Source organism: Agrobacterium tumefaciens, from assembly GCA_025560025.1.
Taxonomy (GTDB): domain Bacteria; phylum Pseudomonadota; class Alphaproteobacteria; order Rhizobiales; family Rhizobiaceae; genus Agrobacterium.
Map to the genome: position 1 here is coordinate 691,340 of CP048486.1, position 57,671 is coordinate 749,010.

Sequence of the window (57,671 nt, forward strand, 5' to 3'; positions counted from 1 at the left end):
GTCTCGCAAAGACTTTGGCAGTCGCTACCGGTATGGCGGCAAGTATCGCAACAACGGCACCGGCCGTTCCGCTTGGCGGCCTCGCGAAGAATCCCGTCGTATCGCGGCCCGGCCAGTTCATGACAACGAGCCGTCCGACCATCGCGCCAATCGCCTTTGCGAAATTCTGTGATAATGCCGCCGACCAATGTGTGCGGATTGGCGATCGCGACACGGTCGAGCTGACGAAACAGAAGCGTGCGGAGCTTCAGAGTATCAACTCCCAGATCAATAGCTCGATAATCTATGTCAGCGAATCGGCCGGACAGGACGAATGGAAGCTGAACCCGGCGAGCGGCGACTGCGACGACTACGCGGTGACCAAGCGGCAGCGGCTCCTGCGCGCTGGTTGGCCCTCGGGCGCCCTGCGCATTGCCACCGCCCGCACCACTGATGGCATAGGCCACGCAGTTCTCGTCGTCAGCACAAGCCAGGGCGACCTGGTGCTGGACAACCGCACCAATGTCGTCAAACCGTGGAAATCCGTGGACTTGAAATGGATCAAGATTCAGTCGCACGAAAACCCGCGTGTCTGGCTGAAACTCTAGGTTCCGATTTCACGGGACCATATCTTTCAAACAGGACGGAGGGGACTTTGGCCCCCTTCAATTGCGCCGCTGAAAATTGTGAAAAATCGGCGCTGGCTCTGGTTATCGATACTATCGGAACCAGTATCCATCCTCCCAGAACCGTGTCCTTCAGCAAGGTTTTGGCGAAAGCCCACATGCCTTCCAGCGGTCGGCTTTACCGGGCGAGAAGCATCCGCCTTGAACGCTCTTGACCCGGTGCCTGAGAGACAGTATCGCCAGCTATGCCCAAGGTGCTAAACTGGATTCGCGGTCGTAAACAGCCTGCCCTCCGCGACGACCGGAGGCGGCGCAGAATAGACCTTGGCGACAGGCCGGTATCCTTTCCGATCTACGCCATTGGCGATGTGCACGGCAGCCTGGATCTGCTCCTGCATGCGGAACGGAAAATCCTTGCGGACATGGCTGGCAACCCGTCTCCTGCTCTGGTCGTTCTCCTGGGTGACTACGTCGATCGCGGGCGCGATTCCTGCGGCGTTCTGGAACACCTGTTGCGACCACCACAGGCGCCGCTGCGTCGCATCGCGCTTTGCGGCAATCACGAGCAGCTCTTCAGCGATTTTCTCGAAAATCCGCAAGACAACATGCACTGGCTGGATTTCGGCGGTCGCCAAACGCTTTTGTCCTATGGCGTCGACATAGACTATTTCCTGCACAAGGGCCGTCTTCGGCTTCAGCCATTCAAGGATGCGCTGATCGGCGCCATTCCCCAGACCCACCGTCAGCTTTTGTCCAGCCTGCCAATCTATGCCCGCATCGGGCCTTACATCTTTGTGCATGCCGGTTTCAGACCTGGCACGCCGCTTGAGGCACAGACCGATGAGGATATGCTGTGGATCAGGGAACCCTTCCTTTCGGAAGGCGCGGGCCTAGAGCTTCTCGTCATCCACGGGCACACCCCGGTCGCGGAACCAGAGAGCGGCCCGCAACGTATCGGCATCGACACCGGCGCTTTTACGACGGGCAGGCTTACCGTTCTGAAACTCTCGGATGCCGGGCTGCACCTGATTTCCTGACGGCGTGCGCCTACCGTTCGTGAGCCCGTCGAACGCTTCCGTTCAAACGGGGCGTGCTCCGGCACCAAGGCGGTCAGGATTCACCTGAAATCCGGATTACTGACCGCTGAGGATGTTGCCAAGCGCCGTCATTTGCTGACGGTTCCATTCGACTGCATCTTCGAAGGCCTTGTTTCCGAGCGCCTCGCGCTGATCGCGGCTGGAGGAGATTTGTAGGATAGCATCGGCAAAAGCCTGATGGTCACTGTCTTCCACAACGACCACGCCGCGGCGATAGCGCTCCGGCAACCCCCTTACGCCAGTTCGGCTGGTGATCGTCGGGATACCGGCCGCCAGGGCATCGAGCAGTTTTATATTGATGCCCGTGCCGAGTGCGATGGGGTTTATCGAGAGCGGCGCGCGCGTAAACGCATCCTTCAAGCGGTCCACACGGCCGAGTTTGACAACCCCTTCCCGGTCTTCGATCTTGCCGCATACGCTGCCGGCCACGACCAGACGAATATCCGGGCGTGCCGCCCTGACGAGAGGCAGGACGTTATCAAGGAATGCATTCAGGGAAATAATATTGGCATCATTGCCTGAGCCAAGGAACAGGAAGTCACTCGAGGTGAGGTCTTCCACCCTTCCGTCAAGGTCGAGAATATGACTGACAGTTGCGACGGCCGGTGTCTCTTTGCCCAGCCGCTGCCTGAAGGTGCGCTCCTCTTCCTCCTGTATGGCGACAACCACATCGGCGCGGCGGAACGCTTTACATTCCACCTGCGGGGGTACCGAGAACCAATAGCCGTATTTATTGGCAGTGTTGATGAATGCCTTATGACGGTCGGCAAAGGAATCATGGGTATCGAGGATGCGACGCACATCGTCAGGCAAGCCCAGAAAAGCCCTGGAATGAAAAGCATATTCCACGATAACGGCGTCAATTCCCAGCCGGCGCTGAATATCGCGGACCTGCCGGCCTATTTCAGGGTAATAAAACTCGTCGAGGTAATTGTAGAAACCACTGTCGTGACCGAGAAGCCGGTGAACCTTGCGGACGCCACGGAAAGCCTTGTGGCTGAACTTGAAACCGAAATCTTCGATGAAGCGGGTTTTCCAGTCTTCGCGGCGACGGGTTATCTTATGGAAGTACCCGATCGAAAACTCGGTGGCGTGGGCCTCTTCCTCAAAATCCAGCACCATCGGCGTGTCGACATAAACGAAATGAACCTCGTGACCAAGCGCCCGCACGGCGCGGGTCAATTGCAGTATTCTGCTGCGATTCCCCTCGCTGGCAGGCACGGCTGGTATGGCTGAGATAAAAGCGATTTTCATACTATCGATCAACACTCTTGGAAAAAGTTTCGAATAATTGAAAATTGTTTTTTGACAGGCCAAGTACCTCCGGCAATTTCTGCCTCACGCGTTCACGAATGTCGTCAGCCTGATCGACGAATTGCAGCAGGGCATCCTTGAGGCCCTGATCCGTATAAAAAGCGGATGGCGACAGCAATTCGGATGCGGCTAAACCAAAATGCTGATAGAGCCCCTCGAACTTGCCTTGATAAGCGACGCATGTGACGGGAACGCCTTTGCCAAGCCCGGCTATGGCAAGATGCATTCGGCCGCTGACAATTCCGTCAAGCTTGCCGGCGATGCCCTTGAGGACCGGGGCCGACCATTGGCCATCCAGATATCGAACCCGATCAGCCAGTGAAGCGGGCACGAGCCCAGAAATGGCCTGAAGGCAGAACTGGTCGCCAAAACCCTCCCGGTAGTCATGCGGAATAAGCAGCCAGCATACCGGCCGTTCATCAGCCACAAACCGCAACGCTTCAGCGCCGCGCGCGATGATCGTGTCAATCTGGTTGCGATCCGCATCCTTGAACAGCATCGGGTGCAGGTTGAACCCCATAACCCTGTAGCCCTCTGCACGTTTTTGCGCGATCCAGGCGCTCGTGTCCTCGTCAGGCTCCGAAGAAACGAGGCTGAAGGCTGAATCGGCCACCAGCGCCGCATGTGTCCTGGCGAAGGATTTAAGCCGGCCAAGGGACACCGGGTCACGTACATTAATCGCGACGTCAGGATGAAGCGCGCTATAAAACATCGAAAGAGCGGGGTGAGGCGTTTCGTTGAAACTGAAGCCCAGGATGACGTTTTTTATTCCTGCCGCTGCCGCCAAATCCGCGGCAGCCAGCAGTTTCGCACTCACCAGGGCATTGTAATAGCCGTCCATGACGTCAGCGCCGACGACAACCACACAATCATATTTTCTTGTCTTGAATTGCTGCTGCAGGGCACCGACGAAATCAGGCCTTCCGAAAATATCGACTGGAACAAAACCACGTGCGCTTAGAACATCGGCACATTCCAATCCGTTGACGACGACATCGACTTCGACGCGATCATTTATGGCCCGCGCGTGTTGCACCACCGCAGTGATCATCGCATCATCGCCGATGGAACCGAAGACGGTTCTGGGATCGCAGGCCACGATCAAAAGGCGCTTCAGAACGGTGCTCGCAGGGCGTGCAAACCGCAGCTTACGCTTCTCTTTCTGCAGGGCCTTGAAGAACTCGTCTATAGTCGGCTCCCTGTTGCGGCGTTCGTTGTACTTGACCCATTCACGGTGCAGCGGTGCGGGGAGGATCTTTTTTACGAGTTTACGCATGCGCTTCCTTCCGTGAGAGCACCTTGCTCATGACGAACATCAGCGCCGATCGCGCCTGTGTGCGGGCAACCGTCGCCATGAGCAGGAAATAAGTGACGACGAACGTGGATCCGAGCAGGATGCCGGACAGAAAATCGCCAAGGCCCAGCCCGGCGATTTCAGGTCGCATCCACTGAACCAGCGCAAAGCACAGACCGCTGGAGGCAAAACTCGGCAGCAATACAAGAGCGATGCGCCGGAGCGGGACATTCAGTTCGCGCGAGACAAAAAAGAAAGTGAAGGGCGTGGAGGCGAGTTGCCCAAAAACATAGACGATGACGAGTTCACCGATACTGTCTGTCGGTATCAGCAGGATCATGAGAATTGTCGCGACCGACTTGACGGTACCGGCAATCAGCACCTTGTTCGGACTTCCGCGCGCGGAGAGAAACGGGCCGTTCTGAAACTGCACACATTGCAAGGCACCAAGAAGAAGCAGGGGCCGTGCGATCTGATCCGCGCCCTGCCATTGCGCCCCGAACAGGACACGGCAGATCTCCGGTGCCAATGCGGCGAAAAGCACGAAGGCCGGTGTCGAGACGATTGCAGATATGGCAATCAGCTGCTTGTAAAGCTCCGCCATTCGCTCCCGCTCGTGCGATACACGGGAAAGCACCGTCAGGGACACGTCATAAAGCGCCGACTGAAGCAATTGCATCATAAGTTGATAGAGGCGGCTGCCAACGGTGTAGAGCCCGAAGGCCGCCACGCCGTATCGTCCGAGAATGAGAAAGTCGATCAGGCGCGTCGACCCGAACTCCACGATGCGCAAGCCGAGCGCCGACGAACCGAAACGAAGCAACCCGATGAAAGTATCCGGCTTGAGGGTAACACCCGGAACCCAGTAGGGTTTTCGCCAGAGCCAGACGAGGTTAACGACAGTCGCGACATATCCTTGAACGACAAGGCTCCAGACGCCGAGGCCGGTAATTGCGAAAATAATCGCAAAAGCACCGCCAATAATATTCGATATGAAGGTTCTGATCGCCAGCGGTTTGAAGGCGAGCGCACGCCGATAGTTCACCTCCTGAAAAAGGGAGGCTGTATTCAGCGGCAGCAATATGCAGATCGCCACGATGATTGGCGCCAATCCATCCACCTCGAACCAGCTTTCCAGCTCAGGCGAGAACACGCAAACAGTAGCGGCCAGCAGCGTCGCAACCGCGACCGAAACATAGAACGGCAGATTGACGTCACTGGGCTCCAGATCGCGTTTCTGCACAATCGCATCCGCAAATCCGAATTCCGACAGCATCTGGATCAGCATCAGAACCAGACCGGCCGTGGCGACCATGCCGTAATCCGTGGGGCTGAGGAAACGGGCGAGAACGATGAAGAGGATGGAGGTGAAAAGCTTTCCACCCCAGTTCTGGACAATGGACCAGAAAACTCCTGTCACGGCAGCATTGCCTATCGAGTCTGAGCTTGCCATCAATTCACCGCCGGTCTTCCTCGGTCGCGGCATGTCATGCCGGACCTGCCCAAATCCATTCCCGATTTTGTGAAACCATGGCTTCGGCCTTGCGGGATACAGGACGCACCTTTTTCGGCAGGAGAACGACGGAAATCCGGCATCAGAAAATGGACTTTACCGGCCTTGCCTTCTGCCATGTGTCATTTCCTTCCAAGAAATCCGGTCAGGGAAAAGCCCGAACTCGCCTACGATGCGCGCAACGTCCTGTTCTCACTCTGCTTTGCCAAAACGTCCTCGTAGAGCTTCACGTAGTTCTCGCCGACACGGCGCGAGGTGGATTCCTCGACGATGTTTCCGAAATCGGCCTCCGTCGGCAATTCCTCGCGTGAAAGCGTCAAAACCCGACGAATGCGCGCGGCAAGGTCGGTGGCGTTGCCCGGTTCGAACAGCCAGTCGTGATTGGTCTCGCCGATAAGTTCAGGAATACCGCCGGAGGCTGCGCCGATGACCGGCACGCCCATGGCATAAGCCTCGTAGATCGTGCGTGGCGAAGGCTCGGCCCAGAAGGATGGGACGATAAGAACATCGATCTCTTCGAAAAATTCCTTCGGCTTCGCCCAGCCGATGAACTCGATCGGCAGATCACCGGCCTGAGCCTTGAACCGCTCGATGGAATCGTCCATCGCCTGGCCGGCAACCAGACAGCGCCAGTTGCCGTGGCCGACTTGCCTGAAAGCATCGACCATGTTGCCGACGCCCTTTTCCGTATTGATGCGGCCAATATAGCCGAAGGTCAGCGGCCGGTCGGCCCGGTCGATCTGCCGGCGCGCTACAGGATCGCCCTCCGGAACCGTGCAGGAATAAAAGATGACGCGGCGCAGGCTTTCCGGAATGTGATGGAACAACCCGTGATTGACGTGCGTCTTGAGGATTTCCGTACCGACGCTTGCAACCGCGCCAATATAACGCTGCGTGAATTTCTTGGTGAAATTCACCACCTGACAGCCAAGATGAATGTGCTCGCACGGCTTGCCGCCCTTGAACATCGCAGCGTTGCCACACAGAAGGTCATATTCGCAGATCGTGTGAACGATCGGAATGCCGCGCTTATGAGCCGCCCGCCATACCAGTGTCGTGACGTCAAGCAAGGAATGGGTGTTGAGAACATCGGGCCTGAAATCGTCGAGTACAGCCTCAAACTGCTTCTCGACATCGAAATTCCATTGCTGCTTGAGCTTCTGCATCCGCCTTTGCTGCGGCGAATATTGCGGCCAGTCCTCAAGCCAGAAATCGTTGTTGTGGAACATCCGATAAACGCTGACGCCGTTGCGCACGGTTTTTGGTTCGGCCTGCCGCTCTATGCAGGCGGCACCGACCTCATGTCCCATGGAGACGAGTTCCTCGGCCAGATGTTCGACCGAGCGTTCGCATCCACCAACAATATGCGGCGGATAAAGGCTGCTGAGATGGAGAATTCGCATGCGGATACGCTCTATTTTCCTTCATCGAAAATTTATGTATCCACCCCGGCCTCGCCCATATACCCGAACTTTCGAGAACAAACGGGCATGTAGAAAAACAAAAAGCCGGAACGGATCTAACGTCTGAAAATATGAATAACCAAAAATCTGCTTTTAAAGAGCACGGTAATCGACGCCATTTCAAGTCATTTTTTTCGCGGCGCGGCAAAAGCCATCCCGTGTTGCGAAAAGAACAGGTCTCGTGTTAGCTTCTTTTTATGAGAGACGTTCAGGCATAGGCGGGAAACTTTCGCCGTGCCAGATTTTGATACTACTGCTTTTTATATTTATTTCATTTCAGAACCATGGATTTGATTGCGACGGAAAATGCCAAAAGCTTCCAGGACATTCTGACATTTTGACAGGCTTTGCTGCCATTTAAGCCAGCGTCGCCCCGCCCTATGGCGGCTACGCTAGACTTTCGCCCGGATTGCCAGGAGACGCAGATGAACGGAAAACTGCCGGTTGCCATGGGCCGCCTGACACGGCGTGGTCTTCTTTCCGTCGCACCTGCGGCATTGGTCGCGGCTGCGGGCCTGCGTTCCACAACCGCGCAGGCTCAGCCCGTCGTTTCTGCCGACACGGAAGCATTTCTGGACAGTGTAGGCGTGTGTGGCCATTTTGCCCGTACGAAGGGCGTCTATCCGGAACGTTTCGAACATATCCTGCCGGAAATGGAAGCCCTTGGAGTGCGCCACCTGCGTGACGAGGGCCTGATAACCGCTTCAGACCGCCGCAACAGCCCCGCATTCCAGCGCCTGCGCCAGATCGTGGCGGCGGATATTCGTCTCACCATCATCTGTTACGATGATCTCAATCCTTACGTCTCCACGCCGCTAGACAGGATCGCGGATTTCTACGACTGGTGCGATGGCGGCGTCGAACTTTTCGAGGGCAGCAACGAACCTGTTTTAACGAAGGATCCCCAGAATGCGCCACGCCGCTCGGCGCAGCATCAGGCAGCACTTTACGAAACGGCCCGCTCCAATCCGCGCCTGAGCGCCATCGGCATTGTCGCACCGAGCTATATCCAGACGAACATACCGCTGGCGCTCAATCTTGAGGAGACGTGCGATTTCGGCAATATTCACCCCTATGCCGGCATGGAGCATCCCGAAACAACCGGGCCAGGGCAGCTTTCAAAATTCGTGACGGCGTCGGCACCCATAGCGGCACGCCGGCCGATACTGGCCACGGAGATCGGATACCACACCTCGCTGAAGACCAAGAGCTTCCATTTCCCTGTCACCGAAGGCATCAAGGCGCGTTATATGCCGCGCACGCTCTTATGGTGTTTCATCAGCGGTATCCGCCGGTCCTATATTTACGAGATGGTCTCCAGTTTCGCTGACGATGAGACCAACCCCGAAACATCGTTTGGCCTGTTACGGCATGACCTGAGCCGTACGCCGGCTTACGAGGCCGTCCGTGCCCTGCTTTCGCTTTGCAGGGCAAAGCGGCAGACGGCACCGGCTGAACGCCGCATCGATTTCCTCCAGAGCGATACCCAAAGAGTATCGCTGCGGCTGGCGAGACCAGATGGCGCTTTACTCGTGCCGGTGTGGCTTGCTGTCCGGGGCTGGCAATGGCCGGCGCGGATTGAGAATCCGCCTGTTGAACGTCCCACGGCTTTTTCGGTAACAGGCACACATAGCCAGGTCATCGCACACCGGTTCCACGATGATGGGTCCGTTAGCCAGCACGCCATTGTGCAGGAAGGGGGGCAATATAAGCTTCCCGCTAGCGATCAGCTCACGGTTCTGGAAGTGTTTTGAGTGATATAAAACCGGAATTCCACCCCTCGGTTTTATGCATTGCCTCGGTCGGCTGCATGCTGTGAAATGCGGAAATACAGACTGCACGAACGAGCGGCCAGATATTATTAAATATATTTTTTGTAGATGGAAATGATAGCGCAAACATCAAAAAAACCGCCAGCCATCGGTTCACAACGTCTGGACGTGCTTCAGATCCTGCGCGCAGCAGCAGCAGCGATGATTGTTGCGCTACACGCCCATGCCAATTGGGAATTTTCTCTTTTTCCCCTCCCCACCACGAAACTCGGGGCTGGCGTCGATCTGTTCTTCGTTATTTCCGGCTTCGTCATCGTTTATGCCTCAAGACCCTATTTCGCCACGCCCGGCGGACGATCGGCCTTTTTCCTGCGAAGGCTTATCCGCATTCTTCCCCTTTACTGGTTCGCGCTCACGCTGCGGCTGGTGGCGCTGGCAGCGGCGGCCTTTCTCGGCGTCAAGGCGTTCCCGTCATTGCAGGCAATCCTCACGTCCTATTTCTTCATTCCGCATGACAGCATGGGTTACGGTGACGCCTATCCATTCCCAATTCTGGATCTTGGCTGGACGCTGAACTACGAGATGTTTTTTTATGTCGTGTTCGCATTCTTCATTGTCCTGCCGCTGGAACGCGCCGTTTGGGCGACAGCCGGCACCCTTTCCGCCGGCGTCCTGATCGGCGCCGTTTTTGATTTAGCCCTGCCTTTCAGTTTTTGGCTTCAGCCTATCGTTCTCGAATTCGTCGCGGGAATGGTGCTGGCCGTGTTGTTCCTGCGCGGCCTGCGCTTGCCGGCTGTGATTGGTTTTGCGGCAGCTATGTCCGGCCTGGCGATCTGGGCATTCGTAGACCTGAGCATGTTCGAATCCTACGGTAATCCGGGCTTCTATTCATTTCCCAGGCTGTTCGTTCTGGGCGGCGGCGCTATTCTGCTTATGGTCGCCGCCACCCTGACGAGGGGGATCACTCTGCCGCGCGTCGCGCAGCCTTTTGCAGCGCTCGGAGATTCCTCCTATGCGCTTTACCTGCTGCACCCATTCATTTTTCTCGGGTTCAAGGGGGCTTTGGGAGCCTTGGCACTCCCGCAGGCGTGGAACAATGGCGTCTACCTTGCCGTTGTCGTCAGCACAATCGCGATCGCCCACGCCTTTCACCGCTTCGTCGAAATGCCGACGACAGCATGGCTTCGTGACAGGATCATAGCACCTCGAACGAAGATCGCCGTATCATAAGCCCTTCAAACGAAATCAAAGCTACCTGGTCATTAAGGATAGCTACAGCTTGCCATCCAGCGCGCATTTTAACACTTGATCGTTTGCTTGGGCTGTGCGATTTAAGAAGAAATTTTAAATGTTGGATAACTCTGTTCAACATTGCGCATACTTAAGTTCGTATTTTAAAAATTTGGAGAGTTGGAATGTCTCGCCTTCGTAACGGCTCGACGCTCGCTGGTGCGATATTGGTTACCAGCATCGGCCTTTTTTCTGCATCTGCCAATGCCCAGACGGTCGAAACCGCGCCTCCGGCTGCTCAGCAGCAGACGCCACCGGTTGAAAGCGCAGCGACAGGCGCTCCCGTCAAAGCCGCAGATGAAACCAACGCCGCATTTCTGACACGTGTTCATAGCACCAATCCCGGTACCGTCGCTGTTTCCGCCGCAGAATTGTTCAAGCAGTCTCCCGCGCCCGGAACGATCAAAGATCTCATCACCATCGCATCCAGCACCGATGCGGCGACCGCCGACGTGGCAGGAGAGGTGACGAGCGGGTTTCCCATCATCGCCGTTTCCACCAGCGCCGCACAATTCTCCGAACAGCTTTCTGCGCTGGTTCTGAGTGATTCCAGTCAGTTGCCCACCATCGTTGCGCTGGCCCAGAAGGTCGCCAACAAGGACTTCTCCGAAGTTGTCGGCGAAGGTCTCGCACTCGCTTATTCCACAGCGATGCAAAGGGGCGACACGATACTTGCCGCCGCCATACAGTTGCAGACGAAGGGCACCGGCGTGCCCCCCGATCTTCTGATCGCCTTTAGCGAAAACGTTCAGGGAACGGCCGCCGGCCCGGCTGCACCCGCAGCTGCCGCCGCAGCCGCTTCCCCGATTGGCGGCGCCGGTTCCTCACCTGCAAGCGCCAACAGCATTGGTGGCTCAGGGGATACGGGTGCCGATGGCGGGACGATCCAGGCGGGCGGTGGAGCAGCCCCCGTCGGCGGTGGCGGAAGCGGAACAACAACGACCGGTGGCACGAGCACTCTGCTGTCCATAACGGTTTCAACCGGCAGCACCAGCACGCCAACGAGCACAAGTCCCGTTTGAGCCTGGCTTTGCCGCCCTTTCCTTCGGAGATGGCGGCCGCCTGTTCCACGATGCAACCGAGACTTGGCGGGCGCTGCGCCCGCCATAAAGAGCGAGGCTGACAGTTGTTGCAAAGGCACGATCCCCTGACGATGACCGATTACGATAAAAGCGGACTTACAGCCGACTTTATCGATATCGACGCCGCCCTTGCGATGATCCGTCGGCAATGGCGCATCGTCCTTGCCGCGATCGTCGTTGCCGGGGCAATTGGTCTCGCCTTTGCCGCAACGGCCGTTCCAATCTATTCCGCCACGGCAACTCTCCTGATTGACCGCAACAACAGTCAGATCGTCGAGCAGCTTTCGACAATCGGCGGCGTCATCGAGGACGAAGCGTCGATTCTCAGCCAGGTCGAAGTCCTGCAATCGGAAACCATCGGTCTCGCTGTCGTCGACAGTCTCAACCTGACGGAAAACCAGGAATTCAGGGCAACACGTGCATCGCTTCTGAGCTCGATATTCAGCACCGTCCGTTCGCTGGTCAACGTGTCGCAATGGTTCTCACCCGTCAAGAAAGAGACGGTGATTGACGATGGAACCCTGAAAAGATCGCTGTCTGACAGGCTGCTTCAGGGCCTCAGTGTCAAACGCATTGGCCGAACCTACGCACTGGAACTGACCTACAATTCAACCTCGCCGGTTCTCGCCGCACAGATCGTCAACGCGGTGGCGTCGGCCTATCTGGTCGACAAGCTAAACTCCAAATATGAGGCGACGAAGCGGGCCAGCGACTGGTTGTCCGATCGCATCGCCGAGTTGCGCCAGCGCGCCCTTGAAACCGATCTGGCCGTGCAGAAATTTCGCGCCGAACACAACCTGATCGAGACCGGCACCAGCGGCCTGCTCTCTGATCAACAACTGGCGGCGTCCAACAGCGCGCTGATACTGGCGCAGTCGGATACGGCGCGGGCGCGGGCGCGGGTGCAACGTATCGAATATATCCTCGCCACCGATGATGTTGATGCGGTCGTCACCGATATTCTCGACAGCGCGGTTGCAAACGACCTGCGCAAAAAATATCTCGAATCCTCAAAGCTTGAAGCGGAAATCACCAGCCGGCTCGGCAGCAACCATGTTCAGGCGGTGCGCCTGCGCAACGAGATGCAGGAATATCGCCGGCTGATGTTCCAGGAAATCAGCCGAATCGCGCAGAGTTACAAAAGCGATCTCGAGGTCTCGGAAGCGCGGGAAAAATCTCTCGCGGAAAGTGTTGCCAAGGCAACCAATGTCAGCACCTCCGCCAGCCAGACCCAGGTTCAGCTTCGCGAATTGCAGCGTGAGGCGGAAACCTACAAGAACATGTATCAGACTTTCCTGCAGCGTTATCAGGAAGCGATGCAGCAACAGTCCTTCCCCGTGACGGAAGCACGCGTTATTTCCAAGGCCATGCCGCCTTATACGCCGAGCAAGCCGAACAAAACCATGATTCTGGCGCTGTTCATGATCATGGGGGCTGCAGCCGGCGGCGGTATCGCTGTGTTCCGCGAATTCCGCGACCGCTTCTTCCGCACGGGAGAGCAGGTTCGCGACGTTCTCGGTCTGGAGTTCCTCGGCAACACGCCGCTCGTCCAGGGCAAGCCGGGCGCGGATACCCTGAAGGATCAGGGTGATGCATCCAGCGCCACACGCCCCTCAAGCGTCGCCCGCTACGCTGTCGACCACCCGCTTTCATCTTTCGCCGAAACGCTGCGCAGCACGCGGCTTGCCATGGATCTCGGCATTGCCTCGAAACACGGCGCAAGGGTGGTCGGCGTCGTATCGGCTTTGCCCAGCGAGGGGAAATCGACGATCTCCATCAATCTGGCGCAGCTTCTGGCTGGCCAAGGTGCGCGGGTTCTGCTGCTGGATGCCGATATTCGTAATCCGGGCGCCACACGTGCCCTGGCGCGTCACGCCACCGAAGGCCTGCTCGAAGTGCTGCTGGAAGGCCGCAATATTCGCGATGTCCTTCTACACGACGAAAAAACCCGGCTCGCTTTCCTCCCGACCGTCGTCAAGCAACGCGTACCGCATTCTTCCGAGCTGCTGACATCGCCACAAATGCACAAATTACTAGCCGAGGCCGGCAGCGTCTTCGATTACATCATTGTCGATCTGCCGCCGCTCGGGCCGGTTGTCGACGCCCGCGCGATGGCCAGCCGGATAGACGGCTTCGTTTTTGTTACCGAATGGGGCAAGACCGCCCGCAGGGCGGTCCGTAATACCATCGAAAACGAAGTCCATATCCGCAAGAAATGCCTCGGCGTCATTCTCAACAAGGTCGACACTGAAAAGCTGAAGCTCTACCGGGCGTATGGTTCGAGCGAATATTATCATTCGCGCTACACCAGATATTACCATGACTAGGCGGGACGGCCTGATGCGCCTACCCAATATCTTGGTAGTTGTGCCGGTCCTCATCATTTCCGTTTTCGTTTTGTCGGTTGCGGCACAGGCGTTTTCCGAAGCACGGCGCTTTTCCGATATCGTCGCCATGGCGAGAATTGCTGACGACAGAAACGGCCTGGCACCCGATCTACTCGCCACGGCCGTCGACGGACTTCGCCCCGTCGTTGCAGAGAGAATCTGCCGTTCAGATATCATCAAAGCCGGGCTGCGGCTGGTTCTGGCCGATCTCGACGCAAATGGCAAAGACGTGACGTCTAAGACCGGCGCTGAGCGCCTTGGGTTTGCCGAGACCTATATTCGTCATGCCCTATTTTGTTTTCCGGCAAATGGCGATGTTTGGCTGCGTCTGGCCATGGTTCGTTCGCTGCGCAACGCCTCGCCCCTGGAAATCGCCGTGCTGATGAATTTTTCCCATCTCTACGGGCCGGCCGACGCCAATCTGATACGCGGACGCTTCGTGATGTGGCAGCAATTTCCGAAAGAAACGCTACCACAGGCCGAAGCGGCCAGGGAGGCGGATACAGCAGTCGTCTGTGGCAAGGAAGGTGAAATTCTGCGCTGGACCTTGCGGGATGCCTGTCCCCAGGAGCCGGCAAGCGGCACGAAACGGCCCAAGCCGGCGCCATGAGGTAAAATCCGCGAAATAGCGCGAAATGCCTATTCGCTCCTGACACTGTCACAGCAAACGTCTTACAAAGCCGAAAACCATGCCGCCATTCGAAGCCCAACCAGAACCGCTGTCCCTCTCACCGTCCCGACCGGTCGCGTTTCAGGACTATTTCCGGATGGCCGCAATGGTAACATTCTGGGCAATATTCCTTCTCGCTCTTCTCAACCGCGGCGCGACCGAAATCGAAAGCCGCATCGTCGTCACCATAGCAATTTATGTACTGCTGGTGCCTTCCATTCTGGTGTTCGGGCCGCCTCAAGGCGGTTCCGGCAAAGCGCTGGTCGCCGCCTGCTTTTTGCTGGCGGCGCTCATCATCCAGACCCTGCTGCAAACATCGCCTTTACCGGGCATCGCACCCCCTAACCCGGCCTGGGCCACCGCCGCGATGTTCGCGCAGGCCGTGCCCGCCGCCACGATCTCTCTCACCCCGGCGGATGATCAGCTCGGACTTTTGAGCGCTGCCCTGCCCTTCGGGGCTTTCATGGCCGGCCTTGTGATTTTCGATAGCGATGAGCGCGCAGCAAAAGCGCTACGATGGTTTGCAATAGCCGGCGGCTGGTTGGCGCTATGGGCGATCCTGCAATTTCTGCTTTTCCCGGACATGCTCGGCTTTATTCAGAAACGCTTTTATCTTGGCAGCCTGACGGGTCTTTTCGTCAATCGCAACACCGCCGCAACCTTCTTTGGCCTCATCCTTCTCACCCTCGTCGTACTGCTGCACAAAAGGCTCGTGGCGCCTGACTGGAGGATGATCCGAGCACTTGTGGCAAACCGCCTGACGGTGCCGGACGAACAGAAACGGCTCATCCGCAAAGCCGCCTTCATCGGCACCCTCACCGCCTTTTGCTTTCTCGCCCTGATGCTGACCGGATCTCGCGCGGGGATCATGTCGAGCTTCGCCGCGCTGCTTTTCCTTATTCTTCTCACCGTTTTCAACTCCCCATTGAGGGCAGGCCGCAAGGCGGCGGCTTCACGGCGCAGGCGGCGCGGGTTTAAACGCAAGGCGGCAGTCATGCTCGCCATCACCGTCGCCCTGTTCTCGCTTTTCGCCAGTCGGGTGGCGCTGCGCATGGAAACGCGCGTGGAAGACGATATGCGCTTCTGCTACATGCCGGGCATCATGCGCGCCATCGCCGATAATTGGCCCTGGGGGTCAGGCCTTGCAAGTTTTGCGGAAACCTATGCACCCTATCATATGGCACAATGCGGCGTGGATGCCATCGTCACCCATGCCCATAATGTCTATGCCGAAGGCTTGCTGACACTCGGCATCGCATTTCCTTTCTACGCGGCTTTTTTTGTGCTTGCTCACCTCGCTATTTTTATTCGCGGAGCGCGCAAACGCAAAAGCTACCGTTACGCCTCCCATCTCGGCCTTGCGGGGTTATTGCTTGTCGCACTCCATTCCACACTTGATTTTTCGTTACAGGTGCCAGGCTTCGCCATGGCCTATGCGGTCTTCCTTGCCCCCATTGTCACTCTTTGCCTTCGCCCGCCGGGAGTGGAGCGGGAGGGACGACGGCGTAGACAATCTTCGGCCGGCCCCATGATGCCAGGCTCGACCGGGCAGGGTGAGGCGGTGAAAACCGCGTTTTGGCAACCGTAACCGCTATGAGGTGCATATTCGGACAGCGCGAAACAAATAATTGCAGAACCAAATAGGCGCGGGAAATTGGCATGCGGATATTGCAGGTAACATCTCTATTTTCTCCAGACCGGGTGGGCGGCGCGGAGATATTCGTGGAAGACCTTGCACGCGGGCTGGCGGACAAGGGACATGCGGTTGCGGTGGCCGCCATTTCCCGGAAACAACAGCCTGCGGAGCTGCGTGATGGTTTCGCCATCCACCGCCTTGGACATACGACACCGTTTTTCATCGGCGATTGGGAGCAGCAGCCGGGATGGAAGCGCAAATATTACAAAGCCGCCGTGCAACTGGATCCGCGCCTTGTGCACCGGCTCGCACGTGTCATCGATGATTTCCGCCCGGATGTCGTTAACACCCATTCGCTCTCTGAATTGACGCCGCTGATCTGGCCGATGATCCGCAGGCGAGGCATTCCGCTTGTTCATTCCCTGCATGATTTCACCAGCATGTGCACCAACGGATCGCTGTTTCACGATGGGCACATTTGCGATGGCAGCAGCAAGAAATGCCGCACCTTTTCTTATCTGCACCGGCGTTGCCAATGTGCCGTCGATGCCGTGGCCGGCGTCGGCCGCGATATTGTCGACCGCCATGTTCAGGCCGGCTTCTTCACCCATGTGCCCGAAAACCGCCGCGCGGTTATCTGGAACGCCATAGCACCACCGGTCTCACGGAGTTCGCGCAAGCCCCGCACGGCCGGTGAGCCGATTGTTTTTGGCTATCTCGGCCGCATCGAGGCGCCCAAGGGCGCGGATCTGCTGATCGAGGCGCTGCACCTCCTGCCGCCGCAAGGCTGGCGGCTGGTCATGGCGGGTCGGGCACCGGGCGGCATCGAAGCCTATCGGCAGAAGGCCGCAGGCCTTCCCGTCGAATTCCCCGGTTATGTGGAGGCCGATAATTTCTTCGCGGGTATAGATTGTCTTATTGTGCCGCCTTTATGGCCGGAGGCTTTCGGGCGCACTGTCGCCGAGGCTATCCTGCGCAGCGTTCCCGTCATCGGTGCCAATCTCGCCGGGGTTGCCGAACAAATCGGCCACGACAGGCCGGAACGTCTTTTTACACCGGGCAAGGCAATCGAACTCGCCGCACGCATGGTCGATGCCATGCGCAATCCCGAAATTCTCGTGGAGACGCCCGAAACCATGGCGCGAATTTCGCAGGGTGTCTCCCCCGAGCGGGTGGTCGCGGCCTATGAAGCGCTCTATGCGGATCTGCGCAGCAGCATTCGGTCATAAGCCGTGAGAATTGATATTTTTATGGAAAAGCTGCGCATAGCTTTCCGCCGCCTTCTGCCATGAATATAGCTTGCGGTTTTCATAACCCGCCTGGCGAAGATCATCCGCCAGGCCAGGTTCCCGGAAAAGCCGGTCAAGCGCGGCAACAAGGCTGTCGGCGTCGGCGGGGTCGAAGGTAAGCGCGCCCTTGCCGGCTATCTCCGGCGTCGCGGAGCGGTTGGAGCAGACGACCGGACATCCCAGCTGTTGTGCTTCCAAGACAGGCAGGCAGAACCCTTCATAGGTGGAGGGCACACAGAGGCAGGCGGCATGTCGATAGAGTTCGGCCAGTTGCCGGTCGTCTATGCCAGAGAGCCGGACCAGTCGCGCCTTCAACTCCGGATCGTCCAGCGCACTGCCGATTTCCTCGGCATCGTCCTGGCCCACATGCACCACATGCAAATCCGGCCACGCCTTGCCAAGCCGCGCAAAAGCCTTGCCGAGCAGTGCAAAATTTTTATTGGACGTCGCGTTTCCGACCGCCAGTATATAAGGCCCGGCTATCAGCGAGGGCTCGTTTACAGCGTCCGGGTCAACCTTCAGGGTACTGTCGGAATAAATGGTCAGGCTTTTGCCGGCAGCGGAGGGATAAAAGCGCGCCAAGTCCCGTCGTGTCGCATCAGACACGCAGCTTATTCGATCGGAACCAGCCATCATAAGGCGAAAAATGAAATCGGTCGTCAGGGTCGCCCGCCAACCGATCTGTTCCGGGATCGTCTTGAAATAAAGATCGTGAACAAGCGTGACACGCCGTTTGCTGCCAAGAGGACTTCCAAAGGGATCGGCATTAAAAAGCACATCAATCCTGTGCCGGCGGCAAAGTGCAGGCAACGTCAGGGCCTGACGCAGCACATCGAAAACCATGATGCGCGGCCGCGGTGTCTCTATCAATTGAAGGCGGCTGTCACGCAGGCTTTCGGGCAGTTGCGCCCGCATCCAGGGAGAACGCAGAATATAGTCGTCCTGCGTTTGCTCCAGAAGCCGCTCCAGCAGGCTGAATGTCACGCGGGCGACGCCGGAAGCCTTGCCGCCATATTGGCTCGGCATGTTTACGAGAATGCGCATCGACTGCCTCACGCCGCTTCCGCCAGCAACGCGGAAACCGCTCTGCTGGTCTCTTCCAGCGAAAAACGCTGGCTCACATCATCCCGCCCCTTCTGCGCCAGCCTTTCTGCCAGAGCCGGATGCGAAAGAATGCAGCCAAGTGCTGCGGCAAGTGCACTGGCATCGTTCGGTGGCACGAGAAGACCCGTTTCCCCATCCCGAATGATTTCGGTAACCCCGCCACCGCGTGTGGCGACAACCGGCCGGCCACACATCATTGCCTCGACCACCACCCGGCCGAAGGGTTCGGCGACTATCGAGGTGTGAGCAACCGCATCCATTGCAGCCATCAGTTCAGGAACATCCGAACGGAAACCGAGGAAGCGGACGCGACCATCGAGACCGAGACGGGATGCCTGGTCACGGATGCGCGCCTCATAGGCCTCCTGCCCGAAAAGCGCTCCGCCAACGACAACGGCCTGAACACCATCCATCGCTGCAATCGCCTCCAGAAAAACATGCTGTCCCTTCCATTCGCTCAGCCGGCCGAACAACCCGACGAGGGGCTCAGGACCAAGGCCCAGTTCGGCACGCAGCCGTGCGGCCTTGGCAGGATCATAAATGGCTGCCTTCGCGGGATCGAAGCCATTGTAAACGATGCGGACTTTTTCCGCTTCGCCGCCCGCCTCAATGAAAGCCCTGCCCGTTTCCTGTGAATTGACGGCCACAAGCCTGGCAAAATGGCGCGCAAATGCCAGCGAAGCGCGGCGATTGGCGGCGCTGAAAGCCGGATCGGTGACAATGTCATGTAAAACCCAGACAAGCGGGCGGCGGCTGAGCTTCGCTGCAAGAGCACAGACAAAAAGCGCCTTCTGCGAATTGGCACAGATGACATCGTAATGTTTCGCCTCCCGGCTCAACTGCCATGCGACGGCCATCACGTCGGCAGCTCCACGCAGCATTGCACCGACAGATGAATCGCGACGTATCGACAGCATTTTTTTGCCAGCGGACAACATGACTGGTGGCCGCCCTGAGGCCGCAAGATCATCTGCGGCGCCGCCGCCGCTGAGAAAACAGGCACGCCAGGAAGGAGGCCCGGCCTTGACCAGATCCGTCAGGAAAAGCTCGGCTCCGCCCTTCTCACCGGTATGGCTGACAAAAAGAGCGGATGTCATGACATCACCTGTCGTGCGGCGGGGCGTTCGCCATACCATTGCCCCTTATCGCGGGCACGAACAGGAGGCTCGAAAATGGCCCCAGCACGCCTGGCGGCGACGGGCATATCCTGATCATGAGCTTCAGTGTAAGAACGACAATGCTTGCTTACGCTTGAAAAAAATGACATCTAAACCTTCATGCGGATCAAAAATCCGGTCCGCTTAAAATAAAAGAAAAATATTCTATTTTTGTATTTTAAAATAATTCGAAGAAAAATGCGTGACGTTCAATTTCTTATGCTGTTCACCGCTTGGCTTCCTGCGTTTTTCCCCCGGTATCACGGCAGCGCTATAATGCGGCCAGACCAGGAGAACGAACGATGACAGTACTCGAACATAACATATGCATATATATGACGGGAACGAAAGAGGTGCCGGCATGATCGGTGTGTCGCTCGGTATCGTTCCCGGCAATATCCGCGCCCTCGTCCCTTCCCTGAACGCACTCTCACCTTTGCGCGCACGCCTGACCACCGGACGGGACGCCACTATCTTCGTGAATGGCGACAGTACCGCCTATGCCGAAGCCGGACCTTTCCAGCAATTTGCCGTCATGCTTGGCGAGCTGCACGATATGAAAGTGGTGGTATACCGCTGGGCGGAATGGCAGACAAACGCCCCGACAGGACCGAAAGCCTATGCCGAGCCGGTGACACTGCGCGCCGGCACTGGCGGAACGCTCACGGTCTATCTCGCCGCACTGCCGGGGGGAACGGCGGGTTACATGCTTGCGGAACAGCGCGCGGCTGCGCTGAAGATTCCACGTCCCGACCTGTGCATCATGCATCATGGGCATAATATGCAGAGCTTTGAGGCGCCTGGCGGCATCCTGAGTTCGGGACGATCCACTCTGCTTGGGCCGCTGGGTATGACCGAATGGCACTGGCCCGACACTCCGCAACTCATCACCACGCAAAATCCCTGGCGCGATAACACAGCTTACGACAAAGTCTATCAAGCGATCCTCGATGTGGGTCGGACTCACCCCAACCTCACGCTGGTGGATACCCACGCAGCATTTGTAGCAAAAGGTAAGGACGCGACCCTTTATCGTGACAATATCCATCCGAACGACGCCGGCTCTCGGCTCATCGCTCAAACCTTGTTCGGCTGTTATCTGGCGTCGGCACCCGAAAGCAGCTTTCAGACACCCTGCTGGCCGAAGCTTCCCGCCACCAATCTCATAGCCAACGGCGATTTCACCGATTGGACAGGCTCCGTTCCAACGGGCTGGAGCTTGAATGCCCCAGGCACGGTTATCAAAGCCGCCGACGTAACCTTTTCCCCCACCTTCGCACATAGCCTCGCCTTGCGTGCGAATGGTAGCCAAGCAGTGGGACTTCTTCGCTATTTCCGTAATTCGGAAGCTGTCGCGATGATCGGCAAAACCGTTTCATTTGCGGTGCTCTACAAATATTCCGAGGGGCAACGCCCACCCTTTGTTGCACTGGTCGTGAAAAGCGGTGGCACATCCCGCACAGTCAACGCCACGGCCCTCCAGTTCGGCGGAGTGAATGGCCTCGGTAACAGCGGCTGGATGTGGGGCACCGCCAACGAGATAGCAATAGATTCCGACCTTAGCCCCACCAGTTTCGGCCTGTACCTGCAAATCTATCCAGCCTTCGGTCCCAGCCCGCCAAGCTCCAATGAACCACTTTATATCCAACGGGTCATCGCCACGGAAGGTCCTTTGCCGAAAGGCAATCTGAGCGGCTGAGATACACAGAAAAATTGTCTTGCGCGGCCATGCCGTCAAGACCACTATTCACCGTCATCACCCCTATTATCCCGTGGGGATGACGCCCTCTCAACAGGGCCACTCCAGGTCCGCCAATGAAAGACAGGCCGCGAATGACCCGACGCGCAAATGGGCTGACATCGCGTCAGTTCCCGTTACCAGGCTTCGTCATGGCGATGCCGCTCTACCCTCGAAAAACATTCAATGTTCCCACTCGTTTTCTGTCCATCTTTGTTTTTTCGATCGGTTTTTTCATTCAATGCAATGTCTTGACCAGCAATATCGGCCTGCGCTTTCTCAACATCACTGACATGCTGGTGCTGGTGACTTTACCCGTCATCGCACTGCTTTACATTCGGTGCCTTACGCCTTCGATCACCCTGTTATATCTGGTTCCGCTGACTGTGATTTTCGCTCTTACGACTATTTTTGCCGATGAGCGCGGCGATGGCGAATTTTACACCACGGCGATGACCTATTTCTACGCCGTTTACTTTCTGTTCTTTGCCTATATGCTGTTCAAGGAGGATCTTCTTGAGCTGTTCTGCTGGAGTATTTTCGCCGGTTTTATCGCGGTGACGATACTCTTGTTTCTCGATATCGTCATTCATGATCGGCTTGCTTCTCTTGGCCTGTCTTTCATGTTCGATGAAGTCGGGGTGCTGGAGGCTGCGGCAAAAGGTGAAATAAGTCCGTTACTTTTGCGCGTTGAAAAAGCGGGAGGAATCTGGCCCGTGGGGAACACCGCGGGACCGGTATTCGCTCTGGCCGGTGCGGCGGCGGCCTATCTTGCAGAACGCCACAGGCGTCCCACGCTGTTTGCGGCATTTTTAATTATCTACTTGGCGACCTTTACTCTCACGCTTAACCGGTCGGGGATATTTGCGGTTCTCATCATAGGGCTCTATTACTACGTCAGAAATTTTTCAATCCGGATGCTCCTCAGTACATATTTCGGCTTTGCTCTCCTGGCCCTCAGCATCGCCGCCATTTTGCCATTGGGCGCTTTCGATTTTGCCGAACAAGCTTTTTCGAAGCGTTTTCTTGAGGACACCAACACGAGTAATAACGCACAGGAACGGTGGGAAACAATTGTCGCCGGCGTTCAGGTCATGCTCAACCATCCGTTGGGTATTGGCTTTACTGCACGATATGGCGAATTGTCTCAAATGACGAGAATCGGCACGCCACATAATGGCTTTCTGGCCACCGCTTATGCATCGGGCATTGGATTTTGCATTCTCAGCGCCTTTGCGACCATCTATGCAGTTTTCCGAAAACGGAAGATCAGTTTCTTTGCCTATTCAGCGATTGGGGTCATAGTCGGCTACCAATTTGAAGAGCTGAATTTCAATCCTGTCTTCATGGCGCATGTTGGACTTGCACTCGCCTATGCTTTCATCGATCTCGATTTCAGGCTTTTTCTGAAAAATACGATAACGCGGATGGCAGCGATGACGCAGAGCGTACGCAGCGGGGATGCAGGCGGCTTCACCGACAAGGTCGGAGCCTGAGACATCCAGCCTTCTGACGGAATAGATTGGTAACGAGCGCCAAACCTATCAAATCATACATCTGCGCGGCGGCCATAGGTTCAGTTTTTGAGCTGGCGACTAGCCTATTCCAACAATTTCAATCTCTCTGCCACCCAAACTCACGACATCGCCCACCACTTTCCCCATCAACACCCGTGCCACCGGCGACACATAGGAGATTGATCCCGTTGCGGGATCGGCCTCATCCTCGCCGACGATCCGGAACTGTTGCGTGCGCCCATCATCGCGGCTGAAGGTCACGAGGCTGCCGAAGGCAACAATGCCATTTCCAGGTGGGTCCGGCATGAGCTGGGCGGTGCGAATGCGCTCCGCAAAATAGCGAACGTCCCGTAGGGGGCTCGCGGAAAGCCGCCGTCTTTCATTAACGTCTTCGACGGCATTGGCGGCCTCACAGGCCTCGCGCGCCAACCGCAATTGCTGTTCCAGCGCTTTCAGCCCGGCCTCGGTCACCAGATTGGGATGCGGCGAAATCACCCGATCCGGCAGAACGGTTTCGGCTGCGGTTTCAGCACTGTCTTCCTTGGTGAAGGCTACACTCAATCTGATACTCCATTTCGGTGAGACGCCGCTTGAGACATTTCTTTCCGGTCCAATCCTGCCACCACACGCTGGAGCACGGCAAGAGTAGAACCAGCCATAGCTTCAAAGCGGACCGGGCAGAAGCGGAATTCACCGACCGCGCTACTGCTCGTTAGTCAAATCGACGCTTTTCAGCACTCTCGCCTGGTACACACGCACCCCTCATATCTTGCCCTAACAGCGGGCATTTTGCCCTGTTAGGATGTTCCGTGGGAGGAGGAAGCCAACGCTAACGGACAGGAGACGGCTCATGACCCGGACAGTAGTGAATGCGCTTGGAGACACACTTTATTATAGCGGCAATTCCCAAGGTTTCTTTTCCGCCACCGGGTCCGGCCCGCTGCTTGCCGGCACAGCCGGCAATGATTCCATGTGGGGCGACAGCTCCGTGAATGTGACCATGGCGGGTGGCACAGGCGACGATATTTATTATCTCTATTCCAGCATCAACCGCGCCGTGGAAAACGCTGGCGAAGGCATCGACACGATCGACACCTGGATGAGCTACACCCTGCCCGAGAATTTCGAGAATCTGCGGGTAACAGGCGATGGCCGTTATGCCTTCGGGAATTCGCTCGACAATATCATCACCGGCGGATCGGGCAGCCAGACGATTGATGGCGGCGCTGGCAACGACGTGTTGATCGGCGGTGGCGGTGCCGACACATTTGTTTTCACCAGTGGCAACGGCACCGACCTCATCATGGATTTCAGCGCCAACGATACGATCCGGCTGAATGGTTACGGCGTTACCTCCTTCGACCAGCTCGTCAGCAATGCCACCCAGCAAGGCAGCGATCTCTGGCTGAACTTCGCGAATGGCGAAGCTGTCGTTCTCGCAGGAACAACCATCGACGATCTTCAGGCCGGCCAGTTTGAACTCAGCCTTGACCGGTCCTCGCTGACCCAGACCTTTGCCGACGAATTCGACGCGCTTTCTCTGCGCAGCGGGGGTGAAGGCACCTGGGACGCCAAATATTGGTGGGCCCCGGAAAAGGGAAGTTCGCTGACGACGAATGGCGAAGCGCAATGGTATATCAACCCCGCTTATGCCGGGACATCCGAGGTCAATCCCTTCAGTGTGGAAAACGGTGTCCTGACCATCACCGCTGAAGAAACTGCGCAATCGGTCGCCGATGAGGTCGAGGGATACGATTATACGTCGGGCATGCTGAACACCTATTCCTCCTTCAGCCAGACCTATGGTTATTTTGAAATCCGCGCCGATATGCCGACCGACCGGGGCGCATGGCCGGCTTTCTGGCTTCTGCCAGAAGACGGATCCTGGCCACCGGAACTGGATATCGTGGAAATGCGCGGCCAGAATCCCAATACGCTGATCATGTCCACCCATTCCAATGCAACGGGCGAACAGACATCTGTTATCAAAAATGTCAGCGTGCCGAGCACGGAAGGGTTCCACACTTACGGCGTGTTGTGGGACGCGGAACACATTACCTGGTATTTTGACGATGTCGCGGTGGCACAGACGGATACGCCCGATGATATGCACGACCCCATGTATATGATCGTCAACCTCGCCGTCGGTGGCATGGCGGGAGCGCCATCTGCCAGTGATTTCAGCGATGGCTCACAGATGATGATCGACTACATCAGGGCCTATTCGCTTTCCGACTGGGCCGCGTAAGGAACGACAACGCCGGCAGTCGCGTCCAGAACTGCCGGCGTTTCAGGCATCAGCCTATCGGGGCTGTGCCATGTGCAAGCTCGTCATTCAGCCGCTATCTGCATCCGATCGGCGTGGAGCGACATGAGGTGCCGTGCCGTTTCAAGGCTCGCCGGCTGTTCTGCCCGGTAGCGGCGGCTGATTTCCATCATCAGGACGGTATCGGGCAGGAAGGTCAGCTCCGAGAAGATGCTTTCCCACTCAATATCGCCCCAGCCGAGCGGCATATGCAGGTCGCCAATGCCGAGCGCGGTATTTTCCTGGTCGAAATATGGCTGGTAAAAGCCCTGCGGCCGACCGAAGGAATCGTGGACATGCAGATGGCCGGCGACCGGCGCCATGGCGCGAAGCTGCTCGCGGAAATCGAGACCGCGATAGGTGGATTCGATATAGGCATGGCTGAAGTCGATCAGCGCCACGACGTTGTCGTGACCAACGGCCCTCACGGTCGCCGCCACTTCGGCGGGCGTCTGGCGATACTGGCCCGGCTCGGTGGAGAAGATATTCTCAAGCGCGATACGCACACCATAGGGCTTGCAGAATTCCGCAAGCTCGAAAAGCGCTTCCCGCTCACGGGCATCAGCATCGGCACGCTCGGCGATCTGGTCCGCACGCAGCGCACCGCCATGCTGAACGAGGATGCCGGCACCGATACGGTCGCAGAGGACGGCCAGCGCCTTGGCGGCATCGATCTGGTAACGGCAGGTTACCGGATCCATGAAATTGGAGGACACCAGCCCGTGCACGGTGTAGCGGAAGTCGAACTGTTTCGCGAGCGACACGAACCGGTCGGCACGCTCCTCGATGATGCGGCCGCCTGCGATCAGATCAAGGCTGGTCACAGCCAGTTCGACAGTGTCGCAGCCAATATCGGCCAATGCGCGCAGATCGTTTTCAAGGGTGGCCAGTTCGCCGTCGTCGGAGCCGGCGTTAAAACCGGTACCAATAAGATTGCTCATATCGTCATCTCCAGGGGTAAAGAAGTTTATGCGAGTTCAGGCAGCCGCGCGGCACGCCGTACCGTGTCGAACAGGTCCGGGCGGTCGATGTTGACATAGTCTACCCCGGCCAATGCGATCTCATTATGAAGGTCGACATCATCGCCACCATAATAAACCATGACCTCGAGACCCGCATTGCGGCATGCGTCGACAAGTCCGGGCTTGCGCATCTGTTCCGGCGTGATCTCGATGATCGAGGCATGGTGCACGGCCGCTGCGAGCGAAGGCGACCTGGCAATTTCGAGCGTCATCATCTTGCGGAAATCCGGTGCGGCGGCGGCCAGGCCCCGGCGCATTTCCTCGGAAAAGGAGAAAAAGAAGGTATCGCGCACCATGCCGAGGCCGCGCACCAGCGCTGCGACCTTGACGGGATCGCAATATTTCAATTCGACATAGACACCGCAGCGGCCACGCAGATGACGTAGATAGGCATCGAGCCGGGGTACACTCGCCCCCTTGAAGCTTTCATCAAACCAGCCGCCGGCATCCAGCGCATCGATCTCGCTCGAAAGAGCATGGCCGATGGGCCCCGTGCCGTCGGTGGTGCGGTCCAGCGTTTCATCGTGGAAGACATAAAGAACGCCGTCCGCGCTCTCACGCACGTCAAGCTCGATATAATCTGCCCCATGTCGCAAGGCGAGGTCGGCAGCGGTAAAGGTGTTTTCGGGTGCGAACCGGTTGGCACCGCGATGGGAGACGATTTTGGGCATGGGAAGTCCTGTCAGTTTACGGGCTCCGGCTCAGGTGCCGGAATGGTCGAAATGTGGGGAAGATCGGCGTGAAGCCCGGCAATGCGGTTGCCGGATGCGTCGAAAACAAGCGTCAGGCCGGATTTGCAGCCGATACCGACCCGCGCGCCGGGCGCATGACGTATGACTTCACCATATTCCAGCGCATGGATCATGCCTGCGGGCGTGTCGATCGTGTAGAACACCTCGCGCCCCATCGGCTCGACGGTGGCAACCTGGCCCGCAAGCCGCGCTTCCGTGGGTTCAACGAGGGCGATATCTTCCGGGCGCAGGCCAAAGGTCACCTCGCCGTCGCAAGAACCATCGAGATCGAGCAAGGCATCGCCAATCTGCAACTGCCCGCCCTGCGCCCATCCCTTCAAGAGGTTCATCGGCGGCGTGCCGATGAAGCCGGCCACGAACAGATTGTCGGGCCGCCGATAAAGATCATCAGGCGTGCCGATCTGGGCGATCGCGCCATTGTTCATGCAGATGATCCTGTCAGCCATGGTGATCGCCTCGATCTGGTCATGGGTGACGATCAGCGTGGTGATCTTCAGCCGTTTTTGCAGGCTTTTCAGCTCGGCGCGCATGGTGATGCGCAGGGTCGCATCGAGATTGGAAAGCGGCTCGTCCAGGAGGAGGATGTTGGGTTCCTTGACCAGCGCCCGGGCAAGCGCCACACGCTGCTGCTGGCCACCGGAAAGCTGCGAGGGCCGCCGGTCGAGCAACGCGCTGATCTGCACGAGGCTTGCCGCCTCCTCCACCCGCCGCGCCGCTTCCTCGCGCGCAACATTCTTGAAACGCAGCGGAAAGGCGATGTTCTGCCGCACCGTCAGGTTGGGATAAAGCGCATAGGACTGGAAGACGATGCCGACGTTGCGGTCGCGCGCATCGATGCGATTGACGTTATGGCCGTCGAAGGCGATCTCTCCGCCGGTCGGCGCGTAAAGCCCGGCGAGCAGAAAAAGCGTGGTCGATTTTCCGCATCCCGACGGGCCGAGAACGGCGACGAATTCGCCGTCTTCGATGGCAAGCGTCATCGGTTGCAGAACCCGGGTGTCGCCCCAGCTTTTGGTGACGTTGGTAAGGGTGATCCTGGCCATGGCGATTATCCTTTGATCCCGCCGAAACTCATCTGGGTGATGTATTTCTGCGTGAAGATGTAAATGATCAGCACAGGCAGCAGATAGATGATGCCGACGGCGGCGATCATGCCGTAATTCACGCCAACGCTGTCCTGTGCCACGAAGAAGAGATAGAGGCTCATCGTCATCTGGCTTTTTTCGATGAGCAGGGTCTGGACGAAGACATATTCCTCCCAGCCGCGCAGAAAGGTGAAGGTGGCGACCGCGATCAGCCCGCTTCTCACCTGCGGCAGAACCACCATGCGAAAGGCCTGGAAGCGGGTCGCGCCATCGGTGACGGCGCTCATTTCGATGTCCCAAGGAACATTGTCGAAAAAGCCCTTGAGCACGAAGATCGCAAACGGCAGCTCCAGTGCGCTCATGACAAGCACCACGCCGAAGAGATTGTTGAGAAGGCCCATGTAGTGCAGCTGCACGAAGATCGCGACGGTGAGCGCAAGCGCCGGAAAGGCGTGCAGCAGCAGAAGGCCTCGCAGCAGGTTTTCGCGTCCGGCAAAGGCAAAGCGTGACAGCGCATAGGCGGCAGGCGTGGCGACCAGCGCTACGATCAGGGTCTGGGAGCCGGCAAACAGCAGCGAGCTGCGCATGGCTGTCCAGATGGACGGCATCAGCGCCATGCGCGTGGTGCCGGTTTTCTCGATATCGCGGCTCCACAGAAAACTGTAGTTCTCAATGGTCAGATGCGGCAGCACCAGCACGAAAACGAGTGCTGCAACAACGGCGCCAAGCGCCAGCCACAACAGCACGGGATTGCGCAGGCGCGCGGAGAAAATTGCGACCGCTATCGCCCCGCAATAAGCGAAAGCGGCGATTGCGCCGCTGCGCCACAGGACAAGCCGGCTGAGATTATCATCGGAACTCGTCAGCGATTTCACCAGCAGCCACAGATAGGGCAGGAGAACGGGAACAGAGACGACCGTCAGGAACACGAGGATGACCGGAAGAAAGCCGGCGCGATGCGCGAGACTGCGCTTTTCAAGGCGCGTCCAGTCCGGCTTCAGGTCAGGCGCGCTCCTGTGGGCAGGCGCATGGGAGTGGGCGAGCGTCATCACAGCACCTCGATTTTGGCGGGAGCAAAGGTCGAGCGCATGTTGCTGAGACGCCATTGGATGAGTGTCACGGCAACGCCGATGGCCATGAGGCCGAGTGCCAGCGCCGCGCCATAGGCGTAAGCGCCGTTTTCGAAGGCGCGCCGGTAGATATAAAGCGCATAGGTCGTGCTGTCATAGACCGGGCCACCGCCGGTGATCAGCAGGATATATTCATAGGTCGTCATCAGCGACAGCGCCTGATAGAGCGTGATGAAGCGGATGGGAGCAGAGAGCGCCGGTGCGACGACATGGCGAAGCACGCCCCATTCGCTGGCGCCATCGACACGCGCCGCATTGGCCAGATGCGAGGGTATGGAGCGGATGGACGATGTGAGGATGACCATGGCGAAGGACGCGCCGACGACGCCGTTCGCCACGACCACCAGAAGCAGCGGAAAGTCATTGCGCAGGTTGAGAGCGGGTGCACCGAGTGCGCCGAGAAACTGGTTGAGCAGGCCGGAAGAGGTCGGATCGGCGATCCATATCCATAACACGCCATAAAGCACGGCCGGGCTCATGCGCGGCAGCAGCCACAGGCCGCGAAAGAAATTGCCGAGCCGGTCCGGTATCGCCGTCGTCGTGACGGCCAGCAGCGCACCCAGGCCGATATTGAAGAGGAACAGCGTCGCGCCGACATAGACAAGCGTCGTCATCAGCACGATCGGCAGGCGCATATCACGCTGGACCATGCGCTGGAAATTCTCGACCGTAAATTTGCCGACCTTCAGATTTGCGCCCATATCGGTAAAGGCGATCACCAGATTGACGACGATCGGCGCGAGAAAAAACAGGCCGAGCAGGACAAGTGCGGGCGCCAGATAAAAGATCGGCCGGGCCGGACGGCGCGCTCTGAGCTGGAATTGGGACATTGCGATATACCGGTGGGAACGCGGAAAAGCCGCCCGGCAAGGCCGGGCGGCGTGGTTTCTGGCAAACTCAGTTGCTTGCGGCTTCGCGGATTTCGATCTCTGCGCCGAATTGCAGTTCGAGCTCGTCGGCGATGAAATCGACCGCCTGCGCAGCCGTCATCTTGCCGGTCTCAACCGCCTGCAGACCGCTGAACAGCACCTTGTTGTAGCTGCCGAACTTGGTGTGGTTGGGCACGAACTGCGCATCCTTCATCATCGGCGATGCAGCGGAAAGAACCCAGTTGTCGCGATATTTCGGCATCGCCGTCTGGGCGTTGCTGATCGCCGTGTGATAGGAGGTCACGGCATGCTCGTTGTTGAAATAGGGCAATGTCGCGAGTGCCACGAGATCGGCGGCGACGTCGGCATTCTTGCTCTTTGGATTGAGGGTGTAGAGCAGCGGGTGCGACAGGTTGGAAGGTTTGCCACCCTTCTCGGCAGCCGGTGCGGAAATCCAGCCTATCTTGTTGAAATATCCCTCGCCATCGGTCGGCCAGGTCGCGCCATTCTTTTCACCCACCTGCCAGGCAACCGCCCAGACGCCCTGGTGGAAAATGAAGGCCTTCTCCTGCTTGAATGCGGTCTGGATCGCTTCCCAGCTCATGGCCGTGTTGTCGACCGGGGTCACGCCCTGCTTGGCGTTACGCTCGTACCAGCCGAGAGCCTTCGCCATCTCGGCCTTGGGGAACACCAGCTTGCCGGTCTTTTCGTCCATGAACTTCACGCCATAGGACTGAAACACCATCAGATAATCGATGCCGACATTCGGACGGTGCAGCATGCCATATTGCGCGACCTTGCCATCAACCACTTCCTTCGACAGCGCCGTCAGATCATCGAGCGTGAATTCGCCGGCATCAACCTGGGCCGGCAGGCCTTCGATGAAGGCTTCATCCTTGCCGATCTTGCGCAGCATGTCCTTGTTGTAGAAGAACATGCGGATTTCCGCGTCCTGCGGAATGCCGTAAATCTTGCCGTCCGTCGCCTTGGCCGAATTCCACAGAACCGGCAGAATGTCGCCATAGACCCACGGAGTGGCAGCGATCTTGTCTTCCATCGCCATCGCATAGCCGTCCTGCGCGAACTGGCCGATCCACTCATGCGGCAGAACGTAAATATCCGGCCCCTGCCCCACCGAAAACGCCTTCAACGTATCCAGCGCGAAAGCGTCCCAGCCCTGTACGCTGCTGTTGTTGATGTCGATAACGATGCGCTTGTCGACACCTGCTGCCTTGAACTGCGCGTTCATGATACCGGCCGCCGCCTCGATATTGGTGACGCGGCCGGGCGCATTCTTGTCGGCAAGTGTCCAGAGCTTGATGTTGATGTCTTCGGCAAAGGCAACAGCCGGCAAAAGCGCGCTGAGAGCGACCGTCGCCGCCAAGGAGAGAGACTTGAACATAGGATCCATTCCCGTTGAAACTGATTATTTAATTAAGTTGCTTAATTTACAGCTTTATGACATTCCCGGAGATAAGGCTGGGAGAGCGAAACCTTGAATGACAGACGAAACGGTGCATTGACCGGCATTGGCGCAACACAGGGCGCGCTTCTGGGATACATCAGGCGCAAAGGTTCGGCCTCACGCGTGGAACTGGCCGAGTACTGCAGCATAACCCCGGCAGCCGTCAGCATGATGACACGCAATCTGCTTCAGCGCGGCATTATCGAGGAGGGCGCACGCCGGCAGGAAGGTCGCGGTGCACCGCATATCGACCTCACGCTCAAAAAAACCGTCGGCTATGCCCTTGGCGCGCATGCCAACCGCTATTCGGTGATGTTGACGCTCTTGAACTTCGGCGGGGAGATCGTCGGCGAATTGCAGCTGCGGGGCTCCTATGGTGCGTTCTCGGATGTTCAGCGGGCGCTTCAGGACGGGTCCGAGGAACTGCTTGCGAAAAACGCGATCAATAGAAGCGACCTCATCGGCGCAGCGATCGCCATGCCGACCCGCTTTCGCAAGGAAGCCATGTCGCTCGATCTTGCCGAAGAGGTGATTTCCTGGGCGGGATCGGACCTTTCCGCCATGCTGCGCGAGGCATTGCGGTGCCCGGTCATCATCGAAAACGACGCGAATGCCGCCGCCATGGGTGAGCTCACACTTGGCAACACCGCCGGACATGAGAACTTTGCCTATCTCTATCTGTCCGAGGGGATAGGCGGCGGCATCATCATCAAGAACGAGCTTTTTCGCGGTTATCTCGGCAATGCCGGCGAGATTGGCGCCCTGCGCGGCCGTGGCGCGTCACGTCCTTCGTTTGAAGATTTGGCCGCATGGTGTCTCGAGCATGTGGGTGAGAAACCTGCCGGGCGCGCACCCGAGGCCTGGACGGATTATCTGTCGCGCAATTCCGCCGTGTTTGATGGGTGGCTCCAGCGGGCGGGACCAGAAGTCGCCCGCCTAGGCTTCGCCGTCAGCGCCATCCTTGCCCCCACGGCCATCTTTGTCGGCGGCACTTTGCCGCGCATGGTACGCGAGAGACTGGCGCAATGGCTGGATTACGAACGCTCGGACCCGTTCAGCGGTTCAAAGGTGATACAGCCGCAAATCCTGTTGCCCGAGGTCGTGGCGACAGATCCCGTGGCCTTTGGCGCCGCAGCGATGATCCTGCACGGTGTCAGCGAGGCGGGCTAAAAATGGAACACGGTTTGCGGAAGAAGCCTCAGCCGAGATTCTGAACCATGAAATAGATCAGCCAGCAATGCCCGATCACCAGCACCGCCCAGGCCCATTTGGCGGCCCGGATATCGGAATCGACCACGGTATTACTGATCTCGGCTGCGCGTCCGGCCTCTTCGCCCGCCCGCTCCTGCGGCGGTCGCGACACAGGCCCCGCTCTCAGCTCGGCCTCGCCGACGACATAAAGCCGGTCGTTGTGAACCGGTGGACGTGGCTCATCGCCGGCGCTCTCCGCGCGGGAAAGGACGCCGTTGTCGGATGCGCAATTCACCGCGAAAAGCTGCGATGACACCCGCCTGTTACGCATGTTACTTCTATTGGGCATCATAATTTTCCACACAATAAAAATAAAAATATTCCCCCGAGATTTCCGATAAAGCCGTGGCTTTACCGGACATGCTTGCGCTTCACGCACGTCGCTCAGCACCTGTCGAACCGCGTCTTCCGCGCACCTTTCCGCCCTCCCGGAGCCGATTGGCGCCCGGCGGTTACCGCGCCGGGCTTCCGGGAAACTCCCTTTTTCCCGCGTAAGGCTTGGCCTCCCGCTGGATCAGGAAGACGGATTTCTCCACCGGAAGCGGCTCGGCCGTCCGGTAGCGTTGAAACCGCCTCGAATATTCGAACCGGATCAACCTGTCGTCGAATTTCCCCGCCAGAACGCGATAGCCGTTGACGACCTCGTTCAGGATTTCCAGTTCTTCCCCCCACAGCCAGCCGCCATAGGAGGTGCCTTCGTTCGAACGCAGGACGATCTCGAAAAAATGCCCACCTGCCACGACGGGCATGCGGAAGAGAATATCGAGATTGTCCTCGTCCTGATCGTCGCTCTTCTCCGCCGACAGCCTGGCATGGGCAACTTTCGCGTGAACCAGCGCCGAGACCGGATAGAAAGGACGGCCCTTGAACCACATGAATTCGCTGACCGCATAACCGACGTCATCGGCACGCTGGTAAGGTTCGATACGCGGCTCGAACGCCATGTAGCTTCCGTTAAACGCAATCAATTTCGAAAATTCCCGATGCCTGCCCGCTGCATGTTCGCTGTTTTCCGCCCGTCATCCACGCTTCTGTCTGCGACAATAGCCAGCCCGCGTCACACCAGCGTCAAATGGAACGCTATGATGACTTTCAATTTCCCGGGCACGTTGTTAGATGGTGAATCATGAGGGGACGAATGTGGCTGGGCACGCTGAACTAATATCGATCCGGCTTTTTGGAACCCCGCGCTGTGAAGCGGTGCGGGACGCCTTTTTTCCGTCCAAGGGCTTTGCCCTCACCGCCGCCCTGATCCTTGCTCCGAACCAGTCGCTTTCCCGCCAGCAGGCCGCATCGCTCCTATGGGAAAATGTCGAGCAGAAAAGGGCTCTTGGCAATCTGCGGCAACTGATCCTGCGCCTCCAGAAGCTCCCCAATGGCGACGAGGCGATTCTCCTGACCGAGGGCAACGACCTGAAGGCCGGAAAGCTGGCGCAGCGCACCGATCTTGCGATCTTCCTTACCGGTGCGCGGTCCGAAGACCCGATGCGCCGGCTGCACGCTCTGCTTGAATTCGGCGGCGATTTGCTGGAGGGGCTGGAGACCGGGCAGGATCATCTTTATCTCTGGCTGCTGTCGGAACGACGCCGTCTCAAGGACCTGTTCTTTTCAAGCTATATGCAACTGCTCGAGGAGCTGACGCGCTTCGGCCGCGCCAGTTCGAACGACATTGGCAGGCTTGCCGAATGCGCCCTCAAGATCGAGCCGGAGCGCGAGGAAACCTACCGCGCCGCCATGGCGGCCTATGCGCGGATCGGAAACACCAGCGCCTGCGAGGGCGTTTTCCAGCTTCTGCTGGAACAGCTGCGTCAGGAAGAGCGCTCTCCGGAAGCCGAAACGGTGGCATTGAGACGCCGGATACAAAGCCTGGCTTCGACGATAGCTGCTCCCAATGAGCCAGACGAGGGCAGCCGCCGAAAGGCCACGGCAAAACCGCGCGTCGCCTTTGGCCGGCCGGCGCGGGTGGACGGGCTACCGGTCTCGCCGGTGATGCAGGCCTTCGTCGAGGATGTTGCCAACAGCCTGGTCCGATACCGGACCTTCACCGTCCTTTCGCCGCACAGCACCTTTGCGCTGACGCGCGACCGCACCGACGACAGCTACGCCATGTTGCGGGCGGATTATCGCATCATGTCGACGGTTTTCGACGATGCCCGCATGTCGGTCGCCCTGATCGAGGAAGCGACCGGCGAGATCATCTGGTCGCTGGAAGCTGTCTTGACGGAGCGGCAGATTCACGCCGCCTTCCGGCTCCTGTCCAAACAGGTCGCAGCCGCACTTGCCCGCGAGATCGAGCGGTTACAGGTGGAACCCGACCGCAACCATAGCGGCGAAGCCTACCGGCAATTGCTGGAGGGCCAGCAGCTTCTGCGCGGCAAATGCGATCTGCCGCTGCTGCGGCGGGCCCGCTCGATGTTCCGCAAGGCCGTCGATATCGACCACAGCATGGCGGTTGCCCGTGCCCGCGTGGCGCAGAGCCTGCAGCTGGAGTGGCTGATGCTGGGGGGCAACGACCCGCACCTGCTGCACCGCGCCAAGGCCGAGGCCGACGCCTCCATCGAAATCGACCCGGCCCTCGGCGTCGGCCACTGGATGTGCGCGGTGGTGGCGCTCTATCAGCGGGATTTCGACATATCCGCCGAAAAATTCTTCGAGGCAGAAGCGCTTGCGCCCAACTCCGCCGATCTTTTGCTCCAGCATGCCGATGCGCTCGCCCATTTCGGCGATGCGGAGATCGCCTGGGAGAAGTTTCAGCAGGCCATCGACCTCAATCCGCTCGCGCCCGACATCTACTGGTGGGCGGGCGCCAGCATCGCGTTCAAACGCGAAGATTACGGCGCAGCAGTGGAATTATGCGGACGGATGGAGAATGACGAGCCAGCGCTGCGCGTCTTGACCGCAAGCCATGCGCTGCACGGCGATTTGGCCGCCGCCCGGGAAACCGGCGGCAGGCTTCAGGAAAACTATCCGGGGATGACGGCGAGGGAGATCAGCAGCCTGTCTCCAGACCGCGACCCGATAGCGAATGAAAAGTTCTATCACGCTCTTCGATTAGCTGGGATCAAATAGGAGATATTATGTCCTCGCATTTCTTCATTGTCGGAAAAAAGGATTTCGGCGTTCTCTTCATTCGCACGGCGCCGCTCAGGGTTGCGTCCGTATCGCATGAGACGATTGCCGCCTATGAAGCCGCCCATCCCGGCGTGGATGGCTATGCACGCGTTGCAGCGGCTGCAAAATCCATGCTCGTTCGCCAGGACGGCCAGCCCGAGACCGAGCTGGATCAGGTTCAGATCCAGGGCATCGAAGCCCTCGTCGCCGGTGGCGCCGTGGTTTCGGAGGCCGATTTCGCCTTTATCGGCGAAGTGGTCGATGCCGGCTGGGATTTCAACCGCATGGTGCAGGCGCCGATCGAGGCGGCTTTGAAGGCTGTCGGCCCTGCCGGTTCCATCACCGGCGAACTGTTCGACGCCATCCTTGCCGACGACACCAACGCGGCACCCTGATGGCGGTCCCGCAGCCTTGACCGCTGCCGGTGCTCCCAATTCAGCGACAGCGGCTTCAAGACATGCGGACGCTTCGTTCTTCGATCCCGAACTGCTTCGGCGGTTCGGGATTACCCGCGTTGGCGATGTGACCGGTCTCGATATTATCGGCATACCCGTCTGGTTCGCGACGCGGCCCAATTCACGCGGATTGTCGGTATCGCAGGGCAAGGGTCTTGTTGCAGGGCAGGCCCGGCTTTCGGCTATCATGGAGGCCATTGAAGGCGCGGTCGCCGAGGACACCCGCAAACATATTGCTGTTTTCGGTTCCATTCAGGACATGCGGAACAAGGGCGTTCCACTCGTTCCATTCGAAACGGTCGGCCGGGTCGACCCGGACATGCTCAATCTGCAAAATGAGCGCGCCTGGATAAAGGGCACATCCATTCGCCAGCAGCGGGACGTTTTTGCTCCCTATGAACTCGTCGGCATGGATTTCCGCGCGGATTTCCCCTGGGACCGGCGAGCCTTCCTCATGAGTTCGCAGGGTCTTGCCGCCGGTTTCGACCATGACCATGCCGTTCTCCACGCCTTGCTCGAACTCATTGAAAATGACGCCTGCTTCCTCGTCGATACATTTGAAACCCGCACCGTCGCTCCACGACCGGTGCTGTTTCCGGCCGGTATCGATGCCTCCTTCGACACGCTCGTTCAGCATCTTTCGGATATCGGTCTGCCGCCATCCTTCTTCGACCTTACCAATGCGCTTGGCGTGCCGGTGGTGATGGCGAGCCTGCCCCGATCCGTCCATACGCAGGATGGGCTTGCGACGCGCAGCGCTGCCGGTGCCGCCTGCCGTCCCGGCGCCTATGACGCGGCAATCGCCGCCCTGCTGGAGGCAATACAATCGCGTTTGACGGATATCAGTGGCGCAAGGGACGACCTCTCTCCTCTGCGCTACCAGCGGGACATGTCTTCCCCGGGCCCCGCGGGATCAGGAGCGCGAGCGGCCCCGGTCAATCTCGATCTTGCCCATGGCGATCCGTCCTTGCCACAATGGCGAAAGCTTGCGGAACATCTGTTCGCTGGCGGGATCGAGGATATCTATGTCTTCCCGCTGGAAACGGGCGTCTCCGGCCTGCATGTGGTGCGGGTTCTGGCAAGCGGCCTCTCCCCGGCCGGTGGCGGCCTGCAACACATATCGCAGCGGGCGCTTCAAGGTCTCCTCAACATCGGAGGGCTTTGATGAAGCCCGTCATTTTTGCAGGTCCGTCCATCCACGGCATCGCCCCCGACCATCTCTCCGGTTTCGATCTGCGCGGACCGGCGGCATGCGGGGACATTTTCGATGCGGTCCGACACGGTGCGCGCGTGATCGGGCTGATAGACGGTCTTTATGGTGATTGTGCCGCCGTCTGGCACAAGGAAATCCTCCATGCACTCTCAGCCGGTGTCACCGTTCTCGGCGCCGCCAGCATGGGCGCTTTGAGGGCTGCGGAATGTGCGGCCTTCGGCATGACCGGCATTGGGGAAATCTTCGAAGCCTATCGCGATGGGCAGCGTTTTTCCGATGCCGATGTGGCGGTGAGCCACGCGCCCGGCGAACTTGATTATCGCCCGCTGACGATTGCGCTGGTCGATGCCGAAGCGACGCTGGAAGCGTGCCGCGCCAAAATGGAGCCGGAGGAACACGACGCCCTGCTCCGCGCTGCCCGCAAACTGCATTTTACCCGCAGAACATGGCGTGCCATCACATCCGAGGCCGGTAGAGGCTCAGAAACCGCAAATTTGCTGGCGGAGAAGGCAGTTTCCGTCAAACGCAATGACGCGGCTAAACTTCTGGCGATAATTGGCGGCCACCAGCTGCCTCCTCCGACACCATCATGGAAATTCCAGAACACGGTGTTTTTTCAGCAATTGGCCACGCGGCGAACAGCGGGAGAAACAGCGTCTTGACCGCCATCCGGCCCCGGTCTCTGGTGCCCGATTGCGGCGGGCTGATCCGCACCATCGCGCTTGCGCTGCCCGCATCTTTTTTTGCGGATGACGGGTCTGACAATATCGTGTCACCGCTCGTACCGATCGGAAACCTGCTATCGGCACTGCCTTGCGATGTGGCGACGGTCATTCTTATCGATCGCATCAGTCTCGAGCCGACGCAAAACTGGCTGGACAGGCTGGAAATCCGCTCTGGCGCTGTACTGGTTCCAATTGATGGAAACACCGGCGTTTCGCATCCATGGATACAGGATATGTTGCATGTCCGGACCAGTGGCGAGGCTGCGGCCGAACTGGTTGTGACAGCGGCAAATGCTGTCGCCGATGCGCTTGCCGATTGCCTGGGGCTTGCAGCGACCGTCACTGATGTGGTTTTGCCGGGCGGCAACCAGCTGGTTGGCCCTGAGTTTCGGCTGGTAGGTCATTCCAGCCTGCAGGATGACAGGGGTTTCGGCAGGAGTACCTCAAGCGACCGCAGCGAACGGTGGCAGCAGGTTCAGGCGCTTGACGGCAGGGCCGTGCACAGTTTCGGATATCGGCCGGAAGATCTCGGAAACGCCTCGGTGCGGTTGGAGCCTTCCACGGTAAAGGCTTCCGCCCCGGCAATCCCCGGCGGAAAAATGCATCAATGCGGTTTCCATGTCGATCAGTTCGTTTCGGTTACGGGCCTCAGTCGGGATGGTCACCCCCTGCTGCTTGTCGCCGATCCGGTCGCACCTGGCGATTGCGCCAGCCGTGCCGCCATGGAGCTGAAACGGAAACTGGATGCATCGGCTCTTTCGCTGGCGCGGCAAGGCTTTGCGATCCTGAGAAATCCCATCCCGATCCTACCCGCCATCGATACGAATAAATGCCTCCCCCGGCTTTACAACAACGTTTTTCTGGAGAATGTCACGCGGTCCGGTCAAAAACGGCCATTTGTCTGGATCCCGCATTTCGGCGACACGGAGATGGTCGAGGATTTCGACAAGGAAAACCGGCACATATGGGAGAGCCTTGGATTTCACGTTATTGGCGTGGCCGGGTGGAGCCATCTGGCAAGTCGCAACGGAGCACTGCGCTGTGCAACCAAGGTGATAAATCGTGATCCTGTATAGGGTTGGCAAAAGAAAAACCGCGCTATTTTGCCAATAGTGAGCTACAATACCCGTGGAAATTGTGTTGAATGTATACCTTCAACAATATTAATTGATAATTATCCGATTTAAGACCTCACAACTGGAGGAATTCAATATGCAGGCCAAACTACCCAGCCCGATCGACGTACATGTGGGCGCACAGATCAGAATGCGCCGCAAGTCGCTCGGCATGAGTCAGAGTGCGCTGGCGGGTCGATTGGGAATTACCTTCCAGCAGGTTCAGAAGTACGAAAAGGGCGCCAATCGCGTCGGCGCGTCCCGTCTGCAGGCGATTGCGTCGGTTCTCGGTGTCGATGTCAGCTCCCTGTTCGCCAATGCGACGCCCGATGGCGGCATCGCCAATCCGGCGCTTGGCACGATCAATGCCATGCAGACATTCGTCGCTTCGAATGAAGGCTTTTCGCTGAACCAGGCATTTTCCCGGATCAAGAGCACCTCGGTTCGTAGAAGCATTGTTGCACTCGTCACATCGCTCGCTGCGACCGAAACGGCGGAAAATGCGGCTGTGCCGGCAAACAAAAACGATGATTGACGCAGGTGTGACGCTCGCGTGACGCTCGATGTGGTCGAAAATGAACAACGCAATATCAACGCGTTTTCATACTGTCGATTGTCGAGAGGGAAGCATGGCGGCGTCTACCACAGCAATACTTGAACAGGACAATGCAGACGAGATTCTCGCGCTTGGTAGGATGGTGTCCTATCTTTGCCAGCGTTCGAAATCCATGGATCTGGGCATGTCGACCTATTTCCTCGAAATGGCGTTGTTATCGCTGGCCCAGGACATCAATCAGCACGGTCTGCCGCCGGCAGGCGCAGAGCTGAACGGCAGCGGTTTCGCACCCACCGATCTGCATTGAAAGCCTCCGGGGCAGCAATGGCATAGACCACGAATCGAGCGTCCACACCGACCTCCAGTCGTAGACGCTCGGGATCGTTCTTCAGTTTCCCGGTCCGGCCGGCTCCATCCTACCGGACATATACCCCTCCCCAATTTTTCTTCATGCAAGCGAGGCCCGGTTTTGCCGGGCCTCGCTTCATATCAGGGCACTGCTCGGCGAAGTTCGGCGGCCGCAGCGACCATGTTGACGAGCGCGGGCCTCACCTCTTCCCATTTGCGGGTTTTCAGGCCGCAATCCGGATTGATCCAGAGCTGCCGGTCGTCAAGCCGCTGCCGCGCCAACGCCAGAAGATCGACCATTTCTCCCACGGCCGGGACGCGCGGCGAGTGGATGTCGTAAACGCCGGGGCCGATCTGGTTCGGATATTTGTAAGTCCGGAAGGCGTCCAGCAGTTCCATCTTCGACCGCGAGGTCTCGATGGAGATCACATCCGCATCCATGGCCGCGATGGCATCGATGATCTGGTTGAACTCCGAATAGCACATATGGGTGTGAACCTGCGTCCGGTCCTCAACACCGCTTGAGCAAATACGGAAGGATTCCACCGCCCAGCCGAGATAATCCTGCCAGTCCCGATGCCGAAGCGGCAGGCCCTCACGCAGCGCCGCCTCATCGATCTGGATCATCTTCGCCCCGGCTGCCTCGAGATCATTGACCTCGTCACGGATGGCAAGCGCGATCTGCCGGCAGGTCAGGCTTCTGGCGATATCATCGCGAACGAAGGACCAGTTGAGGATCGTCACCGGTCCAGTCAACATGCCCTTGACCGGCTTTTCAGTCAACGACTGGGAATATTCCCACCAGCGGACCGTCATCGGCCTCGGTCGCGACACATCGCCGAAAATGATCGGCGGGCGCACGTAACGCGAGCCGTAGCTCTGCACCCACGCGTGCTGGGTGAAGGCGAAGCCGGAAAGCTGCTCGCCGAAATATTGCACCATGTCGTTGCGCTCGAACTCGCCGTGAACGAGGACGTCGAGGCCGATTTCCTCCTGCCAGCGGATGGTCGCTTCGGTTTCCTTCTGCAGGAATTTTTCATATTGCGCATCGGTCAGGGCGCCCTTCGAATGTGCAGAGCGGGCCTTTCGCACCTCCGGCGTCTGCGGGAAGGAGCCGATGGTGGTTGTCGGGAAAAGCGGCAGCGCAATAGCCTGCGACTGCACCTTCTGCCGCTCGGCAAATGCGCTCGCCCGCTTCTTGTCGGCCTCAGCAATCATCGCGATACGGTTCTGCACGGCGGGGTCCGTCACCTTTGGCGAGGATGCACGTGCGGCGACGGCCCCGGAGGCAGCTGCCAGTTCCATCGCGACTGCGGCCCTGCCCTTACCAAGCGCCCTGCCGAGCGTGGCAAGTTCGCCGAGTTTCTGGGTGGCGAAGGAAAGCCAGCTTTTCAGATCGGCATCGAGGCCGGTCTCCAGTTCGAGATCGACCGGGACATGCAGCAGCGAGCAGGAGGATGCGATTTGAAACGCCTCCACGCCGCGTTCGGCAATGGCGGCTTCCAACCGGTCGATGATCGCAGCGAGATCTGCGCGCCAGATGTTGCGACCGTCAATGACGCCAAGCGACAGGACACGGCTTGCGGGCAAAGCCTTCAGCACCGCCTCAAACTCACCCGGCGCACGCACCAGATCAATATGAAGACCCGCGACCGGAAGCGCTGTGACCGCCTCCAGATTATCCTCAAGACCACCGAAATAGGTCGCAACGAGGATTTTCAGATCCGGCGCGGCTTTCGACAAAGCCTTATAGGTCACGGTAAGCGCATGGCGTTCGCCCTCGGAAAGGTCCAGAGCGGCAACCGGTTCGTCCATCTGCACCCAGTCTGCGCCGGCAGCCCGCAGGCGACGCAGCAGTTCTTCATAAACCGGCAGCAGCCTGGCCAGCAGATCGAGTGGCTTGAACGCTGCCCCACGCGCCTTGGCAAGTTTCAGGAACGTGACCGGGCCGAGAATGACCGGACGGGTGTGGATGCCGAGCGCCTTCGCCTCAAGGAATTGGTCGACCGGCTTTTGTGAGGTGAGCACGAAATGCTGATCCTCTGAAATCTCCGGCACCATATAGTGATAGTTGGTGTCGAACCATTTGGTCATTTCCAGCGCCGGAACACCCTGTGCGTGATGGGAATGTCCTTCATGCGCATGGTCGCAACCTGCATGGCCTTCGCTTTGGCTGCCGCGCGCCATGGCGAAATAGGTCGACAGGGGAACCTCTCCGTCCGTCCATCCGTAGAGGGATGGAATGGCGCCCACCATCACGGCCGTATCGAGGACATGATCATAGAAGGAAAAATCGTTGGAGGGGATGTGGGTGATCCCCTTCTCACGCTGAAGCGCCCAGTTTTCGGCGCGCAGCCGGGTGGCGGTTTCGCGCAGCTCCGTCTCGGAAATCTTGCCGGACCAGAAGCCTTCAAGCGCGAACTTCAGTTCGCGATGGCGTCCGATCCTCGGAAAACCGAGCGATGCGACTGGAATGGTCTTGTTTGGCATTGTCATACCCCATTTGGTTGTGGGGGCATGGGTAAAGCGGACGCGTGCAGGCCCGGCCTTTGCCGGACCATTGCAGCAACCACCGGGACACCCCGCCCGTGGACGTTATTTTGTCCTGGCAGGTCTCCTGGCTTGCGGGTCGTCGCCTTTGCCCGTCTTCCCGGGGCTTTCACCCCAGTGACGTGGATGGACAAAGGCTCGCCGCTTACAGTTGCGGGGGCAGCTCCGGTCTTGCCGATAAAACGGCGCACCGGATTCCCTCTTAGCTCCGGGATTGAAATAATCAGGCCCGGAGAACCATGACACCCGCATTTCTCACCACGGGCGTCACGATGTCAATAGACATAAAGAAATCTTTATATCTTTATTTCACTTGGCTCAGAGCGCGACCGCACCCGGCCCCGGCACCGCACCGGGCGGCACTTTGCCCAGAATGATCATGCCAAGCACCTCGTCCTTGGTGACATCCTCTGTCCGTGCATGGCCCACCACCTTGCCGTTCTTCATTACGAAGACCCTGTCGGCCAGATCGAAGACATCGTGAATATCGTGGCTGATGAGGAAGATGCCGATGCCCTGCCGTTTCAGCTCCTTGACGAGATCGCCCACCTGCGCCGTTTCCTGCGGCCCGAGTGCGGCCGTCGGCTCGTCCATGATGAGGATGCGGGCATCGAAGAGAATGGCGCGGGCAATGGCGACGGACTGTCGCTGGCCGCCGGACAACGCCTTCACCGGCTCCTTGAACCGCCGGAAATTCGGGTTGAGACGCCCCATCACCTCGCGGGCCGAGGCTTCCATGGCGACATCGTCAAGCGTGCCCCATTTCGTCTTCAGCTCACGACCGAGGTAAAGATTGGCGGCCGCATCGACATTGTCGGCCACGGCCAGCGTCTGGTAGATGGTCTCGATACCGTATTTCTTGGCATCGCGGGGATTGCGGATATCCGCATCCTCGCCGTTGATGAGAATATCGCCGCCATCGCGCCGATAGGCGCCGGAGAGGATTTTGATCAGGGTCGATTTGCCCGCGCCATTATGGCCGAGAAGGGCAACCACCTCACCGGGGAAAAGATCGACAGAGGCGTTTTCCACCGCATGGATACCGCCGAAGGAAATGGAAATATTGCGCATTTCCACGAGGGGCGTGACTTGGTCCGTCATAGGAGTTCTCCTCGGTTCTTACTTGGCGCGGGCGCGGTAGATGGTGTCGAGCCAGACGGCGACGACCAGAACCACACCAACGACGATGCGCTGGAAGGGCGTATCGATGCCCACCAGCACCATGCCGGATTGCAGCGATTGCATGACGAGCGCGCCGAGCATCGCGCCCGCTATGGTTCCGACACCGCCGGCAAGCGAAGTGCCGCCGATGACGGCCGCCGCAATGGTATAGAGCTCGTCGAGCTCGCCCTGGGCATTGGTGGCGGCATTGAGGCGGGCGGTCGAGATGGCCGCGGCGATGGCGCACAGAACGCCCATCAGCGTGAAGATCTTCACCGTGACCCAGCGGGTCTTGATGCCGGCAAGTTCCGCCGCTTCCGGGTTGCCGCCGATGGCGAAGACATAACGCCCGAAGCGCAGCCTTGTGGCGATGAAGGTCATGACCGCACCCACGGCAAGCGCCATCAGCACCGGAATGGCAATGCCGTGAGAAATGAACAGACCGCCTTCAGGCCAGGCGATGCCATTGGCATCGGCATAGTTGCGGGCAATGTTGACCGGCCAGGGATAGCTGTTCACTACCGCCACGAAACCAATAACGATGAGGCAGCCGAGCGCCACCAGAAAATACTCCGCCCAGACCGGCCGCAGCGGAAAGCCGAAACGGCGGCGCTGGTGGCGGGAATTGAGAATGGCCGCAACGATGGCGACACAAGCGACGACGGCTGCGATCCAGCTCCAGGTCGCGCCGATCGAACCGCTGGTGCCGCCGCCCATCAGGCGAAAGGTGGAATCCATCGGCGCCACGGTGCGGCCGCTGGTGATGAACCAGGTGCCGCCGCGCCAGACCAGCAGGCCGCCGAGCGTAACGATGAAGGACGGCACGTTCAGGAAGGCGATGATGGAGCCCTGCAGCATGCCGATGGCACCGCCAACGAGAATGCCGACCAGAAGCGTGACGATCCATGTCGCCCAATGTTCGAAGCCGAGGATCTGCGGCAGGATTTCCGCCTGCATGACACCCATGATCATGCCGGAAAAACCGAGGATCGACCCGACCGAAAGGTCGATATTGCGGGTGACGATGACGAGCACCATGCCGGTTGCCATGACAGCCACGGAGGCGGTCTGCACGGAGAGGTTCCAGAGGTTTCTCGGCGTCAGGAACAGGCCGCCGGACAGGATATGAAATCCGATCCAGATCAGAAGAAGCGCGCCGACCATGCCGAGCAGGCGGGTATCCAGCTCCGTGGCGTTAATGAAACGGGCTATCGAGCCTGTTTTTTCCGTCTTTTGCGACGCTGTAGTATTGGACTGGGTCATATCGGCCATGAACTGCCGGTGCTCCTCACATCTTAGAGCGTTTTCGCTTTTCCCTGAAACGCGAAAACGCTCCAAATCTTTGTTCTGACGCATTTCCGAAGGGAAAACCGGGCTCCACTCTTCCTGGAAATGCTCTAAAGGCGCTGCGCCATGAGCCATGGCGCAGCGCCCGAACCGGGACCTATTCGATCAATCGCAGGCTTTGACCGTTTTAGCCTTCACGCCCTGGCAGGCCGTTTCCTTCTTGATCCAGCCGGCGTCGATGACGACGTTCAGATTGTCCTTCGTGATGGCGATAGGCTTGAGGAAGACCGACTGCATCTTCACTTTTTTCGGACCGCCTTCAAAGGTAGAGACACCCTTGATCTCGGTCATCTTCTTGCCGCCGGCCAGTTCCAGCGCGATGCCGGCTGCTTCCTTGCCGAGTTCACGGCTGTCCTTCCAGACCGACACCGTCTGCGTGCCGAGCGCGACACGGTTGAGCGCGGCGAAATCGGCATCCTGACCGGAAACGGGAACCGAACCTGCAAGGCCCTGCGCGGCGAGAGCGGCGATGGCGCCACCGGCCGTGCCGTCATTCGAGGCGACGACCGCATCGACCTTGTTGTTATTCTTGGTCAGGAACTGTTCCATGTTCTTCTGGGCATTTTCCGGCTTCCAGCCATCGGTATAGGCTTCGCCGACATTCTTGATCTTGCCGCCGTCAATGGCCGCCTTCAGCACTTCCTGCTGACCCGCGAACAGGAAGTCCGCATTCGGATCAGAAGAGGAGCCCTTGATGAAGACGTAATTGCCTTCCGGCTTCACCTTGAAGACTTCGGCAGCCTGCAGACGGCCAACTTCCTTGTTGTCGAAGGTGATGTAGAAGGCGTTCTGGTTTTCGATCAGGCGGTCGTAACCGACGACCGGAATACCTTCGGCAACGGCCTTTTCAACGGCCGGGCCAATCGCGTCGCTGTCCTGCGCCAGGATGATCAGCGCGTTTGCGCCCTGGGAAATCAGCGATTCCACGTCGGTCAGCTGCTTTGCGGCCGATGATTGCGCGTCGGCGGAAATATATTTCGCACCGGCCTTGTCGAGCGCCGCCTTGATGGCCGCCTCATCCGTTTTCCAGCGCTCTTCCTGGAAGTTCGACCAGGAAACGCCGACGACGAGATCAGCGGCCATGGCGGCAGTGTGCAGGGAAACGAGTACGGCCGTACCCGCCAGAAGCTTGGCAAATGAATTCATGATGTCCTCCCGGTAAGGGCGAAACCTGCACCTCCATGCAGAAAAACGCCCGGAAAAAAGCTGCCGGTCTCTGTGGTTTCACAATTTTCTCGACAGTCGAGAAAATTAATGTCAGAGATTCCTAATGCTGTCAACAACGGCCGCGGGCAGCATCCGGGTGTCTTGATCTTGTCTGTGGCATGCGCCATCAGACAGGGGAGCACGACAGGAAAAAGCCGTTCAGGGAGCAGGCCCCAGCCCATGTCCGCCATTGCAAGTACGGAACTGGTGCGCCAGAAAAACAGCCTGTCTGTGATGGCGGCCCTGCGCCTGCATGGCAGCCTTTCCCATACCGAGATGTCGTCCTTCACCGGGCTTGCCTCCGCCACCGTTTCCGCCATCACCATGGAACTGGAACGCGCCGGCCTCATTTTGCGCAAAGAGCAGCTTGCCGCTGCCGGACGTGGACGGCCGCGCATTCTTTTTGGGCCGCGCGGCGCCTATTGCCACGTCGCCATCATCATCATTTCGTCCGACAGCGTGCAATATTCGCTGGTCGACTACGCCGGCAAGCTGGTGGACCGCTTTACCGAACAAAGGATCGCGGCTGAAAAAGGCAGGTTCGGACAATCGATTCTGACCGGGCTGGCACGGCTTGCGGACCGCTCGCGCATCGACCGTTACGATATTCTTCAGGTATCGATCAGCAGCAAGGGGCTCGTGGATGCCGCAACGGCAACCCTCGTCTGGTCACCCGTGCTCGGCAATGAAAGGATCGATTTCCAGCAATTGGTTTCCGGGGACGGCCGTATCCGCGTGACGCTGAACAACGAAACCCTGCTTGCCGCAAAAGCCGTCTGGATGAGGGAGCAGGCGAAGGAACGCCCGGCGCCGGAGGCGCTTGTTACCCTTTCGCTCGGCCACAGCATCGGTCTCGGCATTGCCCGCACGGGCATGGAAGGAGCGATCGAGGTCAGCGCTCCCAATTTCGGTCACATGCTGCATCTCGCCGATGGCGCGCTGTGCCGCTGCGGCACAAGAGGCTGTATCGAGGCCTATTCCGGGTTTTATGCGATCCTGCGCTCCGCTTTCGAAGCGCCGCCGCAGGCCGAACCGGCGAAATTCGTCCCTGTTGCCGAGGTGGACAAGATTGCCGCGTCAGCCCGTGCCGGCGCGCGCATGGCGCGTTTTGCCTTCCGCACCGCCGGGCTTGCTCTCGGCAATGGTCTTTCGCGCCTGTTCAGCCTGCATGGCCATATGCCGGTTTTCATCACCGGCCCCGGCACACGCTATTTCGATCTTCTGGAAAGCGGCCTTCACGACGGCCTTGCACAATCGCAGGCAGTACGTTTCGGCGGCATGCCAAAAATCGGCATTGCGCCCGACGAACCGGAGCTGGTGTTTGAAGGGCATATGGAGCACGCGCTTTCGGCCGCCGACGACTACATCCTGAGCGCCGACGGCCCTGAGAGAGCGGGGAGGAGTGCCGGGAACTGATGGCTCCGCCGGCGGATGCTCAGGCGCGCTCCGCCACGGCTTCAGCCTTTTCCTCGCCACCCGTCAGTGTTGCCACGAATGCATCCAGACCGGCGGCCTCGTCCCTGCTCAGGCGCAGACCCTGTTTCGTGCGTCGCCAGAGAATGTCCTCGGCCGCGCAGGCCCATTCATGCTCGATCAGCCAGCGCACCTCGCATTCATAGAGCGTGCCGCCGAAATGCCGGCCGAGGCCGGAAACATCGGTGGCGCTGCCCAACAGTTCCACTGCCTTGGTACCGTAGTTCCTGACAAGCCGCTCGGCATGACGGCCATCGAGGAAGGGATAACGGGAGACAAGCGCCTGCACCTGCGCCTCATATCTTTGAGCGCCGAAATCGCCGCCGGGGAGATGCGAGCCCGCCGTCCACGGCTTGCCCTTTTCGCCAATCGCTGCACCGATCTTTTCCAGCGCATGTTCCGCCAGCCGCCGATAGGTGGTGAGCTTGCCGCCGAAAATATTGAGGAGTGGTGCTTTCCCCTCGCCCTCTTCAACCTTCAGCACATAATCGCGCGTCGCCTCCTGCGCTTTCGAAGCGCCGTCATCGAAGAGGGGCCGCACGCCGGAATAGGTCCAGACGATATCTTCCGGCCGAACCGGCTCACTGAAATATTCGCTGGCCGCGTTGCAGAGATAGGAAATTTCATCTTCGGAGATGCGAACCCTGGCCGGATCACCCTCGTAATCGCGGTCCGTGGTGCCGATCAGTGTGAAATCGCGCTCATAGGGAATGGCGAAGATGATGCGGTTATCAGGGTTCTGGAAGAAATAGGCGCGCGGGTCGGAAAACCTCCTGCGCACGATGATATGGCTGCCCTGAACGAGCCGGACATTATGCACGTCGTTGCGGCCGAAGACGCCGGAAAGCACATTGTCCACCCAGGGGCCGGCGGCATTGACCAGCATACGCGCCTTGTGCGTGGCCGCGCGTCCGTTTTTTTCATCCAGCGTCTCGATGAGCCACAAGCCGCCTTCGCGCCGTGCGGAAACGACCCGCGTGCGGTTCATGATCGTCGCGCCGCGATCCGCCGCGTCGCGCGCGTTGAGAACCACAAAACGGGCGTCATCCACCCAGCCGTCGGAATATTCGAAGGCCCTGGCGAAAGCCGGCTTCAGCGGCTTGCCCGCCGGGTCCTTGCGAAGATCGAGCGTGCGGGTCGCCGGCAGAAGCTTGCGGCCGCCGAGATTGTCATAAAGAAACAGGCCGAGCCGCACCATCCAGGCCGGGCGCACGCCGCCTTTCTGGATGGGCAGGACGAAACGCATGGGCCAGATGACATGCGGGGCCATGGCCCAGAGGATTTCCCGCTCCATCAGCGCTTCGCGCACCAAACGAAACTCGTAATGTTCAAGGTAACGCAGGCCACCATGAATGAGCTTGGTGGCGGCGGAAGAGGTGCCCGAAGCGAAATCGCCCTTTTCCGCAAGCGCTACGGAATAGCCTCTACCCACGGCATCGCGGGCAATGCCGCAGCCATTGATGCCGCCACCGATGACAAAAAGATCGAAAATATTCTCGCCGGACATAGAGCCTCCACGACAGCGTCGGGGAATCGCGTCCCCATCGTTGAAAGACAATTGCCATAAAAACGAAAACAAAACGAATGTCAAAAGAAAACAAACGAAACACGTTCTGGCAAAGGTGAACGGCCGCTGCGCGCCGTCCACCGTATGGCCAGCCTCTTACGGGGTCTGTGTTTCAGCCATGTGTCGGGAAAACTTGCTCAAGCTCATAGAGCACGCCGCCCATATCCTTCGGATGCAGGAAAAGAACGGGATTGCCATGCGCGCCGATCTTCGGCTCGCCATTACCCAGAATTCGAACGCCTTTTTTGACGAGATCGTCGCGCGCCGCGAGAATGTCAGGCACTTCGAAGCAGAGATGATGCGTGCCGCCGCCCGGATTTCTTTCTAGAAAAGCGGCAATCGGCGAATTTTCGCCGAGCGGATAAAGAAGTTCGATCTTGGTATTGTCAGCCTGAATGAAAACCACCGTCACGCCGTGTTCCGGCAGGGATTGCGGTTCCGACACCTCTGCGCCCAACAGCCTGTAGCGCGCTACGGCGGCATTAAGATCGGGCACCGCGATGGCGACGTGATTCAATCTTCCGAACATGGCCGTCTTCCCCTCACGCGTTGCGCCTGACGCCTTCGAGCAGGTCGAGGACCTTGTTGGCGGCATCCATGACATTGGTGCCGGGGCCGAAAATCGCCGAGACACCGTGGTCGAGCAGAAACTGATAATCCTGCCGTGGAATGACGCCGCCAACAACGACGATAATGTCTTCCGCGCCCTTCTGTTTCAGCGCCTCGACCAGCTGCGGCGCAAGCGTCTTGTGACCGGCGGCGAGCGACGACATGCCGACCACATGCACCCTGTTCTGAACGGCGAGATCAGCCGCTTCAACGGGTGTCTGAAACAGGGGGCCGGCCAGCACATCAAAACCGATATCGCCGAAGGCGGAGGCGATGACCTTCGCACCGCGATCATGCCCGTCCTGCCCGAGTTTGGCGACCATGATGCGCGGCTTGGTGCCGATCCTCTCAGCCACACCGGAAAGCCGGGCGGCAAGCGTGGCAAGTTCCGGCTCGTCCTTATAGGCCTCGCCGTAAATATCGCTCACCACCTCCGGCACGGCGGCATGGTCGCCGAAGGCCGCACGCAGCGCATCGGAAATCTCTCCCACCGTGGCGCGGGCTCGGGCGGCAACAACGGCGGCTTCGAGAATATTGCCCTTGCCGCTGCGGGCGATCTGGGAAAGTGCTGCCAAAGCGGCGGTCACGTCCTTGCCATCGCGGCGGCGGCGCGTTTCTTCGATGCGGCGGATTTGCGCGGCGCGAACGGCGGCGTTGTCGATATCGAGAACATCGATATCCTCTTCATTTTCGAGACGATAACGGTTGACGCCAACGATAACCTCTTCGCCCTTGTCCACCGCCGCCTGCCGGCGTGTCGCCGCCTCCTCGATCAATCGTTTTGGCAGGCCTTCCGCCACGGCCTTCGTCATGCCGCCGAGCGCCTCGACCTCCTCGATCAGCGCCCAGGCCTTCTCTGCCAGTTCATCCGTCAGGCTTTCGACATAATAGGAGCCGGCCAGCGGATCGACCACCTTGGTAACGCCGGTTTCGTGCTGAAGGATAAGCTGGGTATTGCGGGCAATGCGGGCGGAAAACTCCGTCGGCAGGGCAATCGCCTCATCGAAGGAATTGGTATGCAGCGACTGCGTGCCGCCGAGCACGGCGGACATGGCCTCAAAGGCAGTGCGGACGATGTTGTTATAGGGGTCCTGTTCCTGCAGCGAGACGCCCGACGTCTGGCAATGGGTGCGCAGCATCAGCGACGAGGCCTTTTGCGGCTTGAACTCTTCCATGATGCGCGACCAGAGCAGGCGCGCGGCGCGCAGCTTGGCCGCCTCCATGAAGAAATTCATGCCGATGGCGAAAAAGAACGACAGGCGACCGGCGAAATCATCGACATTCAGCCCCTTGGCCAGCGCCGCCCGCACATATTCGCGGCCATCCGCCAGCGTGAAGGCCAGTTCCTGCACCAGCGTCGCGCCCGCTTCCTGCATGTGATAGCCGGAAATGGAGATGGAATTGAATTTCGGCATCTCCTTTGCCGTATATTCGATGATGTCGGCAATGATCCGCATCGAGGGCTCCGGCGGATAGATATAGGTATTGCGGACCATGAACTCCTTGAGGATATCGTTCTGAATTGTGCCGGAAAGGGCGGCGCGGGGCACGCCCTGTTCTTCCCCCGCAACGATAAAACTGGCGAGCACCGGAATGACCGCGCCATTCATGGTCATCGACACCGAGACTTTTTCGAGCGGAATGCCATCGAACAGGATTTTCATGTCCTCGACGCTGTCGATCGCCACGCCGGCCTTGCCGACATCGCCCTCTACACGCGGATGATCGCTGTCATAACCGCGATGGGTGGCAAGATCGAAGGCAACGGAAACACCCTGCTGGCCGGCGGCGAGCGCCTTGCGGTAAAAGGCGTTCGAGGCTTCGGCCGTGGAAAAACCGGCATATTGGCGGATGGTCCAGGGCCGGCCGGCATACATGGTGGCACGCGGGCCGCGCGTGAATGGCACAAAGCCCGGCAGGCTGTCCAGATGGGAAATCTTTTGAAGATCGTCAGCGGTATAGAGCGGCTTGACCTCGATGCCTTCGGGCGTGTGCCAGACGAGCGTTTCCGGTGAGCGCTTCAGCTCCTTTTCGGCAAGCTGCAGCCAATCCCGCACCGTTTTTTCACCCGACATGCATCTCTCCCCTTCTGCATTTCATTTTAGCACTGTGGCGGGTGATCGTGACGAAAATCGAACGATCCGCCCGCAGGTCCGACCCCGTAAACCGCTCCGGCCCACATGCGTTCCGGAAAAACGGCAGCGGCCTTCACTCAAATTCGAGGATGACTTCATCCACCGCGAGGCTGTCGCCCGGTTTTGCCGCCACTCTGGCAACGCGGCCGCGTTTTTCCGCACGCAGAATGTTTTCCATCTTCATGGCCTCCACCGTCGCCAGCGCCTGCCCGGCCTCCACCTCATCGCCCTCACCCACCGAAATACCGGTGATGACGCCCGGCATGGGGCAGAGCAGCAGTTTCGATGTATCCGGCGGCAGTTTTTCCGGCATCAGCAGCGCCAGTTCCGCCACACGCGGGCTGCGCACATGGGCACGAATATCCATGCCGCGCCAGCGCAGGCGGATCGCAGCACCTGCAAGATCGACCTTGGCGGCAATAACCTCACCCGCGACCGTGAACAGGCCAAGGCTCTGGCCGGGAAGCCAGCCGGTATCGACGGTGAGCGCTGCCCCGTCTTCAAAACGGACCGCCGTGCCATCCGTGCCGGTTTCAATGGCGACCCTGTGGCGGGATGCGCCTGATGACACCACCCAGTCCTGACCGACAATGCGGCGGTGATTGCCGATCGTGCCGGAAATTTCGACCGCGCGGCTCTGCAGCCGCTGATGGATGATGGCGGCGATGGCGGAAAGCTGGCGCGCCGTGGCCTCATCCGGTTCCACGCCGGAAAATCCTTCCGGAAATTCTTCCGCGATAAAACCCGTCGTCAGGCGGCCAGCGCGGAAACGCTCATGCTGCATGACAGCCGACAGGAAGGGTAGATTGTGACCGATGCCCTCCACCTCAAAACGGTCCAGCGCCTGCCCCATGGCATCGATGGCGGTTTCACGATCCTTGCCTAGAGCGCACAGCTTGGCGATCATCGGATCGTAATACATCGAGATTTCGCCGCCTTCGAAGACGCCGGTATCGTTGCGGATGACCGTTCCGTTCTCCTGCGCACCTTCCTGCGGCGGGCGATATCGCGTCAGCCTGCCAATGGAGGGCAGGAAGTTGCGATAGGGGTCTTCGGCATAAAGCCGGCTCTCGATGGCCCAGCCGTTCAGCTTCACATCCGCCTGCCCGAAGGAGAGCTTTTCGCCTGATGCCACACGGATCATCTGCTCAACCAGATCGATGCCAGTGACGAGTTCCGTTACCGGATGCTCCACCTGCAGGCGGGTGTTCATTTCCAGAAAGTAGAAATTCCTCTCGCCATCGACGATGAACTCCACCGTGCCGGCCGAATGGTAACCGACCGCTCTCGCCAGCGCCACGGCCTGCTCGCCCATGGCTTTGCGGGTCGCTTCGTCCAGAAAGGGCGACGGCGCTTCCTCGATGACCTTCTGGTTACGGCGCTGGATCGAGCATTCGCGCTCACCCAGATAAAGTGTGTTGCCGTGCTTATCACCTAGCACCTGAATTTCAATGTGACGCGGCTGGGTGACGAATTTTTCGATGAAGATGCGGTCATCGCCAAAGGAGGATTTCGCCTCGTTTTTCGAGGACTGAAAACCCTCGCGCGCCTCGGCATCGTTGAAAGCGATGCGCATGCCCTTGCCGCCGCCGCCGGCCGACGCCTTGATCATAACGGGATAACCGATCTGCGATGCGATCCTCACCGCCTCATCCGCATCCTCGATCAGCCCCATATGGCCGGGAACGGTGGAAACGCCCGCTTCCGCGGCCAGTTTCTTGGAGGTGATCTTGTCACCCATGGCCTTGATGGCGCCAACAGGCGGGCCGATGAAGACGACGCCCGCCTTTTCCAGCGCCTCGGCAAAGGCTGCATTTTCCGACAGGAAACCGTAGCCGGGATGGACAGCATCCGCCCCGGCCTTCGCGATTGCCTCAAGAATCCTGTCGATGACGATATAGGACTGCGATGAGGGGGCAGGGCCGATATGAACGGCCTCATCCGCTTGCCTTACATGCAGCGCATTGGCATCCGCATCCGAATAGACCGCGACAGTGGCGATGCCCATCTTCTTCGCGGTCTTGATGACACGGCAGGCGATCTCGCCGCGATTGGCGATGAGGATTTTCGAAATCATCGAGCTGCCACCTCAGAAGGAATACCGCGAATGCCAATCAGCATGCCTCTGACGCTAATATCCTCACCTATATCGGGCCAATAGATGCCAAGGGGAGTTAACTCAAAATTGGCGCGCTGTCTCGCAGTGGCACTTAAAAGTCTAGGGTACCAAGCAAGCGGCGAACTCAGTTTCACACCATTGCTCAATTCAATCTCTAAATGTGTATTGGTACACCATGCCGCATTGGGATTTAAACAATCATCGCTAGGGAGATTAGTTGTATTCATTTTATCGCCGGGGACACTACGCCAGTGTTCGCGAACAAAGACTTCTTTCACTATCTCTTGAGGAGAAAGCTTCTCTCGGCGCTGCAATTCCTCTTCGGATACCGCTGCACCCCTTAAACCCCAATGACCGTGCCCCATTTTTTGAAACAGATCATCCGCCCTATGATTAAGAGAATCACTAGAGTGATCCTCGATGGTGCGGCGCACCGTGGCTTTCCATTCGATAGTTAGTTCTCGGGCAGTGGTTCTTAAAAGATATTCATAGAGATCAGCATATCTGGCCGCTCCACCGAGAGCCTCAAACGCAGCCTTAATTTCTTCCACCCATCGCATGACAACCTCCTAGAGCAGCGCTTTTATGCCTTCTGTCTTGCAAATACGCCCCCTCTGGGCATTGACTCAAATCTCGAAGAAATTCTCGAAAGACTCGGGGAAATTCTGCCGCGCAACGCGCTCATCGATCACCAGCATCGCCTGATAGGAAAGCGGATCGAAATTCTTCTCCGCCGGTACGACCTCACGGCCGAAGAGCAGGTTGAGGCGGGCGGCGTCGAGATTGCCACGCTCGAAGGGCTCGGCACCGAAATGGTGCCAGAGCGAGTGCAGAAAGGCGGCATCGATGCGATGCTCCTTGGTGTCGTTGCGCGCCCGGCGGGGTATCATCTTGATAGGTGTTACCCCTTTGGGGTTGGCGCGGCGGATGGTGAACTGGACGCCCGTGCTCGGCATGCCGGAGGGAAATCCCTTGTGTTTGGTCATTTCGGGCAGGTTCGCCATCTTTTGTCCTTCCAGAACATTTCCATTAAAAGCTGCCTTGCTTTTACGTCCGGAAATGCGCCAATTCAAATAGTTAGAGCGCTTTTGGCGCTCTAATCTTTTCTTACGCCTTGCCGATCTTGTCCTGCGTCTTCGTCTCGAAGTCGGAGGCGTCGTGGCGTTCATGCAATTGTTCGGACGGATCGCCCGAGGTCTTGTTGACGATCACGCCACGCTTGACTGCCGGGCGTTCGCCGATTTCGAGCGTCCAGCGCATGACGTTCTTGTAACCGTCCGCCTCAAGGAACGCACCGGCATCGCCATAGGCCTGACCGAGCGCGATCTTGCCGTACCACGGCCAGACGGCCATGTCGGCGATCGTATATTGATCACCCGCCAGATAGCGGTTCTCGGCCAGATGCCGATCCAGCACGTCGAGCTGGCGTTTGACTTCCATGGCGTAGCGGTCGATGGCGTATTTGATCTTCACCGGCGCATAGGCATAAAAATGCCCGAAACCGCCGCCGAGGAAAGGGGCGGAACCCATCTGCCAGAACAGCCAGTTCAGCGCCTGCGTGCGGGCATTGCCCTCCTTCGGCAGGAAGGCGCCGAATTTTTCCGCGAGATAAACGAGGATCGAGCCGCTTTCGAAAACGCGCGTCGGCTCAGGCGTCGAGTGATCCATCAGCGCCGGGATTTTGGAATTCGGATTGACGCCGACGAAACCTGAACCGAACTGGTCGCCTTCACCGATCTTGATCAGCCAGGCATCATAATCTGCGCCCTTGTGGCCGGCGGCCAGCAGTTCTTCCAGCATGATGGTGACCTTCTGGCCATTCGGCGTGGCCAGCGAATAAAGCTGCAGCGGATGCTTGCCGACCGGCAGTTCCTTCTCATGGGTGGGACCGGCAATCGGGCGGTTGATACTGGCGAACTGGCCGCCATTGCCCTTGTCCCAGGTCCAGACCTTGGGCACTTCATATCCGGCGGGGAAATTATCTGCGGAGAAATTCTCGGCCATAAAAATCTGTCCTTGTGCGTTTCGGGAGGACATCCGGACATCCGGGCGCCTGAACAAACATATAGTAAGGTGGCCGAAGCATTTTTCCAGTCTCAGAGCGGAATAGTGTCGTGTTTCTTCCAGCGGGTTTCCACGCTCTTGTTACGCAGCGACGCGAAGGCGCGGGCGATGCGGCGGCGCGAGGAATGCGGCATGATGACCTCATCGATGAAACCGCGTTCCGCCGCCACAAAGGGGTTGGCGAAACGCTCTTCATATTCCTTCGTACGCGCGGCGATCTTTTCCGGATCGGAAAGCTCGGAACGATAGAGGATTTCCGCCGCACCCTTCGCGCCCATCACGGCAATTTCCGCCGTCGGCCAGGCATAATTCACATCTGCGCCGATATGTTTGGACGCCATCACGTCATAAGCGCCGCCATAGGCCTTGCGGGTGATCAGCGTCACCATCGGCACCGTCGCTTCCGAATAGGCGAAGAGAAGTTTCGCGCCGTGCTTGATGACGCCGCCATATTCCTGTGCGGTGCCGGGCAGGAAACCCGGCACATCCACCAGCGTCAGCAGCGGAATGTTGAAGGCATCGCAAAAGCGCACGAAACGCGCCGCCTTGCGCGAACTGTCGATATCGAGGCAGCCGGCCAGCACCATCGGCTGGTTGGCGACAACCCCCACCGTCTGGCCTTCGAGACGGATGAAGCCGGTGATGATGTTGCGGGCAAAGGCCTCCTGCAGCTCAAAGAAATCGCCTTCATCGGCCAGCGCGTGGATCAGTTCCTTCATGTCATAGGGCTTGTTGGAACTATCAGGGATCAGCGTATCGAGCCGCGCTTCCAGCCGGGCCGGATCGTCGTGGAACGGGCGCACCGGCGGCTTTTCGCGATTGTTGAGCGGCAGGAAATCGAACAGCAGCCGCACATGTTCCAGCGTCTCGATATCGTTTTCATAAGCGCCGTCGGCGACGGAGGATTTCTTCGTGTGGGTGGAGGCTCCGCCCAGTTCCTCAGCCGTAACGATTTCGTTAGTCACGGTTTTGACCACATCCGGCCCGGTCACGAACATGTAGGAGGTATCGCGCACCATGAAGATGAAATCGGTCATAGCAGGCGAATAAACCGCACCGCCCGCACAGGGCCCCATGATGACGGAAATCTGCGGCACGACGCCGGAGGCG

The 57,671-nt window shown here is 58.7% G+C and carries 49 protein-coding genes and 1 riboswitch (2 of these 50 running past the window's edge); of the genes, 21 read left to right on the top strand and 28 right to left on the bottom strand.

Features of this window, described 5'->3' with window-relative positions; genetic code table 11:
• A protein-coding gene (locus FY152_17045; GenBank protein ID UXS33876.1) for a transglutaminase-like cysteine peptidase crosses the window boundary here: on the top strand, positions 1–587 show its 3' portion. It extends 19 nt beyond the left edge of the window; the window shows 587 of its 606 coding nt (coding positions 20–606); its start codon lies beyond the left edge, outside the window; it ends in the stop codon at positions 585–587.
• 263 nt (positions 588–850) lie between these two features.
• Positions 851–1,642 (top strand): serine/threonine protein phosphatase, encoded by a 792-nt coding sequence (locus FY152_17050; GenBank protein ID UXS33877.1) that lies wholly within the window; start codon positions 851–853, stop codon positions 1,640–1,642.
• Between the two features lie 96 nt (positions 1,643–1,738).
• Here FY152_17050 and FY152_17055 read toward each other — a convergent pair whose 3' ends face one another.
• The 5 genes from FY152_17055 to FY152_17075 are packed head-to-tail and all read right to left on the bottom strand — an operon-like array spanning position 1,739 to position 7,226.
• Positions 1,739–2,956, bottom strand: coding sequence for a glycosyltransferase family 4 protein (locus FY152_17055; GenBank protein UXS35088.1), 1,218 nt, complete (start codon positions 2,954–2,956; stop codon positions 1,739–1,741).
• Between the two features lies 1 nt (position 2,957).
• On the bottom strand, positions 2,958–4,292 hold the full coding sequence (locus FY152_17060) for a hypothetical protein (GenBank protein ID UXS33878.1): 1,335 nt from the start codon (positions 4,290–4,292) through the stop codon (positions 2,958–2,960).
• Complete coding sequence (locus tag FY152_17065; GenBank protein UXS33879.1) at positions 4,285–5,763, bottom strand: lipopolysaccharide biosynthesis protein; 1,479 nt, start codon at positions 5,761–5,763, stop codon at positions 4,285–4,287. Before FY152_17065 ends, FY152_17060 begins: the two co-directional genes overlap by 8 nt.
• On the bottom strand, positions 5,763–5,942 hold the full coding sequence (locus tag FY152_17070) for a hypothetical protein (GenBank protein UXS33880.1): 180 nt from the start codon (positions 5,940–5,942) through the stop codon (positions 5,763–5,765). Before FY152_17070 ends, FY152_17065 begins: the two co-directional genes overlap by 1 nt.
• A 48-nt stretch (positions 5,943–5,990) precedes the next feature.
• Positions 5,991–7,226 carry a glycosyltransferase family 4 protein gene (locus FY152_17075; protein UXS33881.1) on the bottom strand — a complete coding sequence of 412 codons (1,236 nt, stop codon included), beginning with the start codon at positions 7,224–7,226 and terminating at the stop codon, positions 5,991–5,993.
• Between the two features lie 485 nt (positions 7,227–7,711).
• On the opposite strand from FY152_17075, the gene FY152_17080 reads away from it, so the two are divergent.
• From FY152_17080 to FY152_17110, 7 genes are all read left to right on the top strand, one after another.
• A complete protein-coding gene (locus FY152_17080) occupies positions 7,712–9,040 on the top strand; it encodes a hypothetical protein (GenBank protein UXS33882.1) in 1,329 nt (442 codons plus the stop codon).
• A 126-nt stretch (positions 9,041–9,166) separates the two neighbouring features.
• Positions 9,167–10,288, top strand: coding sequence for an acyltransferase (locus FY152_17085; GenBank protein ID UXS33883.1), 1,122 nt, complete (start codon positions 9,167–9,169; stop codon positions 10,286–10,288).
• A 185-nt stretch (positions 10,289–10,473) separates the two neighbouring features.
• Positions 10,474–11,370, top strand: coding sequence for a hypothetical protein (locus tag FY152_17090; GenBank protein UXS33884.1), 897 nt, complete (start codon positions 10,474–10,476; stop codon positions 11,368–11,370).
• A gap of 131 nt (positions 11,371–11,501) precedes the next feature.
• Positions 11,502–13,757, top strand: a complete 2,256-nt coding sequence (locus FY152_17095) for a polysaccharide biosynthesis tyrosine autokinase (protein ID UXS33885.1) — start codon at positions 11,502–11,504, stop codon at positions 13,755–13,757.
• A gap of 13 nt (positions 13,758–13,770) precedes the next feature.
• Positions 13,771–14,427, top strand: a complete 657-nt coding sequence (locus FY152_17100; protein UXS33886.1) for a hypothetical protein — start codon at positions 13,771–13,773, stop codon at positions 14,425–14,427.
• Positions 14,428–14,869: 442 nt separating this feature from the next.
• Positions 14,870–16,075, top strand: coding sequence for an O-antigen ligase domain-containing protein (locus tag FY152_17105; GenBank protein ID UXS35089.1), 1,206 nt, complete (start codon positions 14,870–14,872; stop codon positions 16,073–16,075).
• Between the two features lie 71 nt (positions 16,076–16,146).
• Positions 16,147–17,352, top strand: coding sequence for a glycosyltransferase family 4 protein (locus tag FY152_17110; protein UXS33887.1), 1,206 nt, complete (start codon positions 16,147–16,149; stop codon positions 17,350–17,352).
• Here FY152_17110 and FY152_17115 read toward each other — a convergent pair.
• Positions 17,347–18,456: a glycosyltransferase family 4 protein gene (locus FY152_17115; GenBank protein UXS33888.1), complete on the bottom strand. Its 1,110-nt coding sequence runs from the start codon at positions 18,454–18,456 to the stop codon at positions 17,347–17,349. The genes FY152_17110 and FY152_17115 overlap by 6 nt on opposite strands.
• Positions 18,457–18,464: 8 nt before the next feature.
• Positions 18,465–19,613 carry a glycosyltransferase family 4 protein gene (locus tag FY152_17120; GenBank protein UXS33889.1) on the bottom strand — a complete coding sequence of 383 codons (1,149 nt, stop codon included), beginning with the start codon at positions 19,611–19,613 and terminating at the stop codon, positions 18,465–18,467.
• A 421-nt stretch (positions 19,614–20,034) separates the two neighbouring features.
• Here FY152_17120 and FY152_17125 point away from each other — a divergent pair, with 421 nt between their 5' ends.
• A complete protein-coding gene (locus FY152_17125) occupies positions 20,035–21,372 on the top strand; it encodes an SGNH/GDSL hydrolase family protein (GenBank protein UXS33890.1) in 1,338 nt (445 codons plus the stop codon).
• Between the two features lie 134 nt (positions 21,373–21,506).
• Positions 21,507–22,907 carry an O-antigen ligase family protein gene (locus FY152_17130; protein ID UXS33891.1) on the top strand — a complete coding sequence of 467 codons (1,401 nt, stop codon included), beginning with the start codon at positions 21,507–21,509 and terminating at the stop codon, positions 22,905–22,907.
• Positions 22,908–23,006: 99 nt separating this feature from the next.
• Here FY152_17130 and greA read toward each other — a convergent pair whose 3' ends face one another.
• Positions 23,007–23,489 (bottom strand): transcription elongation factor GreA, encoded by a 483-nt coding sequence (gene greA, locus FY152_17135; GenBank protein UXS33892.1) that lies wholly within the window; start codon positions 23,487–23,489, stop codon positions 23,007–23,009.
• Between the two features lie 289 nt (positions 23,490–23,778).
• On the opposite strand from greA, the gene FY152_17140 reads away from it, so the two are divergent.
• Positions 23,779–25,176, top strand: a complete 1,398-nt coding sequence (locus FY152_17140) for a family 16 glycosylhydrolase (protein UXS33893.1) — start codon at positions 23,779–23,781, stop codon at positions 25,174–25,176.
• Positions 25,177–25,259: 83 nt separating this feature from the next.
• Here FY152_17140 and FY152_17145 read toward each other — a convergent pair whose 3' ends face one another.
• The 6 genes from FY152_17145 to FY152_17170 all read right to left on the bottom strand — a co-directional run bounded on the left by FY152_17145 (position 25,260) and on the right by FY152_17170 (position 31,493).
• On the bottom strand, positions 25,260–26,174 hold the full coding sequence (locus FY152_17145; GenBank protein ID UXS33894.1) for a TIM barrel protein: 915 nt from the start codon (positions 26,172–26,174) through the stop codon (positions 25,260–25,262).
• 26 nt (positions 26,175–26,200) lie between these two features.
• A complete protein-coding gene (locus tag FY152_17150; protein ID UXS33895.1) occupies positions 26,201–26,926 on the bottom strand; it encodes a glycerophosphodiester phosphodiesterase family protein in 726 nt (241 codons plus the stop codon).
• Positions 26,927–26,937: 11 nt separating this feature from the next.
• A complete protein-coding gene (locus FY152_17155) occupies positions 26,938–28,050 on the bottom strand; it encodes an ABC transporter ATP-binding protein (protein ID UXS33896.1) in 1,113 nt (370 codons plus the stop codon).
• A gap of 5 nt (positions 28,051–28,055) precedes the next feature.
• On the bottom strand, positions 28,056–29,141 hold the full coding sequence (locus FY152_17160; protein ID UXS33897.1) for a carbohydrate ABC transporter permease: 1,086 nt from the start codon (positions 29,139–29,141) through the stop codon (positions 28,056–28,058).
• A complete protein-coding gene (locus FY152_17165; protein UXS33898.1) occupies positions 29,141–30,052 on the bottom strand; it encodes a sugar ABC transporter permease in 912 nt (303 codons plus the stop codon). Before FY152_17165 ends, FY152_17160 begins: the two co-directional genes overlap by 1 nt.
• A 67-nt stretch (positions 30,053–30,119) precedes the next feature.
• Positions 30,120–31,493, bottom strand: a complete 1,374-nt coding sequence (locus FY152_17170; protein UXS33899.1) for a sugar ABC transporter substrate-binding protein — start codon at positions 31,491–31,493, stop codon at positions 30,120–30,122.
• Positions 31,494–31,586: 93 nt separating this feature from the next.
• On the opposite strand from FY152_17170, the gene FY152_17175 reads away from it, so the two are divergent.
• Entirely contained in the window at positions 31,587–32,726 is a 1,140-nt protein-coding gene (locus FY152_17175; protein UXS33900.1) for an ROK family transcriptional regulator, read from the top strand.
• A 28-nt stretch (positions 32,727–32,754) separates the two neighbouring features.
• On the opposite strand, the gene FY152_17180 is transcribed toward FY152_17175, so the two are convergent.
• Complete coding sequence (locus FY152_17180) at positions 32,755–33,096, bottom strand: hypothetical protein (GenBank protein UXS33901.1); 342 nt, start codon at positions 33,094–33,096, stop codon at positions 32,755–32,757.
• A gap of 163 nt (positions 33,097–33,259) precedes the next feature.
• Positions 33,260–33,751, bottom strand: coding sequence for a hypothetical protein (locus FY152_17185; protein UXS33902.1), 492 nt, complete (start codon positions 33,749–33,751; stop codon positions 33,260–33,262).
• Between the two features lie 172 nt (positions 33,752–33,923).
• Between FY152_17185 and FY152_17190 the strand changes: the two genes are divergently transcribed.
• The 7 genes from FY152_17190 (at position 33,924) to FY152_17220 (ending at position 40,289) form a co-directional block, all read left to right on the top strand.
• Positions 33,924–35,876 carry an SARP family transcriptional regulator gene (locus FY152_17190; GenBank protein UXS33903.1) on the top strand — a complete coding sequence of 651 codons (1,953 nt, stop codon included), beginning with the start codon at positions 33,924–33,926 and terminating at the stop codon, positions 35,874–35,876.
• A gap of 8 nt (positions 35,877–35,884) precedes the next feature.
• Positions 35,885–36,313, top strand: coding sequence for a hypothetical protein (locus tag FY152_17195; protein ID UXS33904.1), 429 nt, complete (start codon positions 35,885–35,887; stop codon positions 36,311–36,313).
• A 91-nt stretch (positions 36,314–36,404) separates the two neighbouring features.
• Positions 36,405–37,538, top strand: a complete 1,134-nt coding sequence (locus FY152_17200; protein UXS35090.1) for a YcaO-like family protein — start codon at positions 36,405–36,407, stop codon at positions 37,536–37,538.
• Entirely contained in the window at positions 37,538–38,248 is a 711-nt protein-coding gene (locus FY152_17205) for a TfuA-like core domain-containing protein (protein ID UXS33905.1), read from the top strand. Before FY152_17200 ends, FY152_17205 begins: the two co-directional genes overlap by 1 nt.
• Positions 38,245–39,387 carry a hypothetical protein gene (locus FY152_17210; protein UXS33906.1) on the top strand — a complete coding sequence of 381 codons (1,143 nt, stop codon included), beginning with the start codon at positions 38,245–38,247 and terminating at the stop codon, positions 39,385–39,387. Before FY152_17205 ends, FY152_17210 begins: the two co-directional genes overlap by 4 nt.
• A gap of 136 nt (positions 39,388–39,523) precedes the next feature.
• Entirely contained in the window at positions 39,524–39,961 is a 438-nt protein-coding gene (locus FY152_17215; protein ID UXS33907.1) for a helix-turn-helix transcriptional regulator, read from the top strand.
• Positions 39,962–40,055: 94 nt separating this feature from the next.
• Complete coding sequence (locus FY152_17220) at positions 40,056–40,289, top strand: hypothetical protein (GenBank protein UXS33908.1); 234 nt, start codon at positions 40,056–40,058, stop codon at positions 40,287–40,289.
• A 182-nt stretch (positions 40,290–40,471) separates the two neighbouring features.
• Here the strand turns inward: FY152_17220 and metE are convergent, their stop codons facing one another.
• The 4 genes from metE to xylF all read right to left on the bottom strand — a co-directional run bounded on the left by metE (position 40,472) and on the right by xylF (position 46,534).
• A complete protein-coding gene (gene metE, locus FY152_17225; GenBank protein ID UXS33909.1) occupies positions 40,472–42,820 on the bottom strand; it encodes a 5-methyltetrahydropteroyltriglutamate--homocysteine S-methyltransferase in 2,349 nt (782 codons plus the stop codon).
• A 99-nt stretch (positions 42,821–42,919) separates the two neighbouring features.
• A riboswitch (cobalamin riboswitch) is annotated at positions 42,920–43,137 on the bottom strand.
• Positions 43,138–43,198: 61 nt separating this feature from the next.
• Positions 43,199–43,981: a sugar ABC transporter ATP-binding protein gene (locus FY152_17230; GenBank protein ID UXS33910.1), complete on the bottom strand. Its 783-nt coding sequence runs from the start codon at positions 43,979–43,981 to the stop codon at positions 43,199–43,201.
• Between the two features lie 18 nt (positions 43,982–43,999).
• Positions 44,000–45,313 (bottom strand): sugar ABC transporter permease, encoded by a 1,314-nt coding sequence (locus FY152_17235; GenBank protein ID UXS33911.1) that lies wholly within the window; start codon positions 45,311–45,313, stop codon positions 44,000–44,002.
• Positions 45,314–45,493: 180 nt separating this feature from the next.
• Complete coding sequence (xylF, locus tag FY152_17240; protein UXS33912.1) at positions 45,494–46,534, bottom strand: D-xylose ABC transporter substrate-binding protein; 1,041 nt, start codon at positions 46,532–46,534, stop codon at positions 45,494–45,496.
• A 240-nt stretch (positions 46,535–46,774) separates the two neighbouring features.
• Here xylF and FY152_17245 point away from each other — a divergent pair, with 240 nt between their 5' ends.
• Positions 46,775–48,010, top strand: a complete 1,236-nt coding sequence (locus FY152_17245; GenBank protein ID UXS33913.1) for an ROK family transcriptional regulator — start codon at positions 46,775–46,777, stop codon at positions 48,008–48,010.
• Between the two features lie 19 nt (positions 48,011–48,029).
• On the opposite strand, the gene FY152_17250 is transcribed toward FY152_17245, so the two are convergent.
• The 8 genes from FY152_17250 to FY152_17285 form a co-directional block, all read right to left on the bottom strand.
• The gene (locus tag FY152_17250) at positions 48,030–49,574 is read right to left on the bottom strand and encodes a glycerol-3-phosphate dehydrogenase (protein UXS33914.1); all 1,545 of its coding nucleotides are present in this window, start codon (positions 49,572–49,574) and stop codon (positions 48,030–48,032) included.
• Positions 49,575–49,746: 172 nt separating this feature from the next.
• On the bottom strand, positions 49,747–50,163 hold the full coding sequence (gene mce / locus FY152_17255) for a methylmalonyl-CoA epimerase (protein ID UXS33915.1): 417 nt from the start codon (positions 50,161–50,163) through the stop codon (positions 49,747–49,749).
• A 13-nt stretch (positions 50,164–50,176) separates the two neighbouring features.
• Positions 50,177–52,318: a methylmalonyl-CoA mutase gene (gene scpA, locus FY152_17260; protein ID UXS33916.1), complete on the bottom strand. Its 2,142-nt coding sequence runs from the start codon at positions 52,316–52,318 to the stop codon at positions 50,177–50,179.
• A 133-nt stretch (positions 52,319–52,451) separates the two neighbouring features.
• Positions 52,452–54,455: an acetyl/propionyl/methylcrotonyl-CoA carboxylase subunit alpha gene (locus tag FY152_17265; protein UXS33917.1), complete on the bottom strand. Its 2,004-nt coding sequence runs from the start codon at positions 54,453–54,455 to the stop codon at positions 52,452–52,454.
• Positions 54,452–54,724: a DUF2442 domain-containing protein gene (locus FY152_17270; protein UXS35091.1), complete on the bottom strand. Its 273-nt coding sequence runs from the start codon at positions 54,722–54,724 to the stop codon at positions 54,452–54,454. Before FY152_17270 ends, FY152_17265 begins: the two co-directional genes overlap by 4 nt.
• A 399-nt stretch (positions 54,725–55,123) precedes the next feature.
• On the bottom strand, positions 55,124–55,501 hold the full coding sequence (locus tag FY152_17275) for a hypothetical protein (GenBank protein ID UXS33918.1): 378 nt from the start codon (positions 55,499–55,501) through the stop codon (positions 55,124–55,126).
• Between the two features lie 103 nt (positions 55,502–55,604).
• The gene (gene yghU, locus FY152_17280; protein ID UXS33919.1) at positions 55,605–56,501 is read right to left on the bottom strand and encodes a glutathione-dependent disulfide-bond oxidoreductase; all 897 of its coding nucleotides are present in this window, start codon (positions 56,499–56,501) and stop codon (positions 55,605–55,607) included.
• A gap of 92 nt (positions 56,502–56,593) precedes the next feature.
• Positions 56,594–57,671, bottom strand: the 3' portion of a protein-coding gene (locus FY152_17285; protein ID UXS33920.1) for an acyl-CoA carboxylase subunit beta. Its footprint extends 455 nt past the window's final position; the window shows 1,078 of its 1,533 coding nt (coding positions 456–1,533); its start codon lies beyond the right edge, outside the window — the gene reads right to left on this strand; it ends in the stop codon at positions 56,594–56,596.

Bases quoted from the DNA above. Each gene is read 5' to 3' on its own strand.
- FY152_17050 (UXS33877.1), top strand. From the start codon at position 851: ATGCCCAAGGTGCTAAACTGGATTCGCGGTCGTAAACAGCCTGCCCTC.
- FY152_17055 (UXS35088.1), bottom strand. From the start codon at position 2,956: ATGAAAATCGCTTTTATCTCAGCCATACCAGCCGTGCCTGCCAGCGAG.
- FY152_17060 (UXS33878.1), bottom strand. From the start codon at position 4,292: ATGCGTAAACTCGTAAAAAAGATCCTCCCCGCACCGCTGCACCGTGAA.
- FY152_17065 (UXS33879.1), bottom strand. From the start codon at position 5,763: ATGGCAAGCTCAGACTCGATAGGCAATGCTGCCGTGACAGGAGTTTTC.
- FY152_17070 (UXS33880.1), bottom strand. From the start codon at position 5,942: ATGGCAGAAGGCAAGGCCGGTAAAGTCCATTTTCTGATGCCGGATTTC.
- FY152_17075 (UXS33881.1), bottom strand. From the start codon at position 7,226: ATGCGAATTCTCCATCTCAGCAGCCTTTATCCGCCGCATATTGTTGGT.
- FY152_17080 (UXS33882.1), top strand. From the start codon at position 7,712: ATGAACGGAAAACTGCCGGTTGCCATGGGCCGCCTGACACGGCGTGGT.
- FY152_17085 (UXS33883.1), top strand. From the start codon at position 9,167: ATGGAAATGATAGCGCAAACATCAAAAAAACCGCCAGCCATCGGTTCA.
- FY152_17090 (UXS33884.1), top strand. From the start codon at position 10,474: ATGTCTCGCCTTCGTAACGGCTCGACGCTCGCTGGTGCGATATTGGTT.
- FY152_17095 (UXS33885.1), top strand. From the start codon at position 11,502: ATGACCGATTACGATAAAAGCGGACTTACAGCCGACTTTATCGATATC.
- FY152_17100 (UXS33886.1), top strand. From the start codon at position 13,771: ATGCGCCTACCCAATATCTTGGTAGTTGTGCCGGTCCTCATCATTTCC.
- FY152_17110 (UXS33887.1), top strand. From the start codon at position 16,147: ATGCGGATATTGCAGGTAACATCTCTATTTTCTCCAGACCGGGTGGGC.
- FY152_17115 (UXS33888.1), bottom strand. From the start codon at position 18,456: ATGCGCATTCTCGTAAACATGCCGAGCCAATATGGCGGCAAGGCTTCC.
- FY152_17120 (UXS33889.1), bottom strand. From the start codon at position 19,613: ATGACATCCGCTCTTTTTGTCAGCCATACCGGTGAGAAGGGCGGAGCC.
- FY152_17125 (UXS33890.1), top strand. From the start codon at position 20,035: ATGATCGGTGTGTCGCTCGGTATCGTTCCCGGCAATATCCGCGCCCTC.
- FY152_17130 (UXS33891.1), top strand. From the start codon at position 21,507: ATGACCCGACGCGCAAATGGGCTGACATCGCGTCAGTTCCCGTTACCA.
- FY152_17140 (UXS33893.1), top strand. From the start codon at position 23,779: ATGACCCGGACAGTAGTGAATGCGCTTGGAGACACACTTTATTATAGC.
- FY152_17145 (UXS33894.1), bottom strand. From the start codon at position 26,174: ATGAGCAATCTTATTGGTACCGGTTTTAACGCCGGCTCCGACGACGGC.
- FY152_17150 (UXS33895.1), bottom strand. From the start codon at position 26,926: ATGCCCAAAATCGTCTCCCATCGCGGTGCCAACCGGTTCGCACCCGAA.
- FY152_17155 (UXS33896.1), bottom strand. From the start codon at position 28,050: ATGGCCAGGATCACCCTTACCAACGTCACCAAAAGCTGGGGCGACACC.
- FY152_17160 (UXS33897.1), bottom strand. From the start codon at position 29,141: ATGACGCTCGCCCACTCCCATGCGCCTGCCCACAGGAGCGCGCCTGAC.
- FY152_17165 (UXS33898.1), bottom strand. From the start codon at position 30,052: ATGTCCCAATTCCAGCTCAGAGCGCGCCGTCCGGCCCGGCCGATCTTT.
- FY152_17170 (UXS33899.1), bottom strand. From the start codon at position 31,493: ATGTTCAAGTCTCTCTCCTTGGCGGCGACGGTCGCTCTCAGCGCGCTT.
- FY152_17180 (UXS33901.1), bottom strand. From the start codon at position 33,096: ATGCCCAATAGAAGTAACATGCGTAACAGGCGGGTGTCATCGCAGCTT.
- FY152_17185 (UXS33902.1), bottom strand. From the start codon at position 33,751: ATGGCGTTCGAGCCGCGTATCGAACCTTACCAGCGTGCCGATGACGTC.
- FY152_17190 (UXS33903.1), top strand. From the start codon at position 33,924: ATGGTGAATCATGAGGGGACGAATGTGGCTGGGCACGCTGAACTAATA.
- FY152_17195 (UXS33904.1), top strand. From the start codon at position 35,885: ATGTCCTCGCATTTCTTCATTGTCGGAAAAAAGGATTTCGGCGTTCTC.
- FY152_17205 (UXS33905.1), top strand. From the start codon at position 37,538: ATGAAGCCCGTCATTTTTGCAGGTCCGTCCATCCACGGCATCGCCCCC.
- FY152_17215 (UXS33907.1), top strand. From the start codon at position 39,524: ATGCAGGCCAAACTACCCAGCCCGATCGACGTACATGTGGGCGCACAG.
- FY152_17220 (UXS33908.1), top strand. From the start codon at position 40,056: ATGGCGGCGTCTACCACAGCAATACTTGAACAGGACAATGCAGACGAG.
- metE (UXS33909.1), bottom strand. From the start codon at position 42,820: ATGCCAAACAAGACCATTCCAGTCGCATCGCTCGGTTTTCCGAGGATC.
- FY152_17230 (UXS33910.1), bottom strand. From the start codon at position 43,981: ATGACGGACCAAGTCACGCCCCTCGTGGAAATGCGCAATATTTCCATT.
- FY152_17235 (UXS33911.1), bottom strand. From the start codon at position 45,313: ATGGCCGATATGACCCAGTCCAATACTACAGCGTCGCAAAAGACGGAA.
- xylF (UXS33912.1), bottom strand. From the start codon at position 46,534: ATGAATTCATTTGCCAAGCTTCTGGCGGGTACGGCCGTACTCGTTTCC.
- FY152_17245 (UXS33913.1), top strand. From the start codon at position 46,775: ATGTCCGCCATTGCAAGTACGGAACTGGTGCGCCAGAAAAACAGCCTG.
- FY152_17250 (UXS33914.1), bottom strand. From the start codon at position 49,574: ATGTCCGGCGAGAATATTTTCGATCTTTTTGTCATCGGTGGCGGCATC.
- mce (UXS33915.1), bottom strand. From the start codon at position 50,163: ATGTTCGGAAGATTGAATCACGTCGCCATCGCGGTGCCCGATCTTAAT.
- scpA (UXS33916.1), bottom strand. From the start codon at position 52,318: ATGTCGGGTGAAAAAACGGTGCGGGATTGGCTGCAGCTTGCCGAAAAG.
- FY152_17265 (UXS33917.1), bottom strand. From the start codon at position 54,455: ATGATTTCGAAAATCCTCATCGCCAATCGCGGCGAGATCGCCTGCCGT.
- FY152_17270 (UXS35091.1), bottom strand. From the start codon at position 54,724: ATGAATACAACTAATCTCCCTAGCGATGATTGTTTAAATCCCAATGCG.
- FY152_17275 (UXS33918.1), bottom strand. From the start codon at position 55,501: ATGGCGAACCTGCCCGAAATGACCAAACACAAGGGATTTCCCTCCGGC.
- yghU (UXS33919.1), bottom strand. From the start codon at position 56,501: ATGGCCGAGAATTTCTCCGCAGATAATTTCCCCGCCGGATATGAAGTG.